The sequence below is a fragment of the Lysinibacillus composti genome, from assembly GCF_016908465.1.
GTDB classification, from domain to species: domain Bacteria; phylum Bacillota; class Bacilli; order Bacillales_A; family Planococcaceae; genus Ureibacillus; species Ureibacillus composti_A.
On the sequence record NZ_JAFBDY010000007.1, the window covers coordinates 1 to 57,671 of the forward strand.

The 57,671-nt window shown below is 35.3% G+C and carries 54 protein-coding genes, 1 tRNA gene and 1 other RNA gene (1 of these 56 running past the window's edge); 13 read left to right on the forward strand and 43 right to left on the reverse strand.

What is annotated here, in order from left to right:
- Nucleotides 1-104 precede the first annotated feature (104 nt).
- Entirely contained in the window at nt 105-317 is a 213-nt protein-coding gene (locus JOD29_RS09215) for a hypothetical protein (protein WP_124764329.1), read from the forward strand.
- 107 nt (nt 318-424) lie between these two features.
- Here JOD29_RS09215 and JOD29_RS09220 read toward each other — a convergent pair whose 3' ends face one another.
- A complete protein-coding gene (locus JOD29_RS09220; protein ID WP_124764330.1) occupies nt 425-742 on the reverse strand; it encodes a hypothetical protein in 318 nt (105 codons plus the stop codon).
- 324 nt (nt 743-1,066) lie between these two features.
- On the opposite strand from JOD29_RS09220, the gene JOD29_RS09225 reads away from it, so the two are divergent.
- The 3 genes from JOD29_RS09225 to JOD29_RS09235 are packed head-to-tail and all read left to right on the forward strand — an operon-like array spanning nt 1,067 to nt 3,266.
- Nucleotides 1,067-1,534: a hypothetical protein gene (locus JOD29_RS09225; protein ID WP_192894217.1), complete on the forward strand. Its 468-nt coding sequence runs from the start codon at nt 1,067-1,069 to the stop codon at nt 1,532-1,534.
- A 5-nt stretch (nt 1,535-1,539) separates the two neighbouring features.
- Nucleotides 1,540-2,337, forward strand: a complete 798-nt coding sequence (locus JOD29_RS09230; RefSeq protein WP_124764331.1) for an ImmA/IrrE family metallo-endopeptidase — start codon at nt 1,540-1,542, stop codon at nt 2,335-2,337.
- A gap of 5 nt (nt 2,338-2,342) precedes the next feature.
- Nucleotides 2,343-3,266 (forward strand): hypothetical protein, encoded by a 924-nt coding sequence (locus JOD29_RS09235; protein WP_124764332.1) that lies wholly within the window; start codon nt 2,343-2,345, stop codon nt 3,264-3,266.
- A gap of 449 nt (nt 3,267-3,715) precedes the next feature.
- Here JOD29_RS09235 and JOD29_RS09240 read toward each other — a convergent pair whose 3' ends face one another.
- Nucleotides 3,716-4,930, reverse strand: a complete 1,215-nt coding sequence (locus tag JOD29_RS09240; protein WP_240033606.1) for a hypothetical protein — start codon at nt 4,928-4,930, stop codon at nt 3,716-3,718.
- A 343-nt stretch (nt 4,931-5,273) separates the two neighbouring features.
- Between JOD29_RS09240 and JOD29_RS09245 the strand changes: the two genes are divergently transcribed.
- Nucleotides 5,274-5,684, forward strand: coding sequence for a hypothetical protein (locus JOD29_RS09245; protein WP_124764334.1), 411 nt, complete (start codon nt 5,274-5,276; stop codon nt 5,682-5,684).
- 820 nt (nt 5,685-6,504) lie between these two features.
- Complete coding sequence (locus tag JOD29_RS09250) at nt 6,505-6,663, forward strand: hypothetical protein (protein ID WP_158610552.1); 159 nt, start codon at nt 6,505-6,507, stop codon at nt 6,661-6,663.
- An 89-nt stretch (nt 6,664-6,752) separates the two neighbouring features.
- Here the strand turns inward: JOD29_RS09250 and JOD29_RS09255 are convergent, their stop codons facing one another.
- From JOD29_RS09255 to JOD29_RS09270, 4 genes are all read right to left on the reverse strand, one after another.
- Nucleotides 6,753-8,171 (reverse strand): hypothetical protein, encoded by a 1,419-nt coding sequence (locus tag JOD29_RS09255; RefSeq protein ID WP_124764335.1) that lies wholly within the window; start codon nt 8,169-8,171, stop codon nt 6,753-6,755.
- Nucleotides 8,172-8,759: 588 nt separating this feature from the next.
- A complete protein-coding gene (locus tag JOD29_RS09260; RefSeq protein ID WP_124764336.1) occupies nt 8,760-9,971 on the reverse strand; it encodes a replication-relaxation family protein in 1,212 nt (403 codons plus the stop codon).
- A 615-nt stretch (nt 9,972-10,586) separates the two neighbouring features.
- Nucleotides 10,587-12,083, reverse strand: a complete 1,497-nt coding sequence (locus tag JOD29_RS09265) for a YfjI family protein (RefSeq protein ID WP_124764337.1) — start codon at nt 12,081-12,083, stop codon at nt 10,587-10,589.
- Between the two features lie 76 nt (nt 12,084-12,159).
- Complete coding sequence (locus tag JOD29_RS09270) at nt 12,160-12,429, reverse strand: DNA-binding protein (RefSeq protein WP_124764338.1); 270 nt, start codon at nt 12,427-12,429, stop codon at nt 12,160-12,162.
- 214 nt (nt 12,430-12,643) lie between these two features.
- On the opposite strand from JOD29_RS09270, the gene JOD29_RS09275 reads away from it, so the two are divergent.
- Nucleotides 12,644-13,303, forward strand: coding sequence for a helix-turn-helix domain-containing protein (locus tag JOD29_RS09275; RefSeq protein ID WP_239585650.1), 660 nt, complete (start codon nt 12,644-12,646; stop codon nt 13,301-13,303).
- A 65-nt stretch (nt 13,304-13,368) separates the two neighbouring features.
- Nucleotides 13,369-14,526 (forward strand): site-specific integrase, encoded by a 1,158-nt coding sequence (locus JOD29_RS20730; protein WP_124764339.1) that lies wholly within the window; start codon nt 13,369-13,371, stop codon nt 14,524-14,526.
- Nucleotides 14,527-14,662: 136 nt separating this feature from the next.
- On the opposite strand, the gene ssrA is transcribed toward JOD29_RS20730, so the two are convergent.
- The 5 genes from ssrA to secG form a co-directional block, all read right to left on the reverse strand.
- Nucleotides 14,663-15,018, reverse strand: a transfer-messenger RNA (tmRNA) gene (gene ssrA, locus JOD29_RS09285).
- Between the two features lie 203 nt (nt 15,019-15,221).
- Nucleotides 15,222-15,686 (reverse strand): SsrA-binding protein SmpB, encoded by a 465-nt coding sequence (smpB, locus tag JOD29_RS09290; RefSeq protein WP_124764340.1) that lies wholly within the window; start codon nt 15,684-15,686, stop codon nt 15,222-15,224.
- Nucleotides 15,687-15,778: 92 nt separating this feature from the next.
- Nucleotides 15,779-18,187, reverse strand: coding sequence for a ribonuclease R (rnr, locus tag JOD29_RS09295; protein ID WP_124764341.1), 2,409 nt, complete (start codon nt 18,185-18,187; stop codon nt 15,779-15,781).
- A 48-nt stretch (nt 18,188-18,235) separates the two neighbouring features.
- Nucleotides 18,236-18,982: an alpha/beta hydrolase gene (locus JOD29_RS09300; RefSeq protein WP_124764342.1), complete on the reverse strand. Its 747-nt coding sequence runs from the start codon at nt 18,980-18,982 to the stop codon at nt 18,236-18,238.
- A 101-nt stretch (nt 18,983-19,083) separates the two neighbouring features.
- Complete coding sequence (secG, locus tag JOD29_RS09305) at nt 19,084-19,311, reverse strand: preprotein translocase subunit SecG (protein WP_124764343.1); 228 nt, start codon at nt 19,309-19,311, stop codon at nt 19,084-19,086.
- 346 nt (nt 19,312-19,657) lie between these two features.
- On the opposite strand from secG, the gene JOD29_RS09310 reads away from it, so the two are divergent.
- Nucleotides 19,658-20,626, forward strand: coding sequence for a bile acid:sodium symporter family protein (locus JOD29_RS09310; RefSeq protein ID WP_124764344.1), 969 nt, complete (start codon nt 19,658-19,660; stop codon nt 20,624-20,626).
- 379 nt (nt 20,627-21,005) lie between these two features.
- Here the strand turns inward: JOD29_RS09310 and JOD29_RS09315 are convergent, their stop codons facing one another.
- Complete coding sequence (locus JOD29_RS09315; RefSeq protein WP_158610553.1) at nt 21,006-21,950, reverse strand: DMT family transporter; 945 nt, start codon at nt 21,948-21,950, stop codon at nt 21,006-21,008.
- Between the two features lie 524 nt (nt 21,951-22,474).
- On the opposite strand from JOD29_RS09315, the gene JOD29_RS09320 reads away from it, so the two are divergent.
- On the forward strand, nt 22,475-24,130 hold the full coding sequence (locus JOD29_RS09320; protein WP_124764346.1) for an alkaline phosphatase: 1,656 nt from the start codon (nt 22,475-22,477) through the stop codon (nt 24,128-24,130).
- A gap of 751 nt (nt 24,131-24,881) precedes the next feature.
- Here the strand turns inward: JOD29_RS09320 and eno are convergent.
- The 7 genes from eno to JOD29_RS09355 all read right to left on the reverse strand — a co-directional run bounded on the left by eno (nt 24,882) and on the right by JOD29_RS09355 (nt 32,751).
- Nucleotides 24,882-26,174 (reverse strand): phosphopyruvate hydratase, encoded by a 1,293-nt coding sequence (gene eno / locus JOD29_RS09325; protein WP_124764347.1) that lies wholly within the window; start codon nt 26,172-26,174, stop codon nt 24,882-24,884.
- Between the two features lie 89 nt (nt 26,175-26,263).
- A complete protein-coding gene (gene gpmI, locus JOD29_RS09330; protein WP_124764348.1) occupies nt 26,264-27,808 on the reverse strand; it encodes a 2,3-bisphosphoglycerate-independent phosphoglycerate mutase in 1,545 nt (514 codons plus the stop codon).
- Between the two features lie 117 nt (nt 27,809-27,925).
- Nucleotides 27,926-28,678: a triose-phosphate isomerase gene (gene tpiA, locus JOD29_RS09335; RefSeq protein WP_124764349.1), complete on the reverse strand. Its 753-nt coding sequence runs from the start codon at nt 28,676-28,678 to the stop codon at nt 27,926-27,928.
- Between the two features lie 11 nt (nt 28,679-28,689).
- Nucleotides 28,690-29,874 (reverse strand): phosphoglycerate kinase, encoded by a 1,185-nt coding sequence (locus JOD29_RS09340; RefSeq protein ID WP_124764350.1) that lies wholly within the window; start codon nt 29,872-29,874, stop codon nt 28,690-28,692.
- 387 nt (nt 29,875-30,261) lie between these two features.
- Complete coding sequence (gap, locus tag JOD29_RS09345) at nt 30,262-31,272, reverse strand: type I glyceraldehyde-3-phosphate dehydrogenase (RefSeq protein WP_124764351.1); 1,011 nt, start codon at nt 31,270-31,272, stop codon at nt 30,262-30,264.
- Between the two features lie 78 nt (nt 31,273-31,350).
- On the reverse strand, nt 31,351-32,424 hold the full coding sequence (locus tag JOD29_RS09350; RefSeq protein ID WP_240033607.1) for a sugar-binding transcriptional regulator: 1,074 nt from the start codon (nt 32,422-32,424) through the stop codon (nt 31,351-31,353).
- A gap of 87 nt (nt 32,425-32,511) precedes the next feature.
- Nucleotides 32,512-32,751 (reverse strand): glutaredoxin family protein, encoded by a 240-nt coding sequence (locus JOD29_RS09355; RefSeq protein WP_124764352.1) that lies wholly within the window; start codon nt 32,749-32,751, stop codon nt 32,512-32,514.
- Nucleotides 32,752-32,878: 127 nt separating this feature from the next.
- On the opposite strand from JOD29_RS09355, the gene JOD29_RS09360 reads away from it, so the two are divergent.
- Entirely contained in the window at nt 32,879-33,499 is a 621-nt protein-coding gene (locus JOD29_RS09360) for a spore coat protein (protein ID WP_124764353.1), read from the forward strand.
- A 955-nt stretch (nt 33,500-34,454) separates the two neighbouring features.
- Here JOD29_RS09360 and JOD29_RS09365 read toward each other — a convergent pair.
- A tRNA-Arg gene (locus tag JOD29_RS09365) sits at nt 34,455-34,529 on the reverse strand.
- A 398-nt stretch (nt 34,530-34,927) separates the two neighbouring features.
- On the opposite strand from JOD29_RS09365, the gene clpP reads away from it, so the two are divergent.
- The gene (clpP, locus tag JOD29_RS09370; RefSeq protein WP_124764354.1) at nt 34,928-35,521 is read left to right on the forward strand and encodes an ATP-dependent Clp endopeptidase proteolytic subunit ClpP; all 594 of its coding nucleotides are present in this window, start codon (nt 34,928-34,930) and stop codon (nt 35,519-35,521) included.
- Between the two features lie 66 nt (nt 35,522-35,587).
- Here clpP and JOD29_RS09375 read toward each other — a convergent pair whose 3' ends face one another.
- The 23 genes from JOD29_RS09375 to JOD29_RS09485 form a co-directional block, all read right to left on the reverse strand.
- On the reverse strand, nt 35,588-36,220 hold the full coding sequence (locus JOD29_RS09375; protein ID WP_124764355.1) for an alpha/beta hydrolase: 633 nt from the start codon (nt 36,218-36,220) through the stop codon (nt 35,588-35,590).
- Nucleotides 36,221-36,512: 292 nt separating this feature from the next.
- Nucleotides 36,513-36,770: an HPr family phosphocarrier protein gene (locus tag JOD29_RS09380; RefSeq protein ID WP_124764356.1), complete on the reverse strand. Its 258-nt coding sequence runs from the start codon at nt 36,768-36,770 to the stop codon at nt 36,513-36,515.
- A 97-nt stretch (nt 36,771-36,867) separates the two neighbouring features.
- Nucleotides 36,868-37,812, reverse strand: a complete 945-nt coding sequence (whiA, locus tag JOD29_RS09385; RefSeq protein WP_124764357.1) for a DNA-binding protein WhiA — start codon at nt 37,810-37,812, stop codon at nt 36,868-36,870.
- A 70-nt stretch (nt 37,813-37,882) separates the two neighbouring features.
- Nucleotides 37,883-38,854: a gluconeogenesis factor YvcK family protein gene (locus tag JOD29_RS09390; protein ID WP_124764358.1), complete on the reverse strand. Its 972-nt coding sequence runs from the start codon at nt 38,852-38,854 to the stop codon at nt 37,883-37,885.
- A 4-nt stretch (nt 38,855-38,858) separates the two neighbouring features.
- Nucleotides 38,859-39,752: an RNase adapter RapZ gene (gene rapZ / locus JOD29_RS09395; RefSeq protein WP_420844552.1), complete on the reverse strand. Its 894-nt coding sequence runs from the start codon at nt 39,750-39,752 to the stop codon at nt 38,859-38,861.
- Nucleotides 39,753-39,783: 31 nt separating this feature from the next.
- Nucleotides 39,784-40,242, reverse strand: a complete 459-nt coding sequence (locus tag JOD29_RS09400; protein ID WP_124764360.1) for an 8-oxo-dGTP diphosphatase — start codon at nt 40,240-40,242, stop codon at nt 39,784-39,786.
- Nucleotides 40,243-40,760: 518 nt separating this feature from the next.
- Nucleotides 40,761-41,708 carry a thioredoxin-disulfide reductase gene (gene trxB / locus JOD29_RS09405; RefSeq protein ID WP_124764361.1) on the reverse strand — a complete coding sequence of 316 codons (948 nt, stop codon included), beginning with the start codon at nt 41,706-41,708 and terminating at the stop codon, nt 40,761-40,763.
- A gap of 104 nt (nt 41,709-41,812) precedes the next feature.
- Nucleotides 41,813-43,339 (reverse strand): tetratricopeptide repeat protein, encoded by a 1,527-nt coding sequence (locus JOD29_RS09410; RefSeq protein ID WP_124764362.1) that lies wholly within the window; start codon nt 43,337-43,339, stop codon nt 41,813-41,815.
- A gap of 180 nt (nt 43,340-43,519) precedes the next feature.
- Nucleotides 43,520-44,152 carry a bifunctional phosphoribosyl-AMP cyclohydrolase/phosphoribosyl-ATP diphosphatase HisIE gene (gene hisIE / locus JOD29_RS09415; protein ID WP_124764363.1) on the reverse strand — a complete coding sequence of 211 codons (633 nt, stop codon included), beginning with the start codon at nt 44,150-44,152 and terminating at the stop codon, nt 43,520-43,522.
- Complete coding sequence (hisF, locus tag JOD29_RS09420; RefSeq protein ID WP_124764364.1) at nt 44,149-44,907, reverse strand: imidazole glycerol phosphate synthase subunit HisF; 759 nt, start codon at nt 44,905-44,907, stop codon at nt 44,149-44,151. The genes hisIE and hisF overlap by 4 nt, the downstream gene beginning before the upstream one ends.
- Entirely contained in the window at nt 44,901-45,548 is a 648-nt protein-coding gene (hisH, locus tag JOD29_RS09425; protein ID WP_124764365.1) for an imidazole glycerol phosphate synthase subunit HisH, read from the reverse strand. The genes hisF and hisH overlap by 7 nt, the downstream gene beginning before the upstream one ends.
- Nucleotides 45,545-46,150: an imidazoleglycerol-phosphate dehydratase HisB gene (hisB, locus tag JOD29_RS09430; protein ID WP_124764366.1), complete on the reverse strand. Its 606-nt coding sequence runs from the start codon at nt 46,148-46,150 to the stop codon at nt 45,545-45,547. Before hisB ends, hisH begins: the two co-directional genes overlap by 4 nt.
- Before the next feature lie 2 nt (nt 46,151-46,152).
- The gene (hisD, locus tag JOD29_RS09435) at nt 46,153-47,433 is read right to left on the reverse strand and encodes a histidinol dehydrogenase (protein ID WP_124764367.1); all 1,281 of its coding nucleotides are present in this window, start codon (nt 47,431-47,433) and stop codon (nt 46,153-46,155) included.
- Between the two features lie 15 nt (nt 47,434-47,448).
- Nucleotides 47,449-48,072 carry an ATP phosphoribosyltransferase gene (hisG, locus tag JOD29_RS09440; RefSeq protein WP_124764368.1) on the reverse strand — a complete coding sequence of 208 codons (624 nt, stop codon included), beginning with the start codon at nt 48,070-48,072 and terminating at the stop codon, nt 47,449-47,451.
- Entirely contained in the window at nt 48,065-49,234 is a 1,170-nt protein-coding gene (locus JOD29_RS09445; protein ID WP_124764369.1) for an ATP phosphoribosyltransferase regulatory subunit, read from the reverse strand. Before JOD29_RS09445 ends, hisG begins: the two co-directional genes overlap by 8 nt.
- Before the next feature lie 202 nt (nt 49,235-49,436).
- Nucleotides 49,437-49,949, reverse strand: coding sequence for an acyltransferase (locus tag JOD29_RS09450; RefSeq protein WP_124764370.1), 513 nt, complete (start codon nt 49,947-49,949; stop codon nt 49,437-49,439).
- Nucleotides 49,950-49,953: 4 nt separating this feature from the next.
- Nucleotides 49,954-50,592 carry a pyrophosphatase PpaX gene (ppaX, locus tag JOD29_RS09455; protein WP_124764371.1) on the reverse strand — a complete coding sequence of 213 codons (639 nt, stop codon included), beginning with the start codon at nt 50,590-50,592 and terminating at the stop codon, nt 49,954-49,956.
- Nucleotides 50,589-51,530, reverse strand: a complete 942-nt coding sequence (locus JOD29_RS09460; protein ID WP_124764372.1) for a nucleoside recognition domain-containing protein — start codon at nt 51,528-51,530, stop codon at nt 50,589-50,591. Before JOD29_RS09460 ends, ppaX begins: the two co-directional genes overlap by 4 nt.
- 14 nt (nt 51,531-51,544) lie before the next feature.
- Entirely contained in the window at nt 51,545-52,369 is an 825-nt protein-coding gene (lgt, locus tag JOD29_RS09465; RefSeq protein WP_124764373.1) for a prolipoprotein diacylglyceryl transferase, read from the reverse strand.
- Nucleotides 52,370-52,412: 43 nt separating this feature from the next.
- Nucleotides 52,413-53,351: an HPr(Ser) kinase/phosphatase gene (gene hprK / locus JOD29_RS09470; RefSeq protein ID WP_124764374.1), complete on the reverse strand. Its 939-nt coding sequence runs from the start codon at nt 53,349-53,351 to the stop codon at nt 52,413-52,415.
- 753 nt (nt 53,352-54,104) lie between these two features.
- A complete protein-coding gene (gene cccB / locus JOD29_RS09475; RefSeq protein WP_124764375.1) occupies nt 54,105-54,455 on the reverse strand; it encodes a cytochrome c551 in 351 nt (116 codons plus the stop codon).
- Between the two features lie 210 nt (nt 54,456-54,665).
- Nucleotides 54,666-55,532, reverse strand: coding sequence for a YitT family protein (locus JOD29_RS09480; RefSeq protein WP_124764376.1), 867 nt, complete (start codon nt 55,530-55,532; stop codon nt 54,666-54,668).
- Nucleotides 55,533-55,784: 252 nt separating this feature from the next.
- Entirely contained in the window at nt 55,785-57,014 is a 1,230-nt protein-coding gene (locus tag JOD29_RS09485; protein ID WP_124764377.1) for an EAL and HDOD domain-containing protein, read from the reverse strand.
- Nucleotides 57,015-57,166: 152 nt separating this feature from the next.
- Between JOD29_RS09485 and JOD29_RS09490 the strand changes: the two genes are divergently transcribed.
- Nucleotides 57,167-57,671, forward strand: the 5' portion of a protein-coding gene (locus tag JOD29_RS09490; protein WP_124764378.1) for an enoyl-CoA hydratase-related protein. Its footprint extends 272 nt past the window's final position; the window shows 505 of its 777 coding nt (coding positions 1-505); its start codon is at nt 57,167-57,169; its stop codon lies off the right edge, out of view.

The window sequence follows — 57,671 nt, forward strand, 5'->3', positions numbered from 1 at the left end:
AAAGGAAGGCTTATTTGGTATACCGATTTTTAGTATATCATGTACGATTTATATTTTTTATTGAAAAATGTTGACAACTATTAGCTGGTTTTTGTTAATTACGAGTGTTATCAGTCGGTACACGTGAATATGGTATAGATTATTATGAAAATTTTTCACAAACGGAATACATTTTCGGTCGAACAAATATCATACGTGAGTACGGTAAAAATCTTATAGTTTCTGCACACATCGAAGGAACAAGCGGCACAGTTGAAATCTTTTGGTTATCCGGTAGAGATGAACCGACAATTTTAGCAAATAAATATGGCGATTGAATAAATAACACATAGTAAAAAGGCAGCTCCATTAATCAGAGTTGCCTTTTTACTATATTCATAATTTCGCTATGAGCATTGCTTTTATACACTTGCTGGTACTCATTTTATCTATATAGGCATATACACTTTCGGTAATAACTCATTTCGTAGTTGGGAAATGGCATAAAATTTTCAGTTGCCAATTGTTCAATCCATTTCAAAATAACAAGTATCGGACTGCCTAAATACCATGCTACCCAAGCCATTGTTAGGATTATATCGAAACAAAATAACAGCACGATTAGTAGCTCTTGCTTTGACTTTGATATCCCTAACTTTGGTAACAACACATCTATAGTAAATGGGATGGTAGATGTTAAAACAAGTACATAAACGGCAATTGCTATTAATAAATGTAGTAAAATGCGTTGCTGGATGTTCATATGCTGTCACCTTCTGGCGGAACAAATTTGTAGCCAATTCCACGTAAATTCACAAGAACTTTTGGAATGATGGATATTTATAACCCATCTTCATTAATAGCAATCAGAGCTTTCCCTTTCAGTTTTGGGAAAGCTCTTTTTTTATACCGATATAAATTAGTTTCTAAAAAAGGGAATATAATCGGATTTTATTGCATAAAATAAAATAAATATAAAAATTTACATAACGATTAGTTCCTTTTTCAGGGAATTGGTGGTAAACTGTAATAAAGAAAGGAAGTGAATACCAATATTATCACCTATATAAAAATCGGAGGAATAGATATGAATAGTTATAATATGAAAACCATAATAAGTAAAAATTTAAATGACTACATAAAGTCAACGGGTCGCTCACATGTTTGGATAATGGAGAAAGCAGAAATACCTAAAACAACCTACTATAAGCTACTAAATGGTGAGGGCGACTTAGAAAAGCATATTGAAAAAATTATAAATTTATTTGGCATTGATGATCCTTTTTATTTCCACACCAAAGATTTTGCACCGCCTAAAAGTATTCAAGAGATTCAAGCAGAATTAGATCTTAGAAATTTAGCGGCTGCCAATTACATAGCCGTTGAAGATAAGCAAGAAATCGCAGCGTTCGATGAAACAGTAGAGATTTTAGACGATTTCATAACAATGATTGACATATTAAAAAGGAATAAAGTTACTTTAGATTTTGACCATATGAAAGCACCAATCCATATACTTAATCAAGAAATATATAAAGAAAACTTGAAGGAGTGAAAAAAATGATTAATAAGACAAATCTAAGGGAAGTTATTTTGTCTAATTACGAACTACTACCTGTTATCCAAAATCGTGTAATTTCTGTTTTTGATAAAGGAATACAGTTCAAATATAAGCCATTACAAAGCATTCAAAATTATTTAATGAAATATGCTGACGTAATTATGTTTCCTAGTAATTCGAAAAACTACGGGGGCTTAGTCACCTATCGTAATGGTGCTTATTATATACACATCAATACGTTGCAACCCAAAACATATGAAAATTTCATATGGGCGCATGAATTTTATCACTTTGAATTTGAAAAAGAGCGTATTAAAAACGTGAACGAAGTGACATTTATTGATAAAGATACCGCCTTAGATGTTCATGAAAGGTTGGCTAATTTATTTGCAGCTGAACTTTTAATTAATAAAGAAATACTGGAATTGCTTTTCAAAGATAAATGCGAGCAAAACCCGGATGATCCTTTAGCAACAAATATCATTCGCTTAATTCCAGATTTCAAACTTCCCTACAAATCGTTAGTGATTAAATTGGCGCAAGAAAAGCTGATTACACTTGATGAAGCAGAGGAAATTATTGATTATCCTTATTCAAAAAATTTACCAATCGATTTTGACTTATCAATTTTAAAACCAAGTAAGGCGATTAAAATTGATAGTTTAAATAAATTAATTGACGTTTCTGTTTCAAAGGATACAATGCTGGTATCTGATTTTGATAGCATCCTGAAAATGAAGGAGAAGCATCTAACCCGACTGGAGCAGATTCGTCAAAATGACTTCAAGGAGGAATAATTCACATGAATGAAACCGCAATTTTAGAAAATCCCTACTTTGAGGACGTAGTGTCCAATTTAAAGAAGGGTAAACAAGACTTCACACGTATTACGAAAGCAGGTCACCGTCACTTCTATGTGTTAGACAACAATGAAATGACTGATTTAGCGTTACTCGCTAACAACAGTCCACAAGATTTTCTTGCGCTTATGCGTTCCCTTTCCAAGCCCGCTTTCATAATACCAACAATCGTAATCGAGGAAAGCGTATCGAACATTAAAAGCAAGCAACACTTCAACTCGCGTTACCTTAATTTTTACACAATGCTTGCAACAGTTGGTCCGATCCTTCTAATGTCAACGGACGACAATTTTGAAGTGTATGCAGAAGGTTTCAACACTAAACATGAAGCGACAGCCCATTACATTGAATTGGCACAGCTTTCAACTGACAACATTGAAATCAAAAAACTTTGTAAGAAAGCCAAAACCGTACAAGACGTAGACAAAGCGTATCGTTCTATTGAAGATGATGCGGGTGAACGCTTAGCCTTTCTTTATATACACGCATTAATTGCTGAGAAATTTACTTTAACTTTCCTTAGCAATGAAATTAAGGGTGTTTATAATAAATGGCAACGATTTAGACAAGACAAGCAGTTGTTAAGAAAAATTTACGTCCAAGATTGCGAGAAGTACATAGATGTTTTTCGTGTTATATCATATCATAAACTTATTTTCGACTTTTCGAGAGGTTTCTTTGGATTAAATTCATCTGCCCGCTTATTATTCATTCAACAGGCACGTAAAGGCGCAATAATACAACGACCAGTTTTATATGGTTCAGAGGCTGACTTTGAAAAAGGCATAGCCCCTGTATATGAAGGAGTAACTAATGTTAAATTTAATGATTTTGTCGAGGATAACGACATCATTATGTTTTATTAATAGCGAATAACCAAAGGCAAAATTCATTTTATGCTTTTGGTTATTTTTTTGCCGTATTCTAATGCAACTTAGAACTGGGTGTAGTTCTTACACACGATTATCGATCTCCAAAAACAAAAAAGGATTGTGTGTCTAGTCAAAAGACTAAACTCACAATCCTTGTTATACCGCAGAAAAAAGAGGGTTTTGGTTAAAGTTGATACTAATGGTCGGGGTTAAATAACGGTCGATATCATTTATAAGTCGAGTATCTTTCTTCTTTCATAAGCTACTTCTTTTTACAAAGCTACATCAGCGAACTTGAAGTGACCATTTTATTAAACAATATAGTAATAAAAAAGAGTATCTGCATAATACAGATACCCAAAGATCTCCAGGGAACTTCCCTATTGACCTATCTACACCATCGTTAGTGTAATACATATGAAGTATTCCTCCAAATGAAACCGTTAGAAATTTGGATTTGGCTTTTCAATAAAACCGAGTTCGCCAATTCGCATAATGGTAGTATACAAAATTTGACTAATATATGTTTCTGGCAAATCTTTTATTCTTGAGTAATTTGAAAGCTTCCAGTTCTGTGAGATTGCTCTTTGCCCATATCCTTCACAAGCTGTAATTACCAAGTTTGCAGCATGTTTTTTAGTTATCTCACCTGATTGATATCGTTGTGTACTTTTTGCTACCGAACTAAAAATAATCCCGTATATTTGAGCAACCGAATAATGCTCTAACAAATATTCAAAAACACGAATCGTTTTTTCACCAGGACTGAATGAATACCCTACACGCTGCATTTGGTATAACAGATATTCGATGCATTCTTTTAATGCAAGCTTTTTCCACATATCATAACAAAACATTTTAAAGTCTTCGTCCCCGCTAAAGTCCGGATACAGTATACGTTTTATCATTGCATCATAATTATTGTCTATTCCTTTAACATTAATTCGATATCGAACATCATAAGTGCTATATCTAACTTTTTCATCATCATCTTCAAATACAATATCAAATGCATTTATATCAGAAAGTTGGTGGGGAACAATGATCTTTCTGGCTGTTAACGTCTTGACGATTTCTGCTTGAAATTCGATGGTTGGGGCTAATAGATGCGCTTTATGCTTTAATGGTTCGATAAACATCGTATTTTCCGACAAAGAACTTCTTAATATCACACTTAAAAACAGCCTATCCTCAAGTGTTAAATTTTGCTCTTCATGTAATGTCCAATTCTTTTCATCTAAAAGATTAGCAAGTGTGGCTTTTTTTCGTTCTAATAATTGCCTTTTTTCTTCTTCCGCTTCTAATCTTGCTCTTTTTCTTTCCTCTTCACAATACTGACATTGACAGTACCAAGTTCTGGTATGTCCACATTGAATGCAGTATTTTTCTTTTTCATTTATGTATGTAGACTTTGATTTTGATTCCCACGGGATTACTACGGTTCCTTTGCAATGATTACATTTTTCATCCGTCATAATAGGCGGAAAAATGGTATAAAACATAGAAGTATTTATTTTTATATCGTATTCTTTTAGAAGATTATTTACTTTTACGCCATCATAATATTTTCGAATAAGTTCTACAACTTGTTCCTGTGATAGATGAGCCAGTCGTTTATCTAGGTTTTGAAAATATAAATTTTCTGTAACAATTTCCACGCAACATACCTCCAAACAAAACATTCGTTCCTGTTTGATTTATTATAAGCTAAATAAATGAACAACGTCCAAAGTTTACGCATCAATTACATTAAATTTGTAGTTTAGTAGGTATTCAAGAATACTTCTGCCATAATTTAATGGCCTCGTTAAAAACTACCTGAATAAGGGCAACAAACACTTTAGAAAATTATTACGGTAGATGAAGAGAATTTGAAATTAAATCTAAAGTTACTGAAAACTAAGCAAACAAAGAAATCAACCAACTTTAGGTTATTATTTCCACATGTTGTGAAATAGATGGATCCTTTTGAAGAAATGTATATTTATTTTAATTTGAATTATGGTGTTAGCTGCTTGTAGTAATGCAGAACCATCAACAAGTAACGAAGCAACAGAAGAAGATTCAGAACAAATTACAAAAGAAATTACAGCTGAAACGAAACCACCAGAAGGATCAATTACTCAGCCCTCTGAAGAATCCAAGGTTACTGATCCAGAAACAGAAGTAAGTGAACTGAAACAATTAATTTTAGTGGATTTTAACACTCGTTATGATCTTGATATGGAATATAGTGAACCCTATATATTTGGCAAATTCGAGTTGAAAGATGGTTATATTTTTTATGCAGATTGGTATTTTCATTTAGAGGGTGAAACATTTGATTATGCAACTGAAATATTCATAGATCGTCAACTTGTACAAGCTCAAGTGGAATTAAAAGACGGAGTAACAAAGGGAGATTTTATCTGAATTAGGTTTATCTAAAGAAGTATTCTTTAGATAAGTATGAGATTTTTATAAAAAAGTTTGTTCATTTTCTACATGTGTTGGCCCACAATCTCGCCCTATTGTTGAATGATCATTAAGCTATATTATTTACTGGTCGAAACCGCAACTCAATATAGGTGTTATGCATGATGTATCTGCTATAACGACTTGTTATAGCTCTAAACACTTCAAATTAGGCAAACTAACTAGAGAAGATACATCTTTAATTGTCTGATTTAAAAATTTAAGATGCCCTAGATTCATAGCGTGCTCTATACCTTTCGGATTTGTATCCTTCTCCAATTGACTTGTTATTTCTTCTTAAGTGGGCTCATAATCTTCAACTTTTTTCTAACATTGTATTAATCAATTTCTTTAAATTTTCATCTTCGATAACCTTTGTTTCTTTTACTATATCTTGACTCTGGTTATCCAACGCGTCTTCTTATCGGAAGCAGAACAACCAACTAATAGCAATGTTCCTGATAGAAACAACGCTAAAATGATACCATACACACAAAACACTCCCCTCCCTTTAACTACCTTTTGATTAAATCCCTTATTTAAGAAAAAACCTTGTCTATGTAACAAAGACAAGGTTTTTAAATTATTACTTACGGAATTTAATATCGTATAATCGGAGATATCCGAAGTTTCATTAAAAACAAATCATAGCATAGTCATTCCAAGTCGCTCATTACCAATTTACATAAGTTAATTAGCGAATTGATCAGGCGGAGAACAACCAGACCATAATTTCGCTAACTTCGGATTTAGATGGATACTGAAAAGAGGTATGTAGATGAAAAAGAGTCGTATTCTGGAAGATCACTTAAAATATAAAGATAAGTCCATGAGCGAATTAATTACGGAACGTAATAAAAAACTTTCCAAAGGTCAGAATGACCTTAGAAAGAAATGGCTTCCGGAAAAATACAATCCTAATTTAGACAAAAAATAAATTAACAATAGAATGGGTAATTTACTCCATTAGTAAAAAGAGTTACCAGAAATTCTAAATCCGCAAACACAATCATAATCTACTTCTTACTATACGAACTCATGCCATACTTTCAAAACATCTACAATAGGCATTTGATTCGGTGATTTATCAACATTATTCAAATAGTTTTTAGCAAAACCAAATGGGATACGTGAACGAATGATATTACCCAGTTGATTATAATAACTATCATTTTTGATAAATTCTTCTGTTAAATACATCTTCCGTTTTCTAGATTTATTAACCCTATCTGAATTAAAAAATAAAAAAGCTAATTCTTTATTAGAAATTTCATCTAAACTATTTTTCAAATCCTCTATCTTTTTTATGTGATTACGACGGTCGTTATCATCATATGAAAAATCGGAGACAAATTCACCAATTACTCTTCCTAAATCATGTAATTGCCTTCTATTGAAATAAATTAAAAAATCATATGATAAATAACTTGTCGTTAAATATTGTAGATTTTCTTTTACTATTTCCTCCCCATTTGTAACATTAAGAAGGGATCTCTTATATTTATTGTTCAATTTTTTGGTATCAGGTTTTGAAAAAACGAAAGAATCCTGATACTTCCCCTTTAAATTTGTAGATTTGTTATCTACTAAAAAAATAGCTTTAAATTTATAAAGTTCATCCTGATGTACTAAAATATAATCATTAGACAAATCCCCACTGAAACTTTCTACATATTCCATTAAAGCTGTACCGAACATTTCCAATTCATAAAAATGTTCTACATCATAAGCAGCGGATTTTCTATTTTTTAGATAGCTAGATGAATACATAAAATCTTTTATGTTTTGAATTTTTTCTGCAGATTCTATTGAATAGAGATTACATAGATCAACTAGCTCTTTTTCTGCGATTTTGTTGGTTGGTCTTCTTAATACAAAACGCTTTGAACTTATCTTTTCCAACTCTTTAAAATCAAATACTAATAACATTTCGAGATTCTTATTAAAAAAAACTCCTAGAAGACACTTCTTAATTTCCTGTAAATTTAAATTTAAATCTTTCATTACTTTCTCAATTTCAAGCGTGTAGATATAATACTTACTATCATTTGTAATAAAAACTTGGGTACTAACATATTCCTGCATTTCTGATGCACTTATTTTTACTATCGGATCTATCGTTTGATAACCATATAAGCATGTATTTGCATTAATACTAATATTTGTGTCCAAAACTTTATTAATCCATTTCAATTCATCTGGCCAAAAAAGTAGTATCCCTTCCTCATACTCATCTTGGATATATAAAAAATCCAATTGCTTTATTAATCTATACAAGGGATATATTCCTTTTCCATCTTTAGTTCTTCTGTAAGCAAATGGTACTTTTTCTATTCCAAAATCTTTAAATTTATGTATTTGATATTCGCTAATTAAAGGTAAATTATGATTTTTCATATAAGTAACATATTCCTGATATTTTTCAAAAATTAAGCTATTTCCCATCTTAGACCCTTTCAAAATTAATTAGTACTTCTTCTCTATCAAAATATTATACGCACTTAGTTATCGTAAATAGTAACTTTAAGGATCTATTCGTTTCAACCAAAATTATTATATCTTTTCCCCCTTTTCTTCTAGTCGCTACGTATAGGGTCTCAATATAGTTCTAATTGTTTTCGTATTAAAATTAACAAGATAGGTTGTTTTTTCATTGGAATATTATAACTTTTTTACTCTAAAGCTAAAGCCATATTGCTCCGTTATATTATACAAGTAGATGTAAAGTTATTAATAAGGTTTTATTTTTCTATTATGTTTAAAAGGCAATATAGTTTCACTTTTAATTCATCCATATAAACATTGCTATTATAAGCTTTCTAAGTAATACCTATATCCTTACTCAGTAAGACACTGAGTATGAACATAGTATGTTTATCGGTAAGAAAAAACAATAAAAATAGAACCTGATTATGAGACTTACACTTCAATCAGGTTCATATTCAATAATTATAACAAAATAACTTTCTTATTCCAAAATTGTAATAAGCTGAAACCAGAATGATAAATCCACAATCTCAATTATTTTTACATTTATTCATCTCTATATAGCGAATCTGTAACTAAGTCTAAATCTATATCTAATTTGGTTTTGATGTCACCACCAATGTAAGGCATATTTATGAATTTCATTGATGGTGAATTGTTTATTTCATTTAATTTATTTAATAATCCGTTAAATCTACCAGGAATACGGTATTTACTTAGATTATAATTGAAGTTAATTTCCTGGCCTATTGTAATTCCAACTATATAGTAAAGCTGCTTTATATCTTGTGTTTCATATAAAATTCTAATTATCTTAGTTGAATATTGGGAACCAAAAGTAAATAAAGCTTGTTTACCACTTGGTAATTGGTAAACATCATACAATACCCCTACCATTTTTTGATAATCACCCTTAATATTTATAAGGTTTTGCTTATAAGAATTAAAACCAAAGTGTCTATACATAAAGTTATAAACATCCCCTATTTCACATAAATGTAAATCAACTTTAAGAGACAAATCCTGCATTGCAGTTAAGAATGCTGCCATTATAGTTTCCCAACGTTGTTGTAATTTAGTCTTATTAGTTACATCTTTCACTACAATTAAGATATCAGTAATATCATCTTTATTATTTGTATCTTGTAGATATAATTGATAATTCTTAAACTTCTCAACTAGTTGTGCGAATCTTTCTGTGCCCCGATCTATTTCAATAGCAATTCTCCTCTCTCCATATTTCACCTCTGCATCCATTCTTAACTTTTGTTTCTTATCATATTTCCGAACACTGTATAGGTTATTTCGATATTCAAATACTTCTTTTCTATCAACTGAAATTCTAATAAAAAAATCAACAAGCATTAGATGATGCTCAATTTGATTTATTGGAGGTGAATGCACTTCATAAGTAAAGAATCCTTGATTATCAAAATTATTATCGGGAGCCCACCCCTCACCTTCGATACCATCCTGGATTAAATAGTATGATTGGATATTGGCTAACCCTTTTGAAGTTAAAGAATAAATTGAATGTCTAATTCTTTTGTTATTCGATCTACTAAAATTTACAAAACCCTTTTCAACCAAAATAGCTAATTGATTATATGTGTATTTTTCCTGAGATTTATTGATCACCCTCTCGTTATAAACAATCTTTGCTATTTGAAGAGCAGTCGCTCCTCTAATTCTATAAAGATTTTCAACAATTTTTCTTTGTCTATTAGACAACGTTTCAATGTCCAGCTTTTCTTTCATAATTAACCTCCTAAACAAAAAAGAACACCCCAAAATGCATCATTACGGAATAATGATTTTAAGCATTTTGGGGTGTTCCCACTTTGTAATTATTTAGCTTTACTATAAAATTTTAACATAATACACTAATTGAGTAAAATCCTCCATGTTAAAATTCCCACATTGTAATAATTCAATCAGTTCAGAAAATACACACACACTGATCACACAGTACTCTCACATTAATCACATAGTAATCACACATTAATCACATAGTAATCACACATTAATCACATAGTAATCACACATTAATCACATAGTAATCACACATTAATCACATACTAGTTCCACACATCCCGGAATAAGGGTAAATAGGGACTTTTAGTAAATTAACTGTCCCTAAAAAAATCTACGATAATTAAATACTTTTGAGCAATTAGGGGTATTAGGGTAGTATTGCAGTCTACTTGGAAATCTTGACTTTAATATACAGTCACTATGTATCCTCCCCTAATTACCCTATTACCCCAAAACTTTAGATTCCTCTAGACTTTACATTAGGGACTATAAATTCCCTAGTTACCCTTAATTCCCCTAAAGCTTAATGTAAGATGATCATATAATTTTTAGACGTTACTATTTTATTATCCGAGGATTCACAAGGATGATTAACTTTCTACCATCCTTCTCAAGTTTTATATAATTCATTTCTTCTAAAAAATGAAGTACTCTTTTTAATTCTCTCGACTTTGAGAAGCGTCTTTTTACCAACTGCCATAAATCTTGATAAACAATTTTTTTTTGTCCTTTAAACCTATCAAAGGTAGTAATTTTGTTTAAAATATATTTTACATCATCTAGATTTTCATTTTCACGAATAATACCAAAAGCACATTCTGCATGTTGAATAAAGTAATCCCGCATACTATCAGCCTTTAACAACGTTTCTAAATTAATTTTTCTAGGAATATCATTCATTTTAATATTTTCAGCGATATGTAATAACCCAGCAACTCTGATTATCTGACCACATAATTTCCCTAACCAATTTCTATAGGCACTATTATTATCTTTATTACCTAACATTATTTCTATTTCTTTTAACATCTTAAATAAATAAATCTGAGCTTCATCATCAAATTTCAAAGAAATTAGTGATTCAACTTTTAAGTTCAATAGCCTGTTAATATTAGTTTTAAATAAATTTTCTATTTCTTTTGGAATCTTATCTGGATTAGGTTTTCTGCTCCCTACTAATGATTTTGGAATCGAGTACAAAAAACGTTGTGTAAGGCCACGTTCAGAAAAACTAATAGGTAATTCTTGAAATACACTTGGTTGAATATATATACCGATAGTTAATTTGGGATTATTTAATGAAATACTCTTTCCACTTGCACGGTCAACCCTTACGTTTCCACCACTAAAAGCTTTAAGATATATTTCAAGGTTTACTTTGTTGGAGTACCTCCCTGCCATCATTTGATATACTTCTGCGCCTTCGTCCGATAAGATTGATAAGCGTTCATTATTCACACTCATTACCTCTGCTATACTTTCAGGTGTAATATCATTTGAATATAATTTTGGTTCTTTAGTAAGTGGATTCGTTTCTTCTTTAACTTCTTTAGCTAATTGCTTAATATCATTCATAATGACAGTAGATTTTTCTTGATCCTCTTCTTTACTATAAAGCTGTTTTAAATATTCTATCTTTTTAGATATTGTATTTCTTTCAACTTCCTCTTCAATAATAATTGAAGCAAGTCTTTCTTTTTCTTTATCTTGATACTCTGTGATCGGATTAAGAAATGCTTTGTACACTGCAGTCTTTCTCTCTGAGGATTCTAAAGCAATAACTGTATAAGTGTTCAGCGATTCAATCCATTTACTCCCATTTGCTTGTATCTCAAACTTACTATCAATTGTAGTAGATAGTATAGCAATACTATTCATTGCTGCTGCATCTAAGGGAGTTTGCGTTTCCTCAGCTACTGCTTCTATGTAATGTTTTAGCCAATCTGGAAATATCTCAACATTAAAGATAGGAAGTATTTTATTGTCTAATTCAATGGGCTCTCCCCATTCTAAAATTACAGCTTCAAATTCTTTAAATAATTCATTATCAACCACAATTTAGCCCCACTTTCATTCAGGAATGGTTTTAGTTTCTTTTACTCCAATTCAATTTACTTGCCCCCACTAGCATCTAAAAACTGTTTTTTCGTAAAAATGTATCAATCTCATACTTTGAAACTCTTTTAATTCCATCAATTTCACATATTGGTAATCCCATTAATCTAAATTTTATAAAGCTGTTATAACTAACTCCTGCATATGCTGCCCCTTCTTTAAGGGACATCCATTCCTTGCTCTTAAGTTGTTTTTGATTCAGAACAAGTGCTTCTTTTGTTGCGCTAATAACCAAATCTTTTAATTGGCTTTCTAATTCACGAAAAATATCAAGTTCAACTTTCAAATTATTCACCCCCTTTATTCAACCAAAAACTTAATTGTATTAATTGTTAAAATACATAGAGTTGCACAACCTATGCAACTCTATGTATTTCGCTTTAACATTTTAATACATGGAATATATTACACAAAACATAATAATACTGTCAAACCTTTTTGGTGCAACAACTCAAAACTTGTTGTAAAATTATATTATTAAATTAATAAGGTGGAATCCTATGATGGGGAAGACTCTTGGACAAAAAATAAAAACAATACGTCTAAATTTGGGGAAAAATATGGAGGAATTTGGAGAATTAGTTGACAAGGCAAATAAAGGCCTAGTATCCAGGTGGGAAAGCGATAAAAGTATACCAGGAATTGAGAGGCTACACATAATTGCACAACTAGGTAATATGACACTTGAGGAATTAATGGAAACAGAAAATGTTAATTCATTACTAGAAAAAAGCATAGGTTTGGAATCTCATTTAGATTTATCACTTTATAACCTGCAGGATTTAAGAAAAACTCTTACAAAGATAACCAAAAGATATAAAGAATATGAGGAAAAATATAAAGATGACAAAGAATTGCTTCTTGAAACATACAAAGCAGAATTTAGAACTATTGAGGAAGTAAATAAATTTTTAAATGATGAAATTGACATAAATAATAATTTAGTAAAAGAGCTTCGAGAATTGATAAAAGTCATCCAAAATATAACCTACTCTGAAGTCTTTAAATCAATAGATAGGCAAAGTATTACTAAGAGACAAACAAATTTCCCTCTTGAAAGTTTATTTACTAGTGGAATAAATATAACTCTTGATGATAAATTATTAACTAAAGACGATAAAGAACGAGCTTTACAAATTTTAAATTTAGTATTTAAATAATTTATAAATTTATATACTCCTTTCAAAAACTTGCCCCCGCAAGCGACTAGTAGGAGGAATATATTGTGACAACTATTCAAAGTTATACAACAAAAGATGGAAAAAAGTTATTTAAATTTCAAATTTATATTGGCACAGATCCACTAACAGGAAAACGCCAAAAAACAACGAGGAGCGGTTTTAAAACTAATAAGGAAGCACAATTAGCACTATCTCGATTGCGATTAGAAATTGCAAATGGTACATTTCAAAAAAATATTCCAGTAACTTTTCAAGAAGTTTATGATATCTGGATTTACCAATACGAAAAAACTGTTCAAGAAAGTACTTTTGTCAAAACATCTGGTATTTTTAAAAATCATATCTTGCCTTCATTTAATGAATATAAGATAGATAAAATTAATGTTGATATTTGCCAAAATCATGTTAACGAGTGGTTTGAAAAGATACAAAAGTTTCGTACTGTAAAAGCATACGCATCAAAGGTGTTCGACTTTGCTATGAAACGTGGGTATATTCAATCTAACCCAATGAAGTTAGTTGAAATACCTGTACGTCATGAACAACCAGATCTAGAAGAGGAATTTGAAAACTTTTACACAAGAGAACAACTAATTCACTTTTTACAATGTGCAGAAAAAGAGAATAACTACAAGGCATTTACATTATTTAGATTGTTAGCATTTTCAGGAATGCGAAAAGGGGAAGCTCTAGCACTTACATGGAGAGATATTAATTTTGAAGCTAAAGAAATTCGAATTAATAAGGCTCTTTCTCGAGGAAAAGATAGTCGGTTATATGTTAAAAATACAAAAAATAAAAAAAACCGGACCATTAAAATGGATGATAAAACAATGGAATTCCTTAGAATTTGGAAAGAACAGCAATTTAAAGATTATACAATAATAGGATTTGACACTTTAACAAAAAAGCAATTGGTCTTCAGTAATGAATATAATGAACATTTACAGCCGACTAAAACTCGTAAGTGGTTAGAACATATATTAAATAAATACAACTTAGATAAAATTACAACTCATGGACTTCGCCATACTCACTGTAGTTTATTATTCGAAGCTGGCGCAACAATTCCCGAAGTTCAAGATCGATTAGGTCATGATGACGTACAAACAACAATGAACATCTATACTCATGTATCTAAAAAAGCAAAAGAAAATGCTATACAAAAATTCTCAGATTACCTTAATGATGATAATAATTAGTACAACAAAGCAATTTAGAAAAATGCCAAAAAAAATGCCATTGGTTGAAATTCAATGCTTTTACATGAAATTAGAAAAATAAAAAACCCTTGATATACAAGGGTTTTGACACTGTTTGAAATCAGTTGATTTCGTATTATGGAGACGGCGGGAGTCGAACCCGCGTCCAGAAACTCCAATACTTAAGCTTCTACGCGTGTAGTTTGCCTACTTACGATTCGCGTGGCATTATGCCGACAAACAGGCGTCCTGCACGCTAGCTTGGAAATCTCTTGACGGTGACTCAAGCGGCACCACCGACCGTATCCCACTAAAGTTGGGCCCCACGTTCTCTACATGGGCGATAGAGAGGCAGAGCGCTCACGAGCTTACGCTGCGAAAGCTAAATTTTGTTGTTTGCCAGTTATTATATAACTTCCGTTGATGACGGAGCCGAGACCTCCGACGCGCGACTCAAGCTTGAACCATCCCTGTCGAATCCGTAACGTCCCCTTTATAATATTATAAAGTGGGCTAGAATTTCTTCTAGTACGGTAGAAGCTTGTCTTGCACTTCTATACATCTGGCAACGAAGTAACTTTATTATACGAGAGTTTGAGCGATTTATCAAGTCATCTTGAGATGTACATTATTCCGCTCTTAGAAAATCGTTCCTTCAAACAAAGAAGATAATCTTCTCGCAATATCCGCGCACCTTATTGATTCTTCGCTTTAAATGCACGTTCCATCTCACGTTTTGCTTCTTTTTTACGCATGTCATTACGTTTATCGTAGTCTTTCTTCCCTTTACCAAGACCCACTAATAATTTGGCATAGCCATCTTTAATATACATTTTTAACGGGACGATCGTATATCCGTCACGTTTTACTGCACCAACAAGCTCGCTAATTTGCTTTTTATGTAAGAGCAATTTACGTGTACGTAATGGATCATGGTTGAAACGGTTCCCTTGATCATAAGGGCTTACATGCATATTTGTAATCCAAGCTTCCCCATTACGAATTTGGACGTATGAATCTTTTAATTGGACTTTTCCGTTTCGGATCGACTTGATTTCTGTTCCTTGCAATACCATGCCTGCTTCATACGTTTCTTCTATAAAGTAATCATGGTTTGCTTTTTTGTTTTGCGCTAATACTTTTCCAGTTCCTTTTGCCACTGTCAACACCTCAATATCTACACTTGTATCTTCTATTATAAAAGAACAAGTGGCCAAGTGATACCATTAAGTATACACTTGGCTCCTCATCATTATCTTTTTTTGTTTTTCTTCTTCTTGTTTTTCTTGGCAACGCCCTCATAAAACTTTTGTTTTTGTTTTACTTTACGTCCGCCAGTGCTACTACTACCATTACCACTGCCGCCACCATTGCCTCTTGATGATTTTCCACGGCCACCGCGCTCACCTTTTTCTCCATCAGTCGTTCTTCGACGGCGACCGCCTCGTTCACCATCACCCTCGCCTCTGCGACCTGCATGAATGACTTTCGGCGCTGCTTTACGAGTTCGACCATGTTGGGTGTGAACCATGCCAACAATTTCGAAGTCTACAGATGATTCTTCAATGCTCACATTCGCCACACGAACAGTTACTTCATCCCCGATTCGGAATTGACGTTTTGTGTGCTCACCAATCATAATCATTTGGCGATCATCGAAGTGGTAATAATCATCCGTCATATTACTAATATGAACAAGACCTTCAATCGTATTTGGAAGCTCAACGAAAATACCAAAGTTTGTAATGGACGATACCATACCTTCAAACTCTTCACCAATTTTATCGGACATGTATTGTGCTTTTTTCAGTGCATCTACATCACGTTCTGCATCAACAGCTCGGCGTTCGCGCTCTGATGTATGGTCAGCAATTTCATCCATTTGCTGTGCCCATTTGAATTGTGTTTCTTTCGATACATCGCCATTCACTAAATACGTACGAATTAAACGATGGACAATTAAGTCTGGGTAACGACGGATTGGTGATGTAAAGTGCGTATAGAAATCAGTCGATAATCCAAAGTGACCAATGGATTCAGGATAATACTTCGCTTGTTGTAAAGAACGAAGTAACATCGTTGAAATAACCGGTTCTTCTGGAAGTCCTTCAATCGCTTTAATGATTTCTTGAAGCGCTTTTGGATGGACTGAGTTCCCTGTTCCTTTTACCACTAATCCGAAGTTTGTTACGAATTCAAAGAAACGTTGTAGTTTTTCCGGTTTCGGATCTTCGTGAATACGGTAAATAAACGGTACTTGCATCCAGTGGAAATGTTCTGCCACTGTTTCATTGGCCACTAACATAAACTCTTCAATTAAACGTTCAGCAACTGTACGTTCGCGAATCACAACATCGGTTGGCCAGCCTTCATCATCTACTAAGATTTTGGACTCTTTAAAATCAAAATCAATAGCACCGCGCTCAGCACGTTTGTTTCGTAAAATCTCCGCTAATTCTGCCATATCTTTAAACATCGGCACTAATGGCTCGTAGCGCTTAATTAATTCTTCATCTTGTTCTTCTAAAATTTTGTACACATCAGAGTACGTCATTCGTTCCGTTGTGTTGATCACACTTTGGAAGATTTCGTGCTTCACGACATGTCCGTTTTGGTCAATAATCATCTCACAAGAAAGCGTTAAACGGTCAACTTGTGGGTTTAACGAACAAATCCCGTTTGATAAACGATGTGGAATCATTGGAATTACTCGGTCTGTTAAATAAACACTCGTCCCTCGTTCATATGCTTCCTGATCAATGATGGAGCCTTCTGTTACATAGAAACTTACATCGGCAATATGAACGCCAAGTTTATACGTACCATCTTCATTTTTCGTAACGGTTACGGCATCATCTAAGTCTTTTGCATCGGCACCATCTATTGTTACGATGGTTTCATTGCGTAAATCACGACGATCAGCTAAATCTTTAGGGTCGATTGAGTCTGGTACTGAACCCGCAGCATCCACCACTTCTTTTGGAAACTCTGGTGGAATGTCATGCTTATAAATAATCGATAAAATATCGACACCTGGATCATTTTTATGACCTAAGATTTTGGTAATCATCCCTGTAGCGGACTTAATATCACTTGGCCAATTTGTAATTTCTACTACTACTTTATGACCATCAACAGCACCAAGGGTATCTTCTTTTGCCACAAAGATATCCATATTCATTTTCTTATCATCAGTTACAACGAAGCCGAATCCTCGGTTGGCTTGATATGTTCCGACAAATGTCGTCTTCCCGCGTTCAATAATCTTTGTGATCGTACCTTCACGGCGATCTCCAGAAGATTCTTTCAGGACACGGATTAACACGGTATCACCATTTAAGGCACCATTAATTTCGTGTGGTGGAATAAAGATATCATCCATTCCCTCTTCTTCTGGTGTAACAAATCCAAACCCTTTCGCATGACCGATAAATTTACCACGTAATAAGTTCATTCTTTCTGGTAAACCGTATCGATTCGAACGAGAACGAACGACAAACCCTTGATCTTCCATTCGAACTAACGTTTTTACCAGTTCTTTAAACTCATCCGCATCTTCTAACTGTAAAACCTCTTCGATTTCATCGACCTTCATTGGTTTATAGTCTTCATTTTTCATTAACTCTAACAATCGATTTTGTAAATCATTATTTTGGGTCATATTTTCCCTCCTTTTTGTAACACTAATCTTGTAAATGGAAGTTTGAATCTAGACATTCCAATCAAGCTTCTCTAAAAAGCGTTCAATCACTTCATGTAACTGATTTTTTTCTTTATCTAATGTAATGACATGACTAGAATTTTCAAACCAAATTAATTCTTTATCTAAGGATTCCACTTCGTTGTATATAATATGAGCAGAATTAGCGTCAATAACCTCATCATTTTTTGATTGGACAACTAAAGTTGGTGCATAGATTAGACTAATCTCTCCTCGAACATCTGCAATAAGCTGTTGAAGTTCGCTTAAAGAAGGCATCCCTTGCTTGCGGATCGCTTCTACTTCTTCTTCAATTTGTTCGTCGTTTTTTCCTTCAAAACGCTTATAGTCACCAGCATATTTTAAGACGCCTTCAAGCATTTTATCGGTCGTCCGCATCGTCATTGGTGCACACATCGTTACGATGCCTTTTACTGGCGTTTGCATTCCTAATTTCAAGGAAAAAACGCCACCTAAAGATAATCCGATGACAGCAATTTCTTCATATCCTTTTTCCTTTAAGGTATTGTATGCTTCAACCACATCTTTCCACCAGTCTTCAGGATTCGTTTGAATTAATTCTTCTGGTGGAACCCCATGCCCTTTATAATGCGGGGCAAGACATGTATACCCGCGCTTTTCTAAGTATCGACCTAACATTCGAACATCTGAAGAACTTCCCGTAAATCCATGTAATAATAAAACCGCACGTTTGCCAGCTTCAAAGAAAAATGGTTTTAATTCTGCTTTACGCATGATGTACATCCTCCAAGATTTTCTTGTATATCCATATTACGACTCCTATTATATAAGAAAAAGCCTAACCGCGCTCGGTTAGGCTTTTATTGTTAACGTTTTTATAGTTTTACGATCAGAATTGTTAAAAGAAAGAATAAAACAGCAAGGACAATTGTAATTCTATGTAAGACTAAATCCATTCCTCGTGCTTTTTGTTTACCGAAAAGTTGCTCTGCTCCACCAGAGATGGCACCTGATAATCCAGCACTTTTACTTGATTGTAGTAATACGCTGACGATTAGTGCGATCGATACGATGATAAGTACGATTAATAACGCTGTATGCATATGTTCTCCCACCTCCTGAGCTTTGAAACCTCACAACATATGAACTAGTATACCAAAATCTCACCGGTGTTACAATATTGAAGTAATTTTTTAGGGACAGGTACCGCGTCCCATTAGAATTAAACTCAAAAATTGAATTAATACATCAAATTTTAGTTCATTCCAAAAAACCTTTTTACTCCACCATTATGATCCTTAATTTTTCATATTTTAACTTTTCTCTCTACTTTATCCTCAAATAATTCTCTATTTATTCATATATATCTAATTTTTCAGAATCTTATTGTTATTTTGAATTTAATAGATTACAATGAAACGCACTACAAGAAAGTCGAGGAAAATCATCATGAGTATATTACAAAAGATTGGGAAGTTTGCCGGAGATACGTTTGCGATTTGGGTGTTAGTCGCTGCAGGTTTAGCGATTTGGATGCCTGAATACTTCACATGGATTGGCGCTTATATTACTATTCTTTTAGGAATTGTCATGTTCGGGATGGGGATGACACTAAAAATAGAAGATTTTAAAATGATTCTGCAATATCCTAAAGGAGTTGCTATTGGGGTTGTATCACAATTTGTGATCATGCCACTCCTTGCGTTTGGTTTAGCAAAAGTCTTTAACTTACCACCTGAAATTGCAGTAGGGGTTATTCTAGTTGGATGTTGTCCTGGGGGAACTTCATCGAATGTAATGACATTTTTAGCTAAAGGAAATACCGCTTTATCGGTAACAATTACGTCTGTTACAACATTATTAGCACCTTTTATGACTCCTGCTTTAATTTACTTATTAGCAAGTGAATGGTTACCGGTATCATTTAAGGCGATGTTTATGTCAGTAATTCAAGTAGTGTTAATTCCAATCGTACTTGGAATTATTGCTCAATTAGTATTTAAGCCAATTGTCTCAAAAGGTATAGCAATCCTTCCAACTGTTTCCGTAGTAGCGATTGTCTTAATCGTAGCTGCAGTAGTAAGTGGAAGTCGTGATAAAATCTTAGAAACAGGCTTATTAATCTTTGCAATTGTTATTTTACATAATGGATTAGGTTATTTATTTGGTTTCTTAATTGCGAAAGTATTTAAACTGAACTATGAAGATCAAAAAGCAGTTTCCATTGAGGTAGGGATGCAAAACTCAGGTTTAGGTGCACAATTAGCTATCGCACACTTTGACCCTGTTTCAGCAGTACCAAGTGCCATCTTTAGTTTCTGGCACAACATTTCAGGCCCAATCCTTGCAACGTATTGGAGCTCAAAAGCAGACCGTCTTGAGAAGAAAAAAGAGGAAACAAAAACAATAATCATTTAATGAGGCTGGGACAAATCCAAAAAAACTGCTGTTAATTCTAATAATGAATCCTATTAAGTATCCGGTGAGAGCGGACTAAGAGGCCAACACGACGTTGGTCATGGGAGCGATGCCACAGGACGTGGCGCTTTCGCTCCCCACACAAGCCGCAAAGCCACGTGGTACGTGTCTTTACGACTTGTCTTTGTGCTTTGTGTAAGGTCCACTCACATAAAATTTGTCCTTCTAAACTTTCCAGAAACTGGCGCGGCTTACAGTGGTAGGCCGCGTTTTTTCGGAGAATGGCTAACACTTATTGCTCTCAAACTATAAAATATCAATATTTTACTAAAAATAATAGTGGCTTTCCTTAAAAAATCTACTTATGTCCTGGCCTCTTCTATGTTGGACTCTTAACACACTCTTTAGGTGTTTCGACCACTTGTTTAATTTGTTTACGTTTCCTAATCCAATCTTCTACTCCACCAGTGCCAATTAAAACTCCAATCACAATCAATAGACAGCCGAAAATTTGAGTAATATGCATCGTTTCACCGATAATAACCGCAGATCCAGTTAATGCAAAAATCGTACTTAAATTAGTAAAGATTGCCGTCTCTGCTGTACCAATTCGTTTAATCATTGAATTGTACAGGCTATGTCCGACGGCTGTCGCTAAAACTGCAGAGAAAATAAAGATTCCCCAAGAAACGAAGTCCATTTCCGCAAACCCTAAATATCCTGTTGGCGTAAAAATTAACCCAAATAACATGATGAACATAGAACCGATTGTTAACATGTAGGCAGTTAACACAAGGGGTGGAATCGTTAAAGTAACGCGTCGAATTACAAAAAAACTAAACGCTTGAACGAGAATAGATCCTAAAACTAATAAATCGCCAATCCCGAAAATCGAAACAGCCGAAAAATCATCCACCACCGCAACAATTATGCCTAAAAAGCCGATGATGAACCCAAAAAATCTTAATTTTGTTAAAGAAGTCGAACGAGTTGCGATTGCAATAATCGCTGTAATTAATGGAGCTAACCCTAAAATTAACGATGTTTTCACTGCAGATGTTTGTTGTAACCCCATCGCAAGTAGTGAGTGGTGCGCAATAACACCTAAAAAGGATGCCAACAAAACAAATTTCCAAGGCATCTCTTTGTAAATGATTTGTTTTTTCATACAAAGTAAAATAAGAAACAAGGTAATTCCTGCTATGAATATTCGCGTACCTTGCATGACAAGAGGTGGAAGTATGTTAACGAGAAGTTTAATTAATGCCACGTTCATTCCCCACAAAAACATTGTGAACCCCATAACGGCATATGTCTTACCCAAACGAATCCCCCTCATATAGAAGATTGACCGAATCTAGGACAATCTTAATTAATGTTGAATTGATCACTCAATTATAATTCAAGATTTTACTCCCAATAACATTTATTTACAATAGGTATTTCAGTTCCCGAAAAGGAATTTTCAAGTGATTTCATTTCGAATTGAACACCCGAAAGCCAACCCATAAATATATATTCTTTGAAAGAATCTTACAAGTCGTAAAAAATAGCTTTTTACACTCCTTTAACAATTCATTAATAAAGCTCAAAAATAATTCCAAACTCATAAATTTTAGACAAATAATGCTCTTCTTCGCTATACACAATCTCTATGTACGCAACCTATTTTTGGGCCATTCCCCCTATTTTATCGAGATAGATTTAAGACCTTACGAGATAAAATTTTAAAATCTAAATCTAACTTTTACATACTTAATAGAAATTATTAATCTATTAATTTGCCTGTAATATGACTCTGCTACCATTCAAATTGTTAAAACAAACATTCAGTGGGAGGAATATTAAATGGGTTTTCGTAAAAAATGGCTTTCTTATGCTTTGGTAGGTACACTAGCAGTTTCATCATTAGGGGTAATGGCTTCACAAGACGCTCAAGCGAAAGACAATAAGGGGAAAAATAAAGAAGAAGTTGAAAATGTCATCATGTTAGTCATGGATGGTAGCAGCGATGACCTTAGCACACTTGCACGTTGGTACAAAGGCGAAGATTTAGCTTTAGATCGTATTTTAACTGGCGGAGTGAAAACTTACTCTGCAGAATCAGCTATTACAGACTCTGCTCCAGCAGCAACTGCATTAGCCACTGGTAATAAATCAAATAGTGGTTACGTAGGGGTATTACCTTCCATTGTGACAACTCCTGGGGTTAAACCGGTAGCTGAAAAAGATCACTTCAAACCAGTAGCCAATGTTTTAGAGGGTGCAAAACTTGATGGAAAAGCAACGGGAATTGTCTCAACATCTGAAATTCAACATGCAACACCAGCTGGTTTCTCTGCCCATGTTGCAAAACGCTCTAACTATGATGATATTGCTGAACAACAAGTGTATCAAAACATGGATGTGATCCTTGGTGGTGGTTCCGACTCTTTATCTAAGACTCGTAAAGATGGAGAAAACTTATTAGAAGTGGTTGAAGCGAAAGGTTATGACTATGTAACAGATCGTAATGAATTATTAAAATCTAAGTCAAAGAAACTTTGGGGAAGTTTTGCTCCTAGTGCAGTAGCGTATGATTTTGACCGCGCAACGACTAAACCAGAAGAACCAACAATTGCTGAAATGACAGAAAAAGCGATTAATACATTACAAAAGGATAAAGACGGTTTCTTCTTAATGGTAGAAGGAAGTAAAATTGACTGGGCTGCCCATGCAAATGACCCAATCGGTATGATTTCAGACTTCTTAGCATTTGATGATGCCGTGGGTGAAGCATTAGAATTTGCTGAAAAAGACGGCAATACAATGGTCATTGCTGTAACTGACCATGGGAACAGTGGAATCACAATCGGTAATAAAAACACAACTTCCGGCTATGATACAACACCTGTTAAAGATTATATTGAGCCTTTGAAAGAAGCAAAAATGACAGTTGAAGGTGCACTAAGCCTATTAAAAGCAGATCGCTCGAATTTACTAGAAGTAGCGGCACTTTATGGCATTACAAATCCATCAGCTGCAGAAATTAAAGCACTACAAGAAACTGACACTAAAAAATTAGGCTCTATAATGGTCCAACTATTATCTGAACGTGCAAATATCGGATTTACAACTGGTGGTCATACAGGTGAAGATGTATTCTTATACTCATATGGTCCAGCGAAACCAACTGGACTAGTGGAAAACACAGACTTAGCACATACAATGGCGAAAGCAATGGGATTTGATTTAAATCAATTATCGAATAAAATCTTTGTGAATGCAGAAGAATCATTCAAAAAATTAGGCTACACAACGAGCATCGATCAAACAGATTCGGCAAATCCTGTGTTTGTTGCAGAAAGTAAAAATAAACTTGTAAAAATCCCTGAAAATAAAAACATTGTCATTGTAGAAAACAAGAATAGTGGAAAAAGCAAAACTCACGAATTAAATACGGTAACTGTTTATAATGATCGCCAATTCTTTATTTCAGAAGATGCGTTGAAACTCGCAAAATAATTCGGTGGAGTGCGAATGGGTGCTCTGATATTCAAAAGGGGTAAGAAATCGTAGTGATTTTTCTTACCCCGTTTTTTGTTTCTATATTAGTGGCCTTATGAGAAAGCGGCATGCATAACTTTAGTAAATCACAAGTTGTGATGGACACTCTCTATGGATTGCTGGTGTGAATTACTATGCTTGGTTTTCATCTGTGTAAAAATAAGGGAATGATTTTCCCTTATTCTGAAAAATTCCCTTATTTCCCCTCAAATAAGGGAATTTTTTTCCCTTATCTTCTTAAAATCGTTGAATTTTCCCCATTATAGAGCTATTAGCGGAATTTTTTTCCCTTATTTCAGCCATTCAAGCCTCTCCTGTACTTATTAACGGAATTTTCTTCCCTTATTTCTGCTCCCAGTGCATCTCTTATTCTCATTAACGGAACTATTTTCGCTTATATCCGATTGCCAAGCCTCTACTGTACTCATTAACGGAATTTCCTTCCCTTATTTCTACTCTCAAAGCATCCCTTACACCCATTAACCGAACTATTTTCGCTTATAACTGATTGCCAAGCAAGGCCGCAACTTTTACATCCACTTTATGTATAATGCAACATCCAAAACACCATTTTCTCATGAGTGTTTTTGGGTTTGATCCCATCCTCAATTTTAATTTAACGTACATCTGTTTAACTACCTGGAGATCATAATTTTTGTAAGCACGAAAAAAGGACCTCAAAACTGAGGCCCTTTGTGTAAGGATCATCTTATCGTAAGTTATAGAAAGTTTTTAAACCAAGGTATTGTGCAGTTGCACCTAGTTGGTCTTCGATGCGAAGAAGTTGGTTGTATTTTGCAACGCGGTCTGTACGAGATGGAGCACCTGTTTTAATTTGACCAGCGTTTGTTGCTACTGCGATATCAGCGATTGTTGCATCTTCTGATTCACCAGAACGGTGAGAGATCACTGCTGTATAGCCTGCACGTTTCGCCATTTCGATTGCATCTAAAGTTTCAGTTAATGTACCGATTTGGTTAACTTTGATTAGGATTGAGTTACCAACGCCTTGTTCGATACCTTCAGATAATTTTTTCGTATTTGTTACGAATAAGTCATCCCCAACTAATTGAACACGGTTTCCGATACGTTCTGTTAATAGCTTATGACCAGCCCAGTCGTTTTCATCTAAACCGTCTTCGATTGAAATGATTGGGTATTTTGATGTTAACTCTTCATACCAGTCAACCATTTCTTCAGAAGTTTTAACAACTCCTTCACCATCTAAATGGTATTTACCATCTTCTTTATTGAATAACTCAGAAGATGCAACGTCCATTGCTAGGCGTACTTCTTCACCTGGTTTGTAACCAGCGTTTTCGATTGCAGCTAAAATTACTTGAATTGCTTCTTCATTTGATGAAAGATTTGGAGCGAATCCGCCTTCATCACCTACTGCTGTATTGTAGCCTTTGTCTTTTAATACTGCTTTTAAGCTATGGAATACTTCAGCACCAATGCGTAATGCATGTGTGAATGATTCTGCACCTACTGGCATAACCATGAATTCTTGAATATCAACGTTATTATCAGCGTGTGCACCACCGTTTAAGATGTTCATCATTGGAACAGGAAGTTGTTTTGCATTAACGCCACCTAAGTATTGATATAAAGGAATATCTAAATAACTTGATGCTGCATGCGCAACAGCTAGAGATACACCTAAAATTGCGTTTGCCCCTAATTTGCCTTTATTTTCTGTACCGTCAAGTTCAATTAAAGCTTGATCAATTACTACTTGATCAAGAACAGAATAATTACCTTCTAATTCCTCAGCAATAATTGTATTTACATTATCTACCGCTTTTAAAACACCTTTGCCAAGATAGCGAGATTTGTCACCATCACGTAATTCAACTGCTTCATATTCACCAGTTGATGCTCCTGATGGTACAATGGCACGTCCAAATGCACCTGATTCTGTGAATACTTCTACTTCAACTGTTGGGTTACCACGTGAATCTAATACTTCACGAGCATAAACTTGAGTAATAAATGGCATAATGTTTTCTCCTCACCGTCTAATTGTTTTAAGTTTATCTAAAGCTTGAATCTAATTTGGTCAGACCGAGCTTAGAGTCTTTCATACTGTTATTCTTCTTCAGCAACGTCAAATAATGGTGTTCCTGTCATTTCTTGTGGTTGTTCCACACCTAGCAATTTTAACATAGTAGGAGCAAGGTCTGCTAAAATCCCACCATCTTTTATTGTAATATTTGGTTTTGTTACAATAATCGGAACAGGATTCGTTGTATGAGCTGTCATCGGTTGTCCTTCTAAAGTGACGACTTCATCTGAATTACCATGGTCAGCTGTAATAATAGCCGCGCCACCTTTTGAAAGGATTGCGTCAACTACTTTACCTAAACATTCGTCTACTACTTCAATTGCTTTGATCGTTGGTTCAAGCATTCCGCTATGCCCAACCATATCTGGATTTGCAAAGTTTAAAATAATCGCATCAAACTTATCCGCTGCAATTTCTGCTAATAGTGCTTCCGTTACTTCATAAGCACTCATTTCTGGTTTTAAATCATATGTAGCAACTTTTGGCGAAGCAATTAATAGTCGTTCTTCCCCTGGGAATGTTGCTTCTCGACCACCGCTCATAAAGAATGTCACGTGTGGGTATTTCTCTGTTTCTGCAATGCGTAGTTGAGTTAAGCCATTTGCAGCAATAACTTCACCGACAGTATTGACTAAATCAACATTTTCAAACGCTACATCTGCATTTACATCTACACTATAATGTGTAAAGGAAACAAATTTTAAATTTTTAGGATGCTTATTCGATAATTCAAAACCATCGAATTGATCATTCGTGAAAACTTTTGATAATTGGATTGCACGGTCAGGTCGGAAGTTAAAGAACACCACTGCATCATTTGTATCGATTGTTGCAGTAGGTTGTCCTTCTTTCGTAATTACAAAAGGAATAACAAATTCATCGACAACTTCACGTTCATAGGAAGATTCCACACCCGCTTTTGCAGTGGCTGCAGTTTGTCCAATCCCATCCACAAGTGCTTTATAGGATAACTCTACACGTTCCCAACGTTTGTCGCGGTCCATCGCATAGTAACGTCCATGAATGGAAGCAAATTTCCCAATACCGATTTCTTTCATTTGTTTTTCTGCTTCTTCGATATAACCAACAGCTGTTGTTGGCCCTACGTCACGACCATCTAAAAATCCATGTACATACACTTCTTCTAACCCATTTGCTTTTGCTAGCTTTAATAAGGCAAACAAATGCTCATAGTGACTGTGTACTCCTCCGTCTGATAATAACCCCATTAAGTGAAGTTTAGAATTATAAGCTTTCGCATGTTGTACAGCTTGTATAAACTTTTCGTTTCGGAAAAAGTCACCTTCACGAATGGATTTATGTATTCGTGTTAAGCTTTGATAAACGATTCTTCCTGCACCGATATTTAGGTGTCCTACTTCTGAATTCCCCATTTGCCCATCAGGAAGACCAACTGCTTCCCCTGAAGCCGTTAATGTTGAATGTGGGTAACTCGCCCAATATCGATCAAAATTAGGTTTTTTTGCTTGTGCAACTGCATTACCGAATTGTTCATCTCGGAATGCAAAACCATCTAAAATAATTAATGCAACTGGCTGTTTAGGCATTAGCCGCGCCTCCAATACTTTTAATCAATTTCGCTTTGGCGTCACTGGCCAGGATTTGAAACTCTGGCACAATGTTTGATGATCTTTCTATGTGGCATAGCCGAAGCTTTAGCTTTATTAGATTTTGTCTAATAAAGCTAAATAAGATTCTACTTGTAAGCTTGCACCGCCTACAAGCGCCCCATCGATGTGTTCTTTTGATAATAATTCTTCAATATTATCTGGTTTTACACTACCGCCATATTGAATGCGAATTTGCTGTGCTGTGCTGTTATCGTAAAGCTCTTCCACCACTTTACGAATTTGGCCACAAACATGATTCGCATCTTCAGCAGTTGCAGTCTTTCCTGTTCCGATAGCCCAGATTGGTTCGTAAGCAATGACCATGTGCGCTACTTCTTCACTAGAAAATCCTTGAAGTGCTGCTTTCACTTGGTTTGAGACTTTTTCCTCTGTTTGACCTGCTTCACGCTCTTCTAATGTTTCGCCGCAACAGATGATTGGAACGATGCCATGAGAAAGTGCTGCTTTCACTTTTTTATTCACAGCTTCATCTGTCTCATTGAAATATTCACGTCTCTCTGAGTGTCCCAAAATAACGTAATCCACATGAATAGCTTCTAATTGAGAAGGACTAATTTCACCTGTAAAGGCTCCTTCATTTTCAAAGTGCATATTTTGTGCACCAATCGCTAAATCTGTTTCAGTAGCAAGATCAACAAGTGTAGGTAAGTATAGGGCTGGAGCGCAAATAACCGCGTCCACTTTCTCATCTGACGGTACTGCTTCACGTACAGATTCAACAAATTCAACTGCTTCGTCAAATGTTTTATACATTTTCCAGTTACCTGCAATTATCGGTTTACGCATGAAGTTGCCTCCTATTTATCGTTTAGCGCTACAATTCCAGGAAGTTCTTTGCCTTCCATCAGTTCAAGAGACGCACCGCCACCAGTAGAAATATGATCCATAAGACCCGCAACTTCGAATTTTTCTACTGCTGCAGCGGAATCTCCTCCACCGATAATTGTATAGCCTTCTGTTTTCGCCATAGCTTCTGCTACAGTTTTTGTTCCATTTGCAAACTTGTCCATTTCGAACACACCCATAGGCCCGTTCCAAATAATTAGTTTTGAACTTTCAATGACATCAGCGTATAAGTCTGCTGTTTTAGGTCCAATATCTAGACCCATCCAGTCTTCTGGAATTGAATCAATATCAACCACTTTTGTTTCAGCATCTTTTGAAAATTCATTCGCTACAACTGCATCAATTGGCAAATAAAGTTTTACCCCTTTTTCTTCTGCTTTTTGAATGAATGAGTTGGCAAGTTCAATCTTATCTTCCTCTAGTAACGATTTTCCGATTGAGTACCCTTGCGCTTTAGTAAATGTGAATGAAAGTCCACCACCAATAATTAGGTTGTCTACTTTATCTAATAAGTTTTCGATTACGCCGATTTTATCTTTTACTTTCGCTCCACCAATGATCGCCGTAAATGGTCTTTCAGGATTAGATAATGCTTTTCCTAGTACGTCTAATTCCTTCATCATTAATAGACCTGATACAGCAGGAATGTGTTTTGCAATTCCTTCAGTTGAAGCATGTGCACGGTGAGCGGCACCAAATGCATCATTTACATATAAATCAGCTAATTTTGCAAAACTTTTCGCAAGTTCTTCATCGTTTTTTTCTTCGCCTTTGTGGAAACGAACATTTTCAAGTAATACGATGTCGCCGTCTTCCATTTTTGCAACTGCTTGCTCAACTGTTTCACCGATTGATTCATCTAATTTTGTAACCGGCTTGTTCATGATTTCCGCTAAACGTTTCCCAACAGCTGTTAAACGCATCTCTTCATTTACTTCACCTTTTGGTCGACCTAAGTGAGAAGCTAAAATAACTTTTGCGCCCGACTCAACTAATTGTTGAATTGTTGGAATAGCTGCACGAATACGTGTTTCATCTGTAATTTTACCTTCCTCCATTGGAACGTTAAAATCTACGCGGACAAACACTCGCTTGCCTTTTACATCGACATCATTCATCGTCTTCTTCAAAAACATGAAGAAACCTCCTTCATTTTGCTACTTTTAGACTTTCCTATTATTACTTTCTTTAACACATAATAGTCTATCAAAAGTCATTTAGGTATGTCTCATTTCACTACTATTTTATTTATCTACATAAAGAAGAAGCGATGGGTAATCCACCGCTTCTTTTACCCTCCATTATTATAAATGGAAATAAATATAAAGGCTATACTTTTTGTGTTGAAAATCCTTAAATATGTTACACTTTTTTCTCCATCTAAATTTCTCTACCATACTGTACATTTGCCCCTGTGAGTCATACGCTTACAGGGAAATTGAAGCAGTAAGGAGAATATAAATTCAGGACGTCATTTCCATTCAAACATTTGAATAGTATGTCACATTAGACTAAGTCAAAGTTTATTTATTAAACCCTTGTTGTGAAATATATTTTGCTAATTCCATTAATCGAGTTGAATAACCAATTTCATTGTCATACCAAGCAAGCACTTTGATCATATTATTATCTAATACCATTGTTGAAAGTCCATCAACAGTAGATGAATGATGATTACCGTTATAATCGATTGAAACTAATGGTAACTCATTGTAGTCGAGAATACCTTTTAGTTCACCATTTGCCGCTTCTTTTAATGCGTTATTCACATCATCAATTGTGACATTTTCTTTTAACTCCGCAACTAAGTCTACACACGATACATTCGGAGTAGGAACTCGCATAGAAAATCCATCTAATTTTCCTTTTAAATGCGGAAGTACTTTAGCAACTGCAATGGCTGCCCCAGTTGTAGTTGGAATCATAGAAACTGCCCCAGCACGCGCTCTTCTTGGATCACTATGTGGGAAGTCTAAAATACGTTGGTCATTTGTATATGAGTGAATTGTCGTCATAAGACCACGGACAATACCAAATTTTTCGTCTAGCACTTTCGCAACAGGCGCTAAACAGTTCGTTGTACATGATGCGTTTGAAATGACATCTTGTGTTGGATCGTACAGAGTATGGTTAACACCCATTACGTATGTTGGCATATCCCCTTTAGCAGGTGCTGATAGAATTGCCTTTTTCGCACCAGCTTGAACGTGCTTACCTACGTCCTCCATTGAGCGGAATCGACCAGTAGCTTCTACAACTACATCAACATCTAATTCGCCCCATGGTAATTTTGCCGGGTCAGGCTCAGAGAATACTTGAACTCGTTTGCCGTTTACGAGAAATGCATCATCTTCTGATCCAACTTCCGCATCATAGATCCCATGAATTGAATCGTATTTAAGTAAGTGTGCCAGTTGATGTGCATCCGTTAAATCATTCACTGCCACAACTTCAAATTCTTCTTGTTTCATTGCTTCACGAAATACTAGTCTTCCAATTCTTCCAAAACCGTTTATTGCAATTTTTACCGCCATAAGTTAACTTCCTCCATATAATCAATTTTTAGAATAAGTTTCTAGGCTACCTCACAACAGTGTAGCCTTTCTTAAAGTTTATAAACCCTCAATTATTCGATTTGCACAAGCCTCATCTGTGATTAACACCGTTTGTTTCGGTGCATTTTTGAAATAGGCATTAAGTGCTTTTGCCTTGTTTGCTCCACCAGCAATCGCAATAATATTTGGACTACTTTTCACCTGTTCAAGTTGAATCCCGATTGTGTTAATTCGGTATACGATTTGACCAGATTCATTAAAATAATAACCAAATGCTTCCCCTACAGCTTTGCTCGTTTTTAAAAGGTCAATAATTTCTGAGCTCGTATTTCTTCGAGTGGCCATTTCTTTCGCAGTACCAATGCCATGGATGACAAGGTCGATATTGTCATATATCTCAAGCATTTCTTTAACTTTTGGCTCTTCTAACATCAGCTCATATGCTTGCTCACTTAAATATTCTGGAAAATATAATGTTCGATATGTAGCCTTACATTTGTTTGCAAACTCAGCCACTAACGTGTTTGCTTGGTTTTCCAATTCTTCACCAATACTTCCACGTGCAGCAATAAATCGTAAAGTATTTAGCGATTTAACTGGAGATAAATGATTGGCTAGTGCTGCAACAGATGAACCACCTGTCACTGCAACGTCATTGTTCTTTTTCGCAAGATCCATTAATAGCGTAACCGCTTCTTTCCCTAGTAATGTTGATACACTATGGTCTGTTTCAAGATCACCCGGAACAATAATGACTTTATTAATTCCTAATATGGACGATAACGTTGTTTCCTTTGCTTTTAGTCCGGAAAGCTCCTGGAATAAAGGCTTTAATTGTTCTAAAATGACACGCCCATATTCGGTTGAAATCATTCCTTTTTGCGTCATCTCAATTAAGTTTTGTTCCTTTAGTAAAGCTGTTTCATTTCGCACTTCTCGTTCAGATAATTGCAATGAATCGATTAACACTCTTCTTCCAATCGGTCCACTTGCATCAATCATTTGAAGAACGCGATACCTAACCTGAATTAAACTGAACATTTCCGGTACAATTGACCGAACTGCGTCTTCATATCCTTTGATCACATCATACACACCTACCAATACACCAATTGGACAACTTTGCCCCACTGGTACAAAAATGCCCCACTAGGAGTAAAAAAATAACTTTCTAAACCAATTATACATATTTGAGGATAATACTACAAATTTTTTTCCTTACTTTACTTTATTCAATTCTTCATATAATGTCACATAATCTAAAATTCCATATTGTAAAATCTGTTCATTATATTCAACGACAGGAATCATAATCATAAACTTTTCATGTAATTCATGGTTTTCTTCTATATTAATGAGCTCTATGTCAAATTGTAATTCTTCTTGAACCAGTTTTAGTGTCATGAGTCCGTCAGTGCAAAGTGAACAATTGGGTCTGCTATAAAATTTTACGTTCATAAAAGCCTCCTATAAAAATAATTTGTTTAATAAGCATCTCAAAGTTGTCATGAATAATCAAATAAAAGTTACACAAACTATATTCTGTACTCTTTTGTACTATAACTTTCTGGGAGGATTTTAACGTATGGAAAACCAATTCACAAATGAATCTCAAACGACTCAAGGGAATATGCCCCTTTCAATGAATCATGGTGCACACGAAGTGCTAGATGTTCATGAAGTATTAAGTGCAGCAATTGCTGGTCTAAACCAATTCATTCTTTTACGTCCACATGTACAAGACCAAGAACTTCTTAATATTTTGGACAGACAGTATGCATTTATGCTTGATGAATATAATATTACGGCAGAATGCTTTAAAACTGGTCAAGATCCTAGCCACCCAACTCGTTCTTACAAAATGCAAATGGGCAATGATTCAAAATATGGCCTAACACCGGGTCAACCTAAAAAGCCTATGACATCTGCAAGTGAACTGAATGACGGTATTATTTCTGGCTTCTTATTAGCTTGCCACAAAACAGGGGCAACTGGTAAAACAATGGCTGCTCTAGAAGCAACAAACCCAGTAGTTCGTCGTGTTCTTCAAGACTCAGTACCAAACTGTATCGAAATGGCATACGAATTATCACTTTACCAAAACAAACAAGGCTATTACCAAATCCCACAATTATCACCATCAGACATGCAAGCAATGTTAAACATGTACGGCCAAGCTGATAAAGCTAAAGATATGCCTAACTAATAAGCTGCTTGTTACTCGAGCTGGACGAAGGCATGAGTGAATAAGACCGCGCTGTGACGACGGCTGATTAAAGAAAAGCGTAAGGCTTACAATATCCTCTGTGTAGAAAAGCAGAGGGAAAGATCAATCCATTCTGTGCTATGCGGGCACAGAGTGGATTTTTTTAAGTGGATAATGTGATAATACATTTGATGTAGAGGGTTTGACCTGATTAATGATATGAAATCCTCTTCATACAGTTAATGAAGGGGTTTTTGAATTGAATTTCACTATGAAATCCTCTTCATACAGTCGCTGCCCCGATGAAGTTCATTTTCATTGCGTCTCTTTCTTATTTTGAACTTCATTGCCCTGATGAAGTTCATTTCCATTGCGCCTCTTTGTTATTTTGAACTTCATCGGGGTAATGAAGTTCATTTCCATTGCACCTCTGAACTTCATTACCCCGATGAAGTTCATTTCAATTGCATCTCTTTCTAGTATTAAACTTCATTGCCCCAATGAAGTTCATTCTCCGTGCTCTCCTTCCCAATTTTGAACTTCATTACCCCGATGAAATTCATTCCCCGTGCTCTCCTACCTAATTTTGAACTTCATGCATACACCCAATGAAGTTCATTTCATTTACCACCCGACAACAAAAAACCACCGCATTCAATAATCATGAATACGGTGGTTTACTATTTAAAAACCTCAAACTAACTATTTGCTATTAAAACTCTAACGATCTCGAACATCTATTAGGAAATATCAACATTAAAAGAAATTATTTACTTTATTAGAAAGATATTTAATCAAAATTAGTTTAAAGAGAATGAAAAAGGGATAAAATAAATTGGTACAGTAATTTCCTTTTATCCCATTTTTTTCATTCTTACTGTATTGGTTAGGCTGCTATACTAATCAATACAGTGAGGTCTAACTATTAAAAAAGGTTATATTTGAAACAGTAAAATGGCGCCCTCGGAGGGAATCGAACCCCCAGCGGAAGAACCGGAATCTTCAGTGTTATCCATTACACCACGAGGACTAAATATATTATTAGGTACTACTCGTAACGATGTTGAAAACTGAATAATAAATTGTATACATTAAAAAACACGGACCACATTATTATACAAATTTCCCTCATACAAATCAACTATTTAATTTCATAATATTAAACTTTAATTTGTTTTATTTTCAACATAGAGGACATTGGCACTATTACTTTACTCCACATGACTAAACTATATATAAATTATCATCATTTCCCCCTGTATCATCACTTCTGAATGTTAATTGAACTTTCTTCATATATATGTAGAAAAGGTAGACTTAACATTTGACCATCCTTGACTATTCAGAGTATGATACTGTTATAGCTGAAATAACATTAAAATTCAGCATTGTAGAATACGATCAAATTTCTATTAGGAGGATTTCACAATGAATTTAATTCCTACAGTTATTGAACAAACAAATCGCGGTGAACGTGCATACGATATTTACTCACGCTTACTTAAAGACCGCATCATTTTACTAGGAAGCGCAATTGATGACAATGTGGCAAACTCTATTGTTGCTCAATTATTATTCCTAGAAGCTGAAGATCCAGAGAAAGACATTTCTCTTTACATCAACTCTCCAGGTGGTTCGATCACAGCTGGTATGGCCATCTATGACACAATGCAATTTATTAAACCAAAAGTTTCAACAATTTGTATTGGTATGGCTGCATCAATGGGTGCTTTCTTACTTACTGCAGGTGAGCCAGGAAAACGTTATGCATTACCAAATGCAGAAGTTATGATTCACCAACCACTAGGCGGTGCACAAGGTCAAGCTACTGAAATTGAAATTGCTGCGAAACGTATTCTATTCTTACGTGATAAATTAAATGGAATTTTAGCAGAACGCTCTGGTCAACCACTAGAGAGAATCGCTAGAGATACAGACCGTGACAATTTCATGACTGCTGAACAAGCAAAAGAATACGGTTTAATTGACCACATCATTACTCGTAGCGAAAAATCAAAATAATTTCTTGCCAAGCGAAGGGCTGTCCAAAAAAATGGGACAGCTCTTTTTTGTTATCATCACACTTTTCTACACACCAAAATATTTTCCAATTTCATCTACTAATTGTTGAGTTACAAAATGCCCACCAATATAAGGATAATGCTGAACTATGGCACCTTTTTCTTCAAAAAATTCTTTACTTTGCTCACTCCAACTATAAGGAATGACCTGATCTTGTTCTCCATGTGCTAGAAGAATTCGCACATTGTTCATTGGTGCGTGTTGCATCTCTTGCACCACGATTTGAGGTAAATACCCACTTAACGAAACGATTCCAGCCAGTTTGTTCCCTAAAATTGTCACAAGGGATTGACTAAGAATGGCCCCTTGACTAAATCCTAATAAATATAATTGATCAGCATCAATTGGATATTCCTCTACTGCTTTATTGATAAACTCTTGAATATCTTGAATAATTTTTACAAAAGGTTCTCGATGCGGTACGCCAATACGTTCAATAGTAAAGAACGAAAAACCAGGTGGCTGACTAATAGGCCCTCTTAAACTAAAGATAAAGTAATCCTGTTTCACCGCTTGTAAAATAGATGGTAAATCCTGTTCATTACTTCCCATACCATGCATAACAAAAATTGCAGGATACGACTTTCCTTCTGTCTTCTCTTGAGGTTCACTTAATGAATAAATCAGTTGTGTTTTCAATTGTTCTTTCCTCCAATATGTACTGCTCTCATCATTGATTTTTATAAGTATTCCCAAAAAATCAATTTCGTCCTATCTAACCTGAGTTGTACTAACGTTAACATTGCGAATCTTGCGAGGCAATTCGGAAACAATTTTATTTCGAAATAACCTAGTGAAGAGATTCATGAGCAGGATTTCACTAGAAAAGGGAAATTTACGACCGAGTAATTTATTTTTGTGAAATACTAAATGAAGATAAAAAAAGCGCTCGCAAAAAAATTTGCGAGCGTTTACAAAAGTTTATAAAATTTTAATCTGCCTTTTGGATAATCGAAGAAAGACCTTTAATTGCGTCAGATTCGTCACTGCCATCTGCAATTAGAGTAACTGTAGTTCCGCGTGCGATTGCTAAACTCATGATGCCCATAATCGATTTAGCGTTAACTTTTTTCTCTTCTTTCTTTAAATAAACCTCTGCTTTATAACGATTCGCTTCTTGAACGAATAAAGCAGCCTGTCTAGCTTGTAACCCAGTTTTCAACTTAACCTCAACATTGGTTTCAACCATTTCGCAAACATCCTTTCACAACCGATCATCAATATAATTTTATCTTATCTAAATTATATGAAAAGAACAATGTATCATTCTTTATTTTTTTGTAACTTTATCTAATTTGTTCCCCATTGCGTAACGAATTCGCAATTTCATCTATCTTACGTAAGCGATGATTCACACCCGATTTACTCACGACGCCAGTTGAAACCATTTCACCTAACTCTTTTAAGGTAACATCTTGGTATTCTACTCGTAGTCTTGCAATCTCACGTAATTTTTCGGGTAATTGGTCAAGTCCAATTGTATTTTCAATAAAACGGATATTTTCTACTTGTCGTAATGCCGCACCAATTGTTTTATTTAAATTTGCCGTTTCACAGTTAACGATACGATTTACACTATTTCTCATATCACGAACAATTCGAACATCTTCAAATTTCAACATTGCTTGGAATGCGCCAACTAGCCCTAAAAAGTCAGAAATTTTTTCTGCCTCTTTTAAGTAAGTTACATATCCTTTTTTACGTTCAATTGTCTTAGCATTTAACTGAAATTTATTCATTAGGTTTGCTAATGCTTCGCCATGCTCTTTATATAAAGAATAGATTTCGAGATGATACGAAGAAGTTTCAGGGTTATTAACAGAGCCACCTGCTAAAAATGCCCCACGCAAGTATGCTCTTATTTGGCTTTTTTTCGCTAATAATACATTGGGAATCGTATGATCAAATTGAAAGTCTTCAGAAATAATTTCTAGATCCGTTAAAAGTTCTCGTGCACCATCACGGACACGACAAATATACACATTGTTTTTCTTTAACCGCATCTTTTTACGAACTAGTAATTCAACATTATATGGATAAAGTTTCTTTACAATTGTATAAAGTCTTCTAGCAATTGCTGCGTTTTCAGTTTGAACATCGATACTTAGTTGTCTGTTCGTAAATGATAACGAGCCATTCATTTGAATAAGTGCAGATACTTCCGCTTTTAAACAATCATCGTCAGCTTCAACTTGCGTAAGTTCCTTTTTCGTTTCTGATGCAAATGACATGTCTTATAACCCCCCTTTCAAAATATGTATGAGAATAATCATAACATATACAACCCTAAATGAGGTATATCTATCTTACGTTAAATTTTTCCGCATAATCCACTAACCATTTGGCAATGTTATTTGATTCATGCCGAACTACACCTGATTGAATCGTCGCGATATTCTTCTTTATAACTTCTAATCCCAAACTTTCTAGTTTATCAATATCTAGTAAAACCGGTTCTGCATTTTCTTCTTTATAATTTTCTTTGATTGGTATAGGAAAATCTACATCATTTACTAGAATTGCATCTAAGCATGGTTGACCTACATGTTTGTAAATTGCGCTAACGTGATCCGCTGCTTTGTAATGAACCGTTTCCCCTTTTTGTGTCATTAGATTACATACATAAATTCTGCGAGCTTTAGCTTGGATCACAGCGTCTCCAATTTCTTTGACTAGTAAGTTGGGAATAATACTTGTATATAAGCTACCTGGTCCTACTAAAATAAAATCCGCCTTTTCGATTGCACGAATTGCTTCCGGAAGCGGTTTCACGTTATTTGGGACTAAAAATACGCGTTTAATTGGGACATTTGAGGAAGGAATTTTTGATTCTCCTTCAATCGATGTTCCATCCATCAATTCAGCATGTAACGTAATTTTTTTATTTGCAGATGGAATGACTTTACCATGTACTTTTAATACTTTACTCATTTCAGCAATTGCATGGCTAAAATCCCCAGTAATATCTGTTAACGCTGTAAGCATTAAATTACCTAATGAATGTCCACCTAAATCTACAGAATTTGCGAAACGATATTGGAACATTTGTTCAACTAAAGGCTCCGTATCTGAAAGAGCCGCAATCACATTTCGTATATCTCCTGGAGGTGGTATATCGTAGTCATCACGAAGTCTGCCAGATGAACCGCCATCATCCGAGACAGTTACAATGGCAGTAATTTCAAAGGGATAATTTTTCAATCCGCGCAGTAACGTGGAAAGTCCTGTCCCTCCTCCGATCACTACAATTTTCATTTTATTCTTTTTTGACATTACATCAATCCTTTCTGCGATTGATATCACGGTGTGTAATAATAGTTTTATAGGTATTACTTAAGAGGTTACCGTAATATTCAGCTAGCGTTACAGATCGATGTTGTCCCCCTGTACAACCAAATGCAATGACGAGCTGAGGTTTTCCTTCATTTATATATTGCGGAACCATAAAATTAAATAAATCAGTTAATTTAGTAATTAATTCTTGTGTTTCTTCTGTTGCTAATACATATGAAGAAACCTCTTCTTGTAAACCTGTTTTATGACGTAATTCCTCAACATAATAAGGATTTTTTAAAAAACGCACATCAAAAACTAAGTCTGCATCAATTGGAATTCCATTTTTAAATCCGAAAGACATAACATTAATAGAAAATTTAGGCCTATTTGAATCTGAGAACTCTTCTCCAATTCGTTCACGTAATTCTTTTGGTTTCAAATTGGATGTATTATAAACATGTTTAGAGCGACCTTTTAATTCAGCAAGAATCTCTCTTTCTTTTTTAATACCTTCTAGCGGTAATCCTTGAGGTGCTAATGGGTGAGATCTTCTTGATTCTTTGTAACGGCGTACAAGGGTCTCATTATCAGCATCTAAAAATAAGATACGAGTTTTTACGTCTTTTTCTTTTTCTAATTGATCTAGTGCATCAACTAGTGAATCAAAGAACTCTCTCCCACGCATATCCATTACTGCTGCTACTCGAGTAATTTTACGTTCTGACTCTTTCATTAATGCTAAGAAAGTAGTGAGTAAAGCAGGAGGTAAATTATCAATACAATAATATCCCAAATCCTCAAAGCTCTGAACAGCCAAAGTTTTCCCCGCTCCAGACATGCCAGTAATTACTACTATTTCATGCGAATAGTTTTTACTATCCCCCATGTTTACCATCTCCTTCATTAATGTTGCGTCTATATTGTTGTTAGGACGTCTGTATTCTCGAACTCAGAAGTTTAAAATCCTTTGTATATTCAAATGTACCATATTGAATGCCTTCTTTTAAGGCTGCAAATAATAAATTTGTTCGATCTCCTTCTGCCATCGGAAGCTTATCTAGGTCTTCAATTGTATGCCATTCTAGCTTGCCTTCTCTTGTTTCATCAAACGGTGTACCTTCAACACCTCTGGCAACAAATGTAAATAACATCCACTCGTCTACAACAGCGTCATCTTCTTTAATAATGATCGTATATACAGCTTTTAATTGAACATTACTCGGAGTAACGTTTGTTTCCTCCTTGAATTCACGCACTGCAGCCTCATAAATTGATTCGCCACTTTCCATTTTTCCGCCTGGCGCTACATACCAACCTCTTCTTGGTTTTTGTAAAAGTAACACTTTCCCATCCTGAATAGCTAATAAATTTGCAATTCTCTGCATTAACTACACCTCAATTCTATTGTTGCTCCATAAATATTATTATACCTTTTACTATCTATTTCTTTCAAAGTAATACATTCATCATTTGCATAATGGCGAAGTTGTATCCCGATTAATCGCGCAATTGATAAAGCCATCAAAGGATTACAGGAGGCGTTTCATTTAACACAAAGCCCTCAATCGTCCTTTCGATGAATACAAATAAAAAAATGGTTGTTTCCACTTACGCTTGGAAACAACCAAATGAGAATAAAAAAGGGGGTTAAGCTATACGTTTTAGTATATCCCTTCATTATTGCAGTGAAGTTACAAGAAAATTAAAACCACATATCAAATACGCCTTGGCGTATTTGCGTCCAGATTTTATCGAGCTTAGGCCAACAAGATGTTGGTCACTCAGACGTTGCCACAGGACGTGGCGTTCTTAGTCTGAGTTCATTAATTTCAGTCTTAACTCCCAAGTATTATTAAACTTTGCAGTCAGTTTACCACTAAAAGGACTACTGAATGAAGTTAAATTAAGATTGGCTAATTTTCTCTTTTAATTCTTCTACATAATGTTGTGCAGATTGAGCAGCAATACTTCCGTCACCAGTTGCAGTTACAATTTGACGAAGCATTTTATCGCGAACGTCACCAGCTGCGAAAATACCTTTTACAGATGTCTCCATTTTATCATTTGTTACAATATAACCTTGTTCATTTAAAATCCCAAGGTTTTGGAATGGAGCTGTTAACGGAATCATACCGATGTAAATGAAAACGCCATCCGCTTGAACTTCTTGTTCCGTTCCATCAACTGTATTTACAAGAGTAACGCTACCTACTTTACCGTCTTTTTCGTTAATTTCTTTTACTGTATTATTCCAAATAAAATCAACCTTTTCATTTGCAAAAGCACGATCTTGAAGAATCTTTTGTGCACGTAATTGATCACGACGATGAACAATTGTTACCTTGTCAGCAAAACGTGTTAAGTACACGCCTTCTTCAACTGCAGAGTCTCCTCCACCAACAACAATTAAATTCTTTTGTTTAAAGAATGCGCCATCACATACTGCACAATAACTTACGCCACGTCCACCAAGCTCTTTTTCGCCTGGGATACCCATTTTTTTATACTCTGCACCACTTGTAATAATAATGGAACGAGTTTTATATTCTTTTGAGCCTGCTTTAATAATTTTGTAATCTTCGCCATTGATGATTTCTGAAACATCACCATAAGCATATTCTGCACCGAATTTTTTCGCATGTTCAAACATCTTTGTTGAAAGTTCAGGTCCTAAAATTGTATCAAAACCAGGGTAGTTTTCTACTTCTTCTGTATTTGCCATTTGTCCACCTGGAATCCCACGCTCAATCATAATTGTTGATAGGTTAGCACGAGACGCATAAACTGCAGCTGTCATTCCAGCAGGACCTGCTCCGATAATCACTACATCATAAATTTTTTCTTCAGACATGAAAACTTCCTCCTATAAATATATTACAAACTTCGCCATTTTTTATTTTGAATTCTTTCTATATTTATCGTATGTCAAAGATGGTCGAACTTCAAATAGTTTGCCTACTTATCAAAAGGTAAATAGCCAATAAGGTTGTCCACGTACTTAGTCAATGTTGAAACGGACACGCCGTAACGCTCTGCATAAAACTTTTTCGTCACTTTTTTGCTATTAATCGTAGAGTAGAACATAAATTCAACTGCCCCAGCCAAAGCGTTCACATTTTTAAATGTATAGTTTTCTTTTAATGCTCTTTCACATAGTACAAACCACATTTGATACAAATACTGAGTTTCTAACGTAACATTTCCGCTTTTTTCGTATAATTTTTCAGCCACTTCCATTGCACGAGCAAAGTGCTTTTCTAACTGGTTATTACGATTAAACTGATGATTCAGTGCATAAGCTAAACATAATTTTTCAATGCCACTGTATTTTGTGAGATCGATTAATTTAGGATGTGCAATGATTTCTTGTTTAAAAGCTGATTTGCTTAATAAGAAAAAGCCAAACATTCGGTGTGCACTATATTGACTATTTATTTTTTCGATTATTACTTCTCGATTATGTTCGATGGAATCTTCATCTGTTTTATCCGGCACATTTAACCAAGGTTCAAAGCCTTCTTTTGAAGGGTCCATCCCAACTAAGATTTTCCAAGTATTTTTAGCAACGTCCTCGTGCCCAGCGAAATATGCTGATTGGGCTAACCAAAAGTAAAATGCTGTGTCCCCACTATAGCCGCGTTTATCCATACTACGCAGCCATTTATACGCTAAGTGGTATTCTCCGACTAATGCTAATGTTGCACCAAGCTTGTAGCGATTTTCCCAATCAAAGGGATTTACCTTTTTCAATATTTCAAGAAGGGAATTCAATTCAGATTCGTTTTTCTCAAAATAAGCAATCACTGCCAAATTGCAGATCGCATGTAAGTTCCCATGATTTTCTCTTAAAACATGGTTTAACAGTGCTTTGGCTTGTTCGATCTCTCCTACATAAAAGTATGCTAGCGATAAATTATTGTAAGCAGGCCAAAGATCTGGAAATTCCTCTACCAATTGTTCTAAAACTTCAATTGCTTCATAAAATTGACCCTTCTCCATTAAGCGACGTGCTTTTTCTTGGCCAATTAGTTTACCAGAGTCTTCTTCAGTAAGTTCCTCATCGTCGTACACATCAAATTCAAGGTATTCTAAAATTTCCGCAGCTTCCTCAATGTACATGCCATCTGGTTCCATTTGTAAATACTTTTCAGCGTATTTCTTAGCATCTTGAACCATCCCCATATAACCTGAAATTTCTGCTAAAAAGAATACCGTCTCTGAATCGTTCGGATCTAAACTATATGCAGTATGAATCAATTCATATGCTTGTTCAAAATTTTGCGCTTCCATTTCTAGTATCCCGAATTGCATTAATACATGTGCATCATCTGGACTTAATTCTGCTGCGCGTTTCATATATTTATAAGCTTTTTCCATTTGGTCTCGTTCTAAAGCTTTTAGCGCTTTATTAAAATAATAATCACCATTTGGAATAAACGATACGATGTTGTTCTCTTTTTCTTTCTGACGTTTATTTTCCAAGATAAATCCTCCGAAACATGAAAATAAGGAACGTAACCGTAAAACCGTTCCGTTCCTCAATCAAAATTATATTTATTATAACATAATTTAATTAATCAGCATATGTAAAGTGAAAAGCTCCAATTCCCCTCGCCAGCAAAATGATGGCCTTTGATGTGGAGTAATTGGAGCTAAACCTTATTATTTCGTACTTGCTCGTTTTTCTTCGTGTCGTGTTTTTAGAACTTCAAGGACATCATAAACACTAATTTTTTGCTCTTGAAGTAAAACTAATAGGTGATAAATTAAATCAGCTGCTTCCCATTTCACTTCATCTGCATCGCGGTTTTTCGCACCAATTACAACTTCTGTTGCTTCTTCACCGACTTTTTTACAGATTTTATCGATCCCTTTTTCGAATAAATATGTAGTATAAGCCCCTTCAGGCATATCAATTTCACGTTGGCGGATGATGTCAACTAATTGTGGAATGATGTCTACAGAACCAACTTTATCGTTTTGAACAACAGATTCAGTAAAACAAGAAGTTGTACCGTTATGACATGCTGGTCCCGCAGGTAATACTTCAACAACTAATGCATCTTGATCGCAATCGGCTTTAATAGAGACCACTTTTTGCGTATTACCGCTTGTCTCACCTTTATGCCAAAGTTCTTCGCGAGAACGAGAGTAAAACCATGTTTCACCCGTTTCAATTGTTTTTTGAAGTGATTCCTCATTCATATATGCAACCGTTAATACTTCTTTCGATTGTGCATCTTGTACTACTGCAGTAATAAGACCTTTTTCATCGAATTTTAAACCTTCAATCATCTGACACATACTCCTTTGTTGCGCAGGTAAGCTTTTACTTCTGCTACGCTTGTTTCTTTATAGTGGAAAATTGATGCTGCAAGTGCTGCATCCGCATCGACATTTTGTAACACTTCAGCAAAGTGTTCTGCATTTCCTGCTCCACCGCTTGCGATTACTGGAACTGTTACTGCATCTCGAACAGCTTTTGTTAGTCCTAAGTCAAACCCGGATTTTTCACCATCTTGGTTCATACTTGTAAGTAAGATTTCACCAGCACCTAAACGAACAGCTTCTTTTGCCCATTCAACAGCTTGCCACTCCGTTTTATTACGGCCACCATGTGTATATACCATCCATGTACCGTCTTCTTCACTATATCTCGCATCGATCGCTACGACAATACATTGTGCCCCAAAATAATCAGAGCCTTCTTTAATTAGTTCCGGTCTTTCTAGTGCCGATGTATTCACTGATACTTTATCAGCACCAGCTCGTAGAATTCGTTTCATATCATCTAACGTTCGAATTCCACCACCAACTGTAAAAGGGATTGCAAGAGCTGAAGCCGTTTTTCTTACAACATCAACCATTGTTTCTCGTCCTTCATGAGAAGCAGAAATATCTAGAAATACAAGTTCATCTGCACCTTGTTCATCATAGAATTTCGCTAATTCAACTGGATCTCCAGCATCACGAAGTTCAACAAATTGTATTCCCTTTACAACACGACCTTCTTTTACGTCCAAACAAGGAATGATTCGCTTCGTTAACATGTTTGCACCCCCACACCGTTTAACCATTGTTCTAGTAAAAATACGCCAAACTCGCCAGATTTTTCAGGGTGGAACTGCATTCCCGTCACTGATCCAGATTGTACAATTCCAGGAACATTCATATCATAGTAATCCGCACTTGCCACAAGCTGTTCAGGATCAATATTAGCCGCGTAGAATGAGTGAACAAAATATACGTGACGGCTTTCTGGGAATTCTTTGCCTTCTAGCCAGTTAGGTGTAGAACTAAATTCTAACGTATTCCATCCCATATGTGGTACACGATATGCTACGCCTTCAGAAGTTTCTCCAGAAAATCTACTAATTTTCCCTTTAAAGAAACCAAATCCTTTGGTTGGGGCAACTTCTTCACCTTCTTCAAACAGTAGTTGCATCCCTAAACAAATTCCAAGTAGCGGTTTATTTGAATCTTTTACTTTTCGAATATACACATCTAAGTTTGTTTCCGATAAACGTTTCATTGCATCAGGAAACGCGCCAACACCCGGTAAGATAATAGCATCTGCTGAATCTAACTCCGTTTCATCAGAAGAAACGATCACTTCACAATTTAAACGTTTTAGTGCTTGTTCCACACTAAATAAATTCCCCATACCGTAATCAATTACACCTATTTTCACGTTAACAATCCTTTCGTTGACGGTACTCCTTTAACACGAGGATCAATTTGTACCGCATCATCAATTGCTCTTGCTAAAGCTTTAAATATTGCTTCGATAATATGGTGTGTGTTATGACCATATGGCACAATAACATGGACATTCATACGTGCTTCTAATGCAAACTTCCATAGAAACTCATGAACAAGCTCTGTATCAAAAGTACCTACCTTTGCATTTAATTGTGGTTCTACACGGTACTCTAAATGTGGACGGTTTGAGCAATCAACTACAACTTGCGCTAATGCATCATCCATTGGCACAAATGCATTTCCGTAACGTTTAATTCCTTTTTTATCGCCTAATGCTTCTCGTACTACTTGTCCTAATACGATCCCAATGTCTTCAGTTGTATGATGGTCATCGATGTGTGTATCCCCATCCGCAAAAATCTTTCCATCAAATAAACCATGTTTAACGAATAAATCTAGCATATGGTCCATAAAAGGAACACCCGTATTAATTTCCGCTTGTCCTTGACCGTCTAAATCTAATTCTACGCTAATTTTTGTTTCGTTTGTATTACGTGCAATTTTAGCATAACGCCTTTTTTGTTCAGTCATGTTCATTCTTCTCCTTTAGTCCATCCGCGTGATTCAACTGCACGTGCATGGCCTTCTAAGCCTTCCATACGTGCTAGACGTGCAATTTTAGGTGCATTTTGCTCCCAAGTTTTTTCGCTATAATATACAACACTTGTTCTTTTGATAAAATCATCTACATTTAATCCACTAGCAAATCGAGCTGTACTATTTGTTGGTAATACGTGGTTTGTTCCAGCAAAATAATCTCCAACTGGCTCTGAACTGTAACGTCCTAAGAAAATCGCCCCAGCATGCTGAACTTGTAGGGAATCTTCTTCTGCATTTTTAGTTACGATTTCTAAATGTTCAGGTGCAAGTGAGTTAACTGCTTCAATCGCTTGCGTCATAGTTTCAGCTATATAAATTTGTCCAAAGTTCTCAATTGCTTTACGGGCAATTGCTTCTCGTGGAAGTTGTGATAATTGACTCTCAACTTGTTGTGAAACTTCTTCTGCCAGTTTTTCACTTGTCGTAATTAATACCGCACATGCTAATGCATCGTGTTCAGCTTGTGATAAAAGATCCGCTGCTACTTCATCCGCATAGGCTGTTTCGTCTGCTAATACACATATTTCACTTGGGCCAGCGATCATATCAATTGCCACTTCACCAAAGACTTCTCTTTTTGCTAGGGCTACGAAGATATTTCCTGGACCTGTAATTTTATCAACTGGAAGAATTGTTTCTGTTCCATAGGCTAAAGCACCAATTGCTTGTGCTCCACCCACTTTATAAATTTCAGTAATGCCAAGAATCGCAGCACTTACTAGTACAGCAGCTGGTAATTTTCCGTCCTTGCCTGCTGGTGAAGTAATAATGATTCGTTTAACCCCTGCAACTTGTGCAGGTATTACATTCATTAATACTGAAGATGGATAGGCTGCTGAACCACCTGGCACATAAAGTCCAACCGCATCAAGTGGTGTAATACGTTGAGCTAACCAAGAACCATCTGCTAAAGGCAATTGATATCCTTCGCGTTTTTGTTGTTCATGGTAATAACGAATATTATCCGCTGCTTCTTCTAAATCTTTTTTCAATTGAGGGTCGAAACTATTTACGGCTTCCTCAATTTCTTGCTCTGTTACACGGAAATTATCGATTTTTACCCCGTCCCACATTTCTGTGTACTTTCGAAGGGCATCATCACCATGTTCACGTACATCCTGTAATACATTTCTTACAGTGCGAAGTTGTTCTTCGTTGCCACTTTCAAGTTGTCGTTTTAAAGAAATCGTGTTAGTTAATTTCGTAATATTCACATGTTGCCCTTCTCTCTAATTGACTAGTTTTTTCAAACGCGAAACTAAATCCTGAATACGTTCGCTCTTCATTCGATAGCTTACAGGGTTTGCAATTAAGCGTGAAGATACATCTGTAATATGCTCGTATTCAACTAGACCATTCTCTTTTAATGTTCTACCAGTTGAAACAATATCAACAATACGATCAGCTAATCCAATCATTGGCGCAAGTTCAATTGATCCGTTTAATTCGATAATTTCAACTTGTTCGCCCATTTCTTTATAATAACTCATTGCAATGTTTGGATATTTTGTTGCAATTCTTGGTGCAATTTCATTCATTTGTGTATTAGGTAGACCTGCGGATGCAATATAGCATTTACTAATTTTTAAATCTAGAAGTTCATGTACATTGCGATTCAGTTCTAACAATGTATCTTTTCCAGCAATCCCAATATCAGCAACCCCATGTTCAACATAAACAGGTACATCCGTTGGTTTTGCTAATATAAAACGAATTTTTTCTTCTGGAATTTCAATCATTAGTTTACGAGACATCTCAACTTCTTCTGGCAAATTAAAACCAGCATCAATCAGCATTTGATAGGCTTCTTCAAATATTCGTCCCTTTGGCATGGCAATCGTTAATTCATTCATTGCTTAAATCCTCCTGGCTGACATAAACAGTTCTATTAAAGTTTAGTGCAAATGCTTTTTCATCGGCAATTCCATCTTTGGATTGTAGAGTAACAAGGCTTCCTTGTTGACGTAATTCATTTGCAAGTTGAAGTGCTTTCGTAAACAGTTCTGCTTCAAAGATTACGGCAACTGTTTCTTCTTCAACCTCAAATTTTGGTAATACTTCTAAAAGTCGATCGACACGAATACCGAAGCCCGTTGCACCTACTTCACTTCCAAAATGATTTAGTAAACCATCATAACGACCACCATTACCAATTGCGAAGCCACTACCTTCAGCAAACAGTTCAAATAACATACCTGTGTAATAGTTCATATGACTTGAAAGTGTAAAATCGAATGAAACATATTGCGATAGATTAGCAGTTTCAATTAGATTTGCAAGCTGTTGCATGTATACAAGTGCATCATTTTTTCTCACATATTTCTCAATATCTTCGATTGCTTTAATATTCGTTGCTTCATTAATAAATTGTAGTAAAGCATCTGATTTTGTTTTAGGTAAGTCAAATGACTCGACCGCTTCTTCAAATCCAACATAATTTCGTTCAACTAATAAAGTTCGTAATTTATGTTCTTGCTCTTTATGATCTGTATAATCACTTAAAATACAATTTAATAACCCTGCATGGCCAATCGTAATCTTAAATGAATCAATACCATAACTTTGCATTAACTGGATTGCTGTAACAATAACTTCTGCATCAGCAAAGACACTTTTATCTCCTATAATTTCAATACCCATTTGCTCGAATTCTGCTGGTCTTCCACCTTCAGTTTGTTGAGCACGGAAAACACTTGCAAAGTAAGCTAATCTTAGAGGTATTTTTTCTTTTAATAATTTTGAAGTTGCAACTCGTGTAATAGGAGTTGTCATATCCGGACGTAGAACAAGTGTGTTCCCTTGACTATCTACAAGTTTAAATAAAGAAGCGTCATAGATCGCAGATGCCTTACCAACTGTATCGTAATATTCAAGGGATGGAGTTTTAATAAAATCAAACCCATGACCACGTAAAAAATTGCGACCTGTTTGTCGTACGGCTTCTACTTTTTCATATATTGCTGGTAATGTATCACGCATTCCTAATGGTTTTTCAAACATTTTAATTGACGACATATGTTTACACATCCTACCATTTTTACTTTAGTACACTAGAGTGTTAGTTAACTAGAGAAGTAATTTGTTAAAGTAATTTTACAAAACTATCCTGCACTAGTCAATGACTTTATTCATATTGTTTACCCATTGTTTAAATAGTAGTCTAGATATAAAAAGGGGCCGCCATACTAACCATGGATCGACCCTCTTTTCATAAGCTTTACCTATTCTTGTTCTTTTCCGCAAGTTGTTCTGCTGTATATATGATCCGCATCGGATTCCCTCCAGCCATACATCCTGCCGGGACATCACGATGGACCAGTGTAGCTGCCGAAACAATCGCTCCATCGCCAATTTCTACACCTGGTAATATGGTTGTATTCGCACCAACCATCACATTGCTTCCTATTATGACATCACCCAAGCGATACTCTTCTATTAAGTATTCATGTGCCAAGATGGTTGTATTAAATCCGATGATTGTATTGTCACCGATTGTAATACGTTCCGGAAACATCGTATCAGGCATAACCATTAAAGCGAGTGAAGTTTCCTTGCCAATTTTCATTTTAAGAAACGTGCGATAAATCCAGTTTTTTAATCTCATTGAGGGTGTTACTCGACCAATTTGTATAAAGATAAAACATTTTACAACCTTCCAAAATGGCACAGTGTCATAAACATTCCATAATGAATTGGGTCCTTGAACTTTATACGCTTTTGTTCTCCTCATCAGATCATGGCTCCTTAACGATTGCAAATAAGTCAGTCATATGGTGCAACATATAATCTGGGTTAAATTGTTTTAAGAAATCTTCACCTTTAAGTGACCAGGCGACACCTGCCGTTCGAACTCCAGCATTTTTTCCGCCTTCTATATCATGAGAATTATCACCAATCATGATGGCCTCATCTTTTTGTAACCCAAGCTTTTCTAATGCAAATAAAATAGGCTCTGGATGGGGTTTAACATGTTGGACATCATCCGAACCAACTACTAATTCGAATAAATGAGTAGCCCCCATAACATTTAACCCACGCTCAATCATATCTCTTGTTTTAGTAGAAACAATTGCTAGTCGGATTCCCTCATTTTTTAGTTGTTCTAGTGTTGTTATAACTCCGTCGAATTCTGTTACCAATTCGTCATGATGTTCTCTATTCCATAAGCGATAATTCGCAATCATTTCATCAATTTCGTTTGGCGCAATTTGTTCAAAGGTTTCTTTTAATGACGGACCAATAAATTTTATGCAATCTTGTGGCGAATATTGCCCAGGAAATTTGTCTTCTAAAACATGCATAAATGTACGGATTATTAGATCATTTGTGTCTAATAATGTTCCATCGAAGTCGAATAATAATGCCTTAATCATACTTGGGTAACCTCATTTCTTACAGCTTTTAATTCTGCTTTTTTCCACCAATAAGATACTGCAATCGTTAGAACCAAAGCCGTAACTAAACGAATAAGCAGCAATGGCAAAATTGGTATGCCAAGTGGTGCAAATATCAATGTATCCTCAATTACTGCGTGACAAGCGACTAAGAATATGAAAACCAACGTTGCATCTTTTTTACTTACTCCATCCTCTTCTACTGCTTGAATCATGAGGCCAGCACCAAAGGCTAACCCAACAACCAAACCAGAAACTAGCGTCATCGAAGCATTCGGTTGTATTCCTAATAACTTTGTAACAGGCGTAAATTTTTGTGAGAATTTCTCTAAATAGTGAAGATCTCTTAAAAACTGAACAATGACCATTAACGGAATAACAATTAATGCTAGTTGCAACACGCCTAGACTAGCTTTTTCCAGTCCTAATAAAAAAATCTCTCCCCAACCATTGGGGTCTACACTTTGATCTTGAACTAAACCATATTTAGCGACTTCTTCTCCACCATGCCAAAAGAATCGAATGACAAGTGCAGAAAGGAAAGCAAGACCAAGACGAATCACAAGGACAATCCATAATTTCACTCCAACTCGAAGTGCAACCCCAGTTTCAATAAATAAGTTATGGGAAAAGGATAACATCATCGCTAAAATAAAAACCTCTTTTACAGTTAGTTCTAGCGATAAGATCCCTGCAATACCTGCATATAGATTTAAAACATTTCCCAATACTAATGGAATGGCCGCTTCCCCTGGAAGACCCAATACCTTCATTAATGGTTCAATGACATTAATAACCCACGGTAACACCGGAGTAAATTGCAAAAGCGTCACAATTAATGTAATTGGAAAAATGACCTTACTTAATGTCCAAGTGGTTTTGACCCCCGCTAATAACCCCTTTTTTAATGAAGACATATTCTTTTCTCCTTTTACTTATCTTTATCTAAATATCGGACTACAGGGCGCACTTTCAGCCTACGATAAACAATTGCCACAATGGCGATCACAATCGCTAAAATAGATACAACCTGTGCTGAACGTAATTCCCCAATTAAATAAAGACTATCCGTTCTCATTCCTTCAATAAAGAATCGTCCAATTGAATACCAAATCATATAGGAGAAGAATATTTCACCTCGATGTAAATTTACTTTTCGAAGTGATAGAAGAAGAATAAGCCCAACTAAATTCCATAAAGATTCATATAAAAACGTTGGGTGAACATAGGTGCCTAGTTCTTCAATAAACATTTGTTCAATAATCCAATTTGGCAGCATTAAATTTTCTAAAAATTCCCTAGAAACAGGACCACCAAATGCCTCTTGGTTCATAAAGTTGCCCCAGCGACCAATGATTTGCCCTATTAATATACTAGGAGCTGCTATATCTGCTACCTTTAAAAAGCTAACTCCTTTTTTATGCGAAAAGATAAACGCTGTAATCACGGCACCAATTAATGCACCATGAATAGCGATTCCGCCGTTCCAAATTTGAATTATCTTCCCGGGATTTGCTCCGTAAAACTCCCATTTCATCGCAACATAATAAATTCGTGCAGAAATGATCGAAATTGGTATTGCCCATATTAATAAGTCAGCAAAAAAGTCTTCTGCTAGCCCTCGTTTTCTTGCTTCGGTTTGAGCCACAAAATACGCTAGTACGATGCCACTGGCAATTAGTATCCCATACCAACGTACTTCGATTGGCCCGATACTAATAGCAATTGGGTCAATGGCAAGTAAAATATTATTCATTTATTAACTCCTCTCAAGAACACTTCAACTCTTAGGTCTTATTTTAGTAATCGTCCATCTCATCATGTAAGGAAACCATTTCATCGAGTCGACGAGAAAATTCCTGCGCTGCATTAACCCCTAGTTTTTTCAAACGGTAATTCATAGCCGCCACTTCAATAATTACAGAAACGTTTCGACCTGGTCGAACAGGAATCGTCAGTTTCGTAATGTCAGTATCAATAATTTTCATTTTTTCTTCATCTAATCCAAGACGATCATATGTTTTTTCTGGATCCCATGTTTCTAATTCGATATTTAAAGTAATTCTTTTATATGGACGTACAGCACTTGCTCCGAATAGCGTTATAATATCGATAATGCCAATTCCTCGAATTTCAAGCAAATGCTCTAGTAAGGGTGGTGGACTTCCAATCAATAGATTTTCTGCTTCTTGACGAATTTCTACACAATCATCGGCTACAAGTCGATGTCCTTTTTTAATCAACTCTAAGGCTGTCTCACTTTTCCCTACGCCACTTTTCCCAGTTATAAGTACACCGATTCCATAAACATCCACTAATACTCCATGCACGGCTGTTTGTGGAGCAAGTTTACTTTCCAGGAAATTTGTAAGTCTACTGGAAAACCTCGTTGTTTTCATTGGTGTTAATAATACTGGTACATGATTTTGATTGGATGCATCAATAAGTTCCTGCGGTGCCTCCATATTATGTGAAACGACGATTGCAGGCGTATCTTCTGAACAAAGCTTTAACATCCTTTCAATCTTCACATCTTGTGGTAACATTTCAAAAAAAGATAATTCTGTTTTACCAATTAATTGAACTCGATTTGCAGGGTAATGTGTAAAATATCCCGCCATCTCAAGTCCTGGGCGTGAAATATCACTTGTTGTAATGTAACGGCCAATCCCCTCCTCGCCGCTAATTACAGCTAAATTAAACTTTTCCACAACATCTCTTGTCGATACTTGAATCATAAAGTAAAACTCCTTTACTTTCTCCTTGACATATAATAACTATTTTAGCATGTAACATAGCAATTGAAATGTAATTAGCGTCTAAATGTAAAAAAAGTGGGCGTTTTGCATATAATGGGTACTCTTTAAAGGGTTTCAAAACAAGGAGTTTCAATGGAAGGAATGGGCTGGCTGTGGGAATTTTAGTTTTGTTTGAGGGATCAATGATTTCTGGGAAACTCGAGGAACATAGAGAATCATAAAGTACGAGTGAATATTCCTATTTGGTAATCGTGGTGCTTTAGGTTTGATAATAACGGAAACAGTTTCGCTTAAATTAGAGGAAACTTATTTTGGGGTTAAAATAAAGGAACCTTTTTCGCTTATTTCATCAAAATCTTTAAATTTTACCTTATTTAGAGCAGTTAATGGAAATTTTTTCCCTTATTTCAGAATTCTTAGTCTCCACTTAATACAATAACGGAAAAATTTTCCCTTATATTGTTAAAAACCTATATTTTCCCTTTAAATAAAGGAACCTTTTTCCCTTATTTCATTCAAAATCCTTAAAATTCATCTTATTTTGAGCAGTTAACGGAAATTTTTTCCCTTATTTAGGCCTCCTAAGCCTCCGTTTATTACATTAACGGAAAAAACTTCCCTTAAACCGCACTCTGCACTCCACTAAAAAAAGCATGGAAATCCTCATTGATTCCCATGCACATAATCAAAAAAACTGTGGCATCAATTATTATATGCCACAGTTCAAGGTTATTATTTTTGTGTTGCTAACCAAGCAGCAGCAGCTTCTGCCTCTTCACCTTTAAGAATTCCAGGAGGCATACCACCTTGGCCGTTATTGATTACATTTAAAATTTCTTCTTCTGAAAGACGTGAACCAACATCAGCAATTTTTGGTGCTCCACCCATACCTTCTAAGTTCCCACCATGGCAAGTAGTACAGTTTTGTTGTACGAGTGCTTCACCATCAGCAGAAGCAGTTTCTTCAGTAGTTGTACCTTCGTCAGTTCCAGTGTCTGTATCGTTCGTACCTTCATCATTACCGCCACATGCAGCTAAGAAAAGAGCAGAGCCGAATACTAGTGCTAACCATGATTTTTTCATTATAATTTCCCTCCAAGAAAATATATTAAAATCACTACCCTCGACTAATTACGTCGTGATTTAAATAACAATTTAAGATCATGAATTGTCCGAGGGTTTACTTTATTCAGTTGGCGATTTAACAACACCACTGAAAAAAGTACCCATTCTAAAATGGGTTTTATTGCAGAATAAAGATAATTTAGTAATACCTTCCTAATTATAACAAACTTACACCCGTTTGAAACCTTCGCCCAATACTTCATAGGCATCAGAAACGATTACAAATGCAGCTGGATCAACGATTTTGATGACTTGTTTCAACTTTGTGAATTCGGTTTGGTATACAACTACCATTAACATGATTCGCTGTTCCCCTGTGTAACCACCAAAGGCAGGCATTTTTGTTACCCCACGATTGATTTCTGAATAAATCGCTTGGCGCATCTCTTCTGGCTTTTCGGTAATGATGTATACCATTTTTGATTGACTAAAACCAAGTTGAACAATATCAATCGTTTTTGTTGTGACAAATAAAGCAATTAATGCATATAAACCTTTTTCCACATCAAAAACGATAGCTGCACTTAAAACAACGAATCCATCAATCAGGAGAACGCTCGTCCCTAATGAAAGACCGGTGTACTTTGTTATAATTTGTGCTAATAAATCGGTGCCACCAGTTGAAGCATTCCCTTTAAACACGATTCCAATACCTAAGCCAACAACAATTCCGCCAAAAAGTGAACCTAGTAAGGGATTGGACGTTAATGGAGCTAAATCTTCAGTAAGAATTACGAACAATGGTAGTGCCAGTGTACCAACAAGCGATTTGATACCGAATTTTTTTCCTAAAGTCAAAACGCCCGCAATGAACAGTGGAATATTAAATGCATACTGCACTAGCCCTGCATTCCATCCAAAAAGGCCATATAAAATAGTACTAATCCCACTTACTCCACCCGAAGCTATTTGGTTAGGGAACAAAAATCCATTAAATGCAAGCGCTACAATGAATGCTCCGAGTAATACATAAATGTATTCTGAAATATTATGATTCGTTGAAAGTAATAATTTATTCTTATTATTTTTTCTCAATATTTTCTCCACCTGGAATATGATTTTTAGACTTGTATGCCACTAAGATGCTTTTGAATAAATTGCGCAAAAGTTTGGGCAAAAGTGTTTTGTAGTCAAACCGTCTATGTAGATTTTTCTCATTCATCTCATTCATTTAATTAACAAAATAGCAGAACAATGCCACGAGTCCTAGTAAATACTATGTATTATAAAAAGTCCTTGAATGAAGATAAAATTCACAAGATTATAACAGAAGGAGAAAACTTAATTTCAGAAAGAACTTTCCGCCCAAATTGTAGCCTCTCGGTATATATTTTCTATGTTTTCATATGTAAGATTTAACTCTTTTGCAAGTAATTCAATTTCGGAACAATTTAATTTACCTAAAGCAATACTAAATCGTAAATACGGTGTCATCTCTGTCTGATCATGGTTTATTGTTTTCTTCACATGCTCAGATAATGGGAGCCTTTGTAGAATTTTTTCAATTGGTCTCTCTAACAGCGTATCAATTAACGACAGTATACCCACAAGGAAATATTCTGGGGAATTATGCTTTGATTTCAATAGTGCAACACTTTCACACACTTTTGCCCTAAACAGTGAAGTATATAAAACCTCTTTAAACACATCCGTGTCAGGCTGTGTTTTCCCTTCACGCATTGCTAATAAGTAAATCGACTTTCGTAAATTGGATAACCCAATTAACATAATTGCCTGTTTTATTGAACTAATTCTAGGTTTTGAAGAACTAATAGCATTATTAGCTTTTTTCAATATATTGTAGGATAACGAAACATCATGCTCAATATACTCAGTTAATAAGGGAATATTAGGTTCCTGTTCTTTTAGCAACTCCAAAATTTTGAAGTAATGCAAAGTATTGACTGGTATATCTGTAGAAGCTAATATTTGAGGTTGTTCAAAGAAATAACCTTGAAATAATGTATAGCCTGATTCTTTTGCTACCTCAAATTGTTGCCTTGTTTCAACTTTTTCTGCAAGAAGCTGAATATGTGAAAATAGTTTTACTCTTTCTTCAATTTTCAACCTTTCTTCCCATGTTGAATTTAAAAAATCAACCTTTATGTAATCCGTGTAAGAAAAAAGCTCATTAAAAAATTGATTTTGTTCATCTAGAAGAAAATCATCTAGTGCTATTTTAAATCCCTGCTTTTTTAGTTCTTTCAATCGTTCTACTAATTTCATATTAACAGGAACAGTTTCCAATACTTCAATGACAATTTTTGAGGAATCTAAATAGTCAAATACTGAACTATAAAGTAAGTTTTCCGTAAAATTTATAAATCCAGGTAAGCCCTTTGTAACTTCTTCCATTCCAATAGACAAAAATGAATTAATGAGTACGTCTACAGTTGCTGCATCCGAGTCATTGTGCAGATAGGCATTTTTTGAAAATCCATTACGATATAAAAGCTCGTACGCAAATAATTCCTCATGTTTATTGAAAATAGGCTGCCTACCGATAAAAACTTCCACAAAAAAACCCTCTCTTTCTTGTAAATATAATTACTGTAAATGAATGTTAAATTTATAGGCATTTTATTATAACTCATAATAATACATTTTTCGCTATTCTAACTATTATTCTACTACATAAAACAATAAGAGAGTATAAAAGGAGGGTTAGGATGGGAATAGTGAGATTAGATAAAAAGGATCATATTACCTACATCACGCTAAATCGAACAGATGTATTAAATGCTTTAAACTATGAATTACTGTTAGAATTACAAACAATTATTGAAACCATTCACCTTGATTCATCTGTCCGCGTTGTTGTCATAACAGGAGCTGGAGATAAAGCCTTTTCAGTGGGGGCTGATTTAAAAGAAAGAAAATCATTACCTAATGAATTTGTTATTCGTAATCTAAATAAATTTAATGAAGTTTTTTCGTCAATTGAACAATTACCACAACCAACAATTTGTGCACTGAATGGTTACGCTTTTGGTGGGGGTCTTGAATTAGCATTGGCATGTGATTTCCGATTTGCAGCAGACCATATTACTATTGGGTTGACGGAAACAAGCCTTGGCATCATCCCTGGTGCTGGTGGTACACAACGATTACCGAGAATTATTGGTGAAACAAAAGCACTCGAACTTATTTTAACAGCTAAACGTATATCGGCTT

What these genes read in the sequence shown, in the direction of transcription:
- JOD29_RS09220 (WP_124764330.1), bottom strand. Translation starts at nt 742, where the DNA reads ATGAACATCCAGCAACGCATTTTACTACATTTATTAATAGCAATTGCC.
- JOD29_RS09225 (WP_192894217.1), top strand. Translation starts at nt 1,067, where the DNA reads ATGAATAGTTATAATATGAAAACCATAATAAGTAAAAATTTAAATGAC.
- JOD29_RS09230 (WP_124764331.1), top strand. Translation starts at nt 1,540, where the DNA reads ATGATTAATAAGACAAATCTAAGGGAAGTTATTTTGTCTAATTACGAA.
- JOD29_RS09235 (WP_124764332.1), top strand. Translation starts at nt 2,343, where the DNA reads ATGAATGAAACCGCAATTTTAGAAAATCCCTACTTTGAGGACGTAGTG.
- JOD29_RS09245 (WP_124764334.1), top strand. Translation starts at nt 5,274, where the DNA reads ATGGTGTTAGCTGCTTGTAGTAATGCAGAACCATCAACAAGTAACGAA.
- JOD29_RS09250 (WP_158610552.1), top strand. Translation starts at nt 6,505, where the DNA reads ATGAAAAAGAGTCGTATTCTGGAAGATCACTTAAAATATAAAGATAAG.
- JOD29_RS09255 (WP_124764335.1), bottom strand. Translation starts at nt 8,171, where the DNA reads ATGGGAAATAGCTTAATTTTTGAAAAATATCAGGAATATGTTACTTAT.
- JOD29_RS09260 (WP_124764336.1), bottom strand. Translation starts at nt 9,971, where the DNA reads ATGAAAGAAAAGCTGGACATTGAAACGTTGTCTAATAGACAAAGAAAA.
- JOD29_RS09275 (WP_239585650.1), top strand. Translation starts at nt 12,644, where the DNA reads ATGATGGGGAAGACTCTTGGACAAAAAATAAAAACAATACGTCTAAAT.
- rnr (WP_124764341.1), bottom strand. Translation starts at nt 18,187, where the DNA reads ATGACCCAAAATAATGATTTACAAAATCGATTGTTAGAGTTAATGAAA.
- JOD29_RS09300 (WP_124764342.1), bottom strand. Translation starts at nt 18,982, where the DNA reads ATGCGTAAAGCAGAATTAAAACCATTTTTCTTTGAAGCTGGCAAACGT.
- secG (WP_124764343.1), bottom strand. Translation starts at nt 19,311, where the DNA reads ATGCATACAGCGTTATTAATCGTACTTATCATCGTATCGATCGCACTA.
- JOD29_RS09310 (WP_124764344.1), top strand. Translation starts at nt 19,658, where the DNA reads ATGAGTATATTACAAAAGATTGGGAAGTTTGCCGGAGATACGTTTGCG.
- JOD29_RS09320 (WP_124764346.1), top strand. Translation starts at nt 22,475, where the DNA reads ATGGGTTTTCGTAAAAAATGGCTTTCTTATGCTTTGGTAGGTACACTA.
- eno (WP_124764347.1), bottom strand. Translation starts at nt 26,174, where the DNA reads ATGCCATTTATTACTCAAGTTTATGCTCGTGAAGTATTAGATTCACGT.
- gpmI (WP_124764348.1), bottom strand. Translation starts at nt 27,808, where the DNA reads ATGCCTAAACAGCCAGTTGCATTAATTATTTTAGATGGTTTTGCATTC.
- tpiA (WP_124764349.1), bottom strand. Translation starts at nt 28,678, where the DNA reads ATGCGTAAACCGATAATTGCAGGTAACTGGAAAATGTATAAAACATTT.
- JOD29_RS09340 (WP_124764350.1), bottom strand. Translation starts at nt 29,874, where the DNA reads ATGTTTTTGAAGAAGACGATGAATGATGTCGATGTAAAAGGCAAGCGA.
- gap (WP_124764351.1), bottom strand. Translation starts at nt 31,272, where the DNA reads ATGGCGGTAAAAATTGCAATAAACGGTTTTGGAAGAATTGGAAGACTA.
- JOD29_RS09355 (WP_124764352.1), bottom strand. Translation starts at nt 32,751, where the DNA reads ATGAACGTAAAATTTTATAGCAGACCCAATTGTTCACTTTGCACTGAC.
- JOD29_RS09360 (WP_124764353.1), top strand. Translation starts at nt 32,879, where the DNA reads ATGGAAAACCAATTCACAAATGAATCTCAAACGACTCAAGGGAATATG.
- clpP (WP_124764354.1), top strand. Translation starts at nt 34,928, where the DNA reads ATGAATTTAATTCCTACAGTTATTGAACAAACAAATCGCGGTGAACGT.
- JOD29_RS09380 (WP_124764356.1), bottom strand. Translation starts at nt 36,770, where the DNA reads ATGGTTGAAACCAATGTTGAGGTTAAGTTGAAAACTGGGTTACAAGCT.
- whiA (WP_124764357.1), bottom strand. Translation starts at nt 37,812, where the DNA reads ATGTCATTTGCATCAGAAACGAAAAAGGAACTTACGCAAGTTGAAGCT.
- JOD29_RS09390 (WP_124764358.1), bottom strand. Translation starts at nt 38,854, where the DNA reads ATGTCAAAAAAGAATAAAATGAAAATTGTAGTGATCGGAGGAGGGACA.
- rapZ (WP_420844552.1), bottom strand. Translation starts at nt 39,752, where the DNA reads ATGGTAAACATGGGGGATAGTAAAAACTATTCGCATGAAATAGTAGTA.
- JOD29_RS09400 (WP_124764360.1), bottom strand. Translation starts at nt 40,242, where the DNA reads ATGCAGAGAATTGCAAATTTATTAGCTATTCAGGATGGGAAAGTGTTA.
- trxB (WP_124764361.1), bottom strand. Translation starts at nt 41,708, where the DNA reads ATGTCTGAAGAAAAAATTTATGATGTAGTGATTATCGGAGCAGGTCCT.
- hisIE (WP_124764363.1), bottom strand. Translation starts at nt 44,152, where the DNA reads ATGATTGAAGGTTTAAAATTCGATGAAAAAGGTCTTATTACTGCAGTA.
- hisF (WP_124764364.1), bottom strand. Translation starts at nt 44,907, where the DNA reads ATGTTAACGAAGCGAATCATTCCTTGTTTGGACGTAAAAGAAGGTCGT.
- hisB (WP_124764366.1), bottom strand. Translation starts at nt 46,150, where the DNA reads ATGACTGAACAAAAAAGGCGTTATGCTAAAATTGCACGTAATACAAAC.
- hisG (WP_124764368.1), bottom strand. Translation starts at nt 48,072, where the DNA reads ATGAATGAATTAACGATTGCCATGCCAAAGGGACGAATATTTGAAGAA.
- JOD29_RS09445 (WP_124764369.1), bottom strand. Translation starts at nt 49,234, where the DNA reads ATGTCGTCAATTAAAATGTTTGAAAAACCATTAGGAATGCGTGATACA.
- JOD29_RS09450 (WP_124764370.1), bottom strand. Translation starts at nt 49,949, where the DNA reads ATGAGGAGAACAAAAGCGTATAAAGTTCAAGGACCCAATTCATTATGG.
- ppaX (WP_124764371.1), bottom strand. Translation starts at nt 50,592, where the DNA reads ATGATTAAGGCATTATTATTCGACTTCGATGGAACATTATTAGACACA.
- JOD29_RS09460 (WP_124764372.1), bottom strand. Translation starts at nt 51,530, where the DNA reads ATGTCTTCATTAAAAAAGGGGTTATTAGCGGGGGTCAAAACCACTTGG.
- lgt (WP_124764373.1), bottom strand. Translation starts at nt 52,369, where the DNA reads ATGAATAATATTTTACTTGCCATTGACCCAATTGCTATTAGTATCGGG.
- hprK (WP_124764374.1), bottom strand. Translation starts at nt 53,351, where the DNA reads ATGATTCAAGTATCGACAAGAGATGTTGTGGAAAAGTTTAATTTAGCT.
- cccB (WP_124764375.1), bottom strand. Translation starts at nt 54,455, where the DNA reads ATGAAAAAATCATGGTTAGCACTAGTATTCGGCTCTGCTCTTTTCTTA.